Origin of the sequence: Marinobacter gelidimuriae, from assembly GCF_000372805.1 — a bacterium.
In the GTDB taxonomy this organism is placed as follows: domain Bacteria; phylum Pseudomonadota; class Gammaproteobacteria; order Pseudomonadales; family Oleiphilaceae; genus Marinobacter; species Marinobacter gelidimuriae.
In genome coordinates this window covers 56,593-113,667 of sequence record NZ_KB889827.1, presented here as the reverse complement: position 1 = coordinate 113,667, position 57,075 = coordinate 56,593, and the positions used below count along the sequence as shown (strand labels likewise).

Below are 57,075 nucleotides of genomic sequence, written 5' to 3'. Positions count from 1 at the left end.
CACGGCGGATGCCAACGCTGCTGATAACGAGAATTACACTTATTTCACCGGTTGGCAGGCAGACGCAGGCTCTAGCCTTCCGTATACTGTGGTCCAACTGGTTGTTGCGCCGCAGCAGCGACAGATACTGCATGATCGTATTTACCAGCGTTTTCTGGCTATGCTGGATGCAGGTCTCCTGAGTGAAGTCGAAGGCTTGATGGCTCGCGGTGATCTTGATCCCTCTATGCCATCCATGCGCTGTGTCGGATACCGCCAGGCGTGGGAGCATTTGTCAGGCCAGTGCGATCATGCGGCCTTTGTCGATAAAGGAGTTGCTGCCACCCGTCAATTGGCCAAGCGACAGCTAACCTGGCTGCGAAAATGGCCAGATGCGCTTTGGCTGGGCAGTGATAACAAAGATATCGTTGCGGACGCCTTGAAAAAAGCCGGTCTTAACACCACATTAAAACCTTAAATTGACGATCTGACTTACTCAAACAGGAGAATACACATGTCAAAAGGGCATTCTTTACAAGACCCTTACCTGAATGCGCTGCGAAAAGAGCGCATTCCCGTTTCTATTTTTTTGGTCAATGGCATCAAATTGCAGGGCCAGATCGAATCTTTCGACCAATTCGTTATTTTGCTGAAAAACACCGTCAGTCAGATGGTCTATAAGCACGCTATATCTACCGTTGTGCCGGCAAGAAATGTTCGCATTCCGCCGCAGAATCCCGCAGGCGAGGAGGATGAGGACGAGTCTGAAGACTGATTCTTCTGTCTCGCTGTGCTGGTGCCAGTGGTACACCCGCGCTCCTGACGAACCCCAGGGTTCCGCGGAGACGTGGGTGTTTGTTTATATGAATCTGACTTTTTGATTGAGTAACCCGGAGAAACTGCCCATTGTTTGAGCGTCCTGACGTTGGTGAGCGCGCGGTTCTGGTCAATATTGATTTTACCGCGCACGATGGTAATGAAGACCCTGGCGAATTTCGCGAGCTGGTCATTTCTGCTGGTGTAGAGCCGGTGGATACAGTCACCGGGTCGCGCAAGCAGCCGAGCCCGCGCTTTTTTGTGGGTGATGGCAAGCTTGAGGAAATTCGCGCTGCAGTAGCCGCCGCAGAGGCCGACGTGGTGCTGTTCAATCATTCCCTAAGTCCCAGCCAGGAAAGGAACATTGAGCGTGAACTGCAGTGCCGGGTGTTGGATCGCACTGGCGTTATTCTGGATATTTTTGCACAGCGTGCCCGCACCCATGAAGGCAAGCTGCAGGTAGAGCTTGCACAGCTTCAGCACATGTCAACGCGTCTGGTGCGGGGCTGGACTCACCTGGAGCGTCAAAAAGGCGGTATTGGCCTGCGTGGCCCCGGCGAGACCCAGCTTGAAACAGATCGCCGGTTGCTGCGCGAGCGCATCAAGTCGATCAACAAGCGCCTTGAAAAAGTGCGCAGACAGCGTGACCAGGGGCGCCGGGCCCGGGTGCGGGCTGATGTGCCCACGGTGTCGCTGGTTGGCTATACCAACGCTGGAAAGTCTACACTATTCAACCGAATCACCAGTTCCGACGTATACACTGCTGACCAGTTGTTCGCGACGCTCGACCCAACTATGCGGCGTCTGGAACTTCCGGATATCGGTGCGGTCATTCTGGCGGATACTGTGGGCTTCATCCGCCACTTGCCACACAAACTGGTAGAATCGTTTCGCGCCACACTGGAAGAAACGAACGAAGCCGCGCTGCTGTTGCATGTGATTGATTGTCACGACGAACGTCGCGATGACAATGTAGCTCAGGTAGAAAATGTGCTGGCGGAAATCGGAGCTGACGAAGTGCCGGTCCTGCAAGTGTTTAACAAAACGGATCTGCTAGACGATTTTGTTCCGCGAGTGGATCGCAATCAAGAAGGCGTGCCGGTGAGGGCCTGGGTATCGGCCGTTACCGGGGACGGTTTACAGGGGCTTTTTGATGCCGTTGTAGAGCGCCTGGCGCAAGACGTTGTGCATCATTTTGTTGTGCTGGGACCGGCCGATGGCAAGTTCCGTGCGCTGCTTCATGAAGCGGATTCGGTATTGAGCGAGTCCAGCCGGGAAACCGGTGAAATCATACTGGAAGTGCGATTGCAAAACCGCGACTGGCATCAGCTACTGAGCCGGGCGGGAGTGCGGGAGGATGAATTGGTGTTCCGGGCAGGCAGCGAGTGAAAGCCATCGCCTATTGCCCGTAAGCCAAGAATTTCGTAGTATTTGCAGCCATTCGACATGTTGAGAACGGAGAGCACTATGGCCTGGAATGAACCGGGTGGAAACCGCAACGACAACGACCCTTGGGGTAGCGGTGGTCGTAACGGCAAAGATCAAGGACCACCAGATCTCGACGAAGCGCTGAAAAGGGGCCTCGACAAGCTCAACAGTTTGCTGGGCGGTAAAGGCAAGGGCAGCAAATCCGGCGGCGGTGGCAACATGGGCATCGGCGGCAGATCCGGTGGCTTTGGTGCCGTTCTGGCACTGGCGGGCATACTTGTGGTCGGCTACGTTGTTTTTCAGTCGTTCTACACGGTTGACGAGCAGGAACGTGCAGTGGTGTTGCGTTTTGGTGAGTACAACCGCACCGAAAGCCCGGGCTTGCGTTTTAAAGTGCCGCTGATTGACGATGTCACAAAAGTGGGCGTAACCAACGTGCGCACCGCGCAGTCGAGCGGTCAGATGTTGACCCAAGACGAAAACCTGGTAACCGTTGACCTTCAGGTTCAGTACCGGGTAGGCGAGGCCAAATCCTACGTTCTGAACGTGCGTGACTCCAACCAGGCTTTAGCGTTTGCCACCGACAGTGCGCTGCGCCACGAAGTGGGCAGTGCCACGCTGGATGACGTTCTGACCGAAGGCCGTGCCCAGCTCGGCGTGATGGTTGAGCAGCGCCTGCAGAAATTTTTGGCCGATTACGGCACAGGCCTGCAAATTGTACGAGTCAACGTGGAAAGCACTCAGCCGCCACCCGCGGTGCAGGATGCTTTTCGCGAAGTTCAGCGAGCCCGTGAAGACGAGCAGCGTGTAAAAGAAGAAGCGGAAACCTACCGTAACAAGGTGGTCCCAGAAGCCCGCGGTGAAGCCCAGCGCATGCTTGAAGAAGCCAACGCTTACAAAGCGCAGGTAACTGAGCGCGCCAATGGTGAAACGGCTCGCTTCCTCGAGGTGCTTGCGGTATATCAGCAAGCACCGGTCGTTACCCGCGAGCGGATGTATCTGCAGGCCATGGAGACCGTGTTGTCAAACAGCAGCAAAGTGTTGGTTGATACCGAAAGCAGCGGCAATATGATGCTGCTGCCTCTGGATCGGTTGACCCAGGGCGCATCGGCAGCGCTCAGAGACGGCAGTGGTAGCAGTAGCGCTTCTCGGGCAGATATTCAGGATGTCACCAATCAGGTGATCCAGGAAATGAACACCCGTCAAGACACCAACGCCCGAAGGAGCAGATAATCATGGGACCTAAAAGTATTGTTGGTCTTGCAGGCGCCCTGATTGTCGTCCTGCTGGTAATGTCGAGTGTGTTTATTATTCCGGAGACTCACCGCGGCGTAAAACTGCGCTTTGGTGAACTGGTGCAGACCGATATTCAGGCGGGCATTCACTTTAAAGTGCCGGTGATTGACCAGGTGCGTGAGTTCGACATCCGTATTTTGACCATGGATCTGCCAACGCGGCAGTACCTGACGGTCGAGAAGAAACCGCTGGATGTAGATTCCTACGTTGCCTGGAAAATTCGCGATGTGGACCAGTTTTACCGCGCCACCGGTGGCGACGAACTCCGTGCTCAGTCGCTTCTGTTATCACGGGTCGACAACGGTCTGCGCAACCAGTTCGGTGTTCGCACCATGGTGGAGGTGGTTTCCGGTGAGCGCGACCAGCTGATGATGCGCCTGATCGAGCTGGTCAACCAAACCTCCGTTAGTGAGTTTGGCATCGAAGTACGGGATATACGGGTAAAGGGTATAGAATTTCCCGGTCAGGTTAGTGAAAACGTTTTTCGCCGTATGGCGACAGAGCGGATGAAACTGGCACAGGAATTCCGTTCCCGCGGTCGCGAGCTGGCAGAAGGCATTCGTGCTGACGCCGACCGCCAGCGCACCATTGTTCTGGCAGAAGCGTTCTCGCGTTCAGAAACCACTCGTGGTGAGGGCGACGGCCAGGCGGCAAGAACTTATGCCGACGCCTATGGCTTGAACCCAGACTTCTACAGCTTCTACCGAAGCCTGGAAGCTTACCGTAATACTTTTGCGAACAAGGACGACCTGATGGTGATCGACGCCAACAGCGCTTTTCTTAAGTTCTTGAAGGACCCCCAGGGCGCTAATTAAACCCGGGTAGAAAACGAAAAAACCGGAATACTCAGGTACTCCGGTTTTTTTGTGTCTGCCGAGAGTGTAAACTCTGACCGGTTTGGGCTCCGGGATGCTCCCGGCGTGGCTAAAACAGATAACGGAATCTCATGACAGTATCTGATCGCTGGCTTTTGCCAGACGGTGTTGAGGATATTCTGCCGCCCCTGGCGGGTCAGATTGAATCCTTGCGCCGCAACATTATGGACGTATGTCAGCATTGGGGTTACCAACTGGTGATCCCTCCGCTGATAGAGTACTTGGAGTCACTGTTTACCGGCACAGGGCATGATCTGGAGTTACAAACGTTCAAGTTGACGGACCAGCTGACGGGCCGAATGATGGGTGTGCGCGCCGACATGACGCCTCAGGCTGCGCGCATTGACGCCCATACTCTGGCGGAAGAGGGTATTACCCGGCTGTGTTACGTCGGGCACGTGTTACACACCCGTCCCAGGCACATGCTGACAGGCCGTACGCCTATTCAGGCCGGCTGCGAACTGTTTGGCAGCAGCTCTGAAAGCGCCGATATGGAAATCATCAGTCTGGCGCTGGAAGCGTTGAGTGTTGCCGGTCTGCCGGCTATCCACATGGACCTGGCCCACGTGGCCATCTATCAGAACCTGATCGCCGATGCCGGTTTTGACCGCGATACCGAAGCCGCAGTGTTTGACGCCATGGGCCGTAAGTCCCTGCCCGAACTGAACGTTTTGTTGGGTGACGAAGCAGCGGACAGCGCCGGTGGGCGCCTGCGCCGGCTGGCCGCCGTCAGCGGCGGTCGTGAGGCGCTGGATCAGGCGCGCGATATTGTTCAGGGCGCTTCGGCCGAGCTGGACGCGGCGCTGGATCAACTGGGCCGGGTGGCTGATACTCTTAGCCAACAGTTTCCGGGCATTCGCCTGGGCTTCGACTTCTGTGAATTACGTGGTTACAACTACCACACCGGCCTGGTGTTTGCCGCTTATGTGCCCGGCCATGGCGACGCAGTTGCCAAAGGCGGCCGTTACGATGCCATTGGCAGTGATTTTGGCCGTTCACGGCCGGCAACCGGTTTCAGTCTGGACATTCGCGCGCTGGTGGCTTTGGGCAGCAGCACGATACCTGCGCAAGGCGCAATCTGGGCTCCGGTGAACCCTGATCCCACACTGGCCGTGGCCATTGCGGAATTACGACACAGCGATACGGTTATCCGTGCACTGCCGGAAGACCACAACTGCGATCCTGGCGCTCGCGGCTGCGACCGCCAGCTGGTGAAGTACCAAGGCCAGTGGATTGTTGAAAAATTCGGCTGACGCGGCACCGCGTCGGTATTTATTGCACTTTTAGTCAAACTTGCGGGCCGTTCATTATTGGCCGGCCGCACAGAGAGAGAATCATGGGCAAAAACGTTGTTGTGCTGGGTACCCAATGGGGTGACGAGGGTAAAGGCAAGATTGTAGACCTGCTAACCGAAAAGGTGGCCGCAGTCGTGCGCTTCCAGGGTGGCCACAACGCTGGTCATACGCTGGTGATTGAGGGCAAGAAAACCGCCTTGCACCTGATCCCGTCCGGTATTTTGCGTCGGGACGTTCAGTGCCTGATTGGTAACGGCGTGGTGCTCTCGCCGGAAGCGCTGTTGAAAGAAGTGCGGGAGCTGGAAAGCAACGGCGTTGCGGTCCGTGACCGTCTCAAAATCAGTCTGGCCTGCCCATTGATCCTGCGTACCCACGTGCGCATCGATGTGGCCCGTGAACACGCCCGTGGTAACGATAAAATCGGCACCACCGGCCGTGGCATCGGCCCCGCTTACGAAGACAAAGTGTCACGCCGAGGCCTGCGGGTGGGCGATTTGTGCAATATGGCTAATTTTGAAGTCAAGCTGCGCGAAATCATGAGCTACCACAACTTTGTGCTGACCGAGTACTTCAAAGAAGAAGCCGAAGACGTAGATGCGGCTCTGGCCGAGTTGCGCCAGATGGGTGAAGAGATTCTGCCGATGGCGGCTGATGTCACCGATTTGCTGCACGATTACCGCAAACGCGGCGAACATATTATGTTCGAAGGCGCCCAGGGGTCTTTGCTGGACATCGATTTGGGCACCTATCCGTACGTGACTTCTTCCAATACTACGGCTGGCGGCACCGCTACCGGGTCTGGTTTTGGCCCGTTGTTTCTTGATTATGTGCTGGGTATCACTAAGGCCTACACCACTCGTGTTGGCGCTGGTCCGTTCCCCACCGAGCTGTTTGATGAAATGGGTAAGTACCTGTCGGTGAAAGGTAATGAAGTAGGCACCACCACCGGCCGTGCACGTCGCTGTGGCTGGTTTGACGCGGTTGCTTTGCGCCACGCCATTCAGGTTAACAGCGTATCGGGTATTTGCCTGACCAAGCTCGATGTTCTGGACGGCATGGACGTGGTTAAGGTATGCATCGGCTATAAAACGCCGAAGGGTGAAATTACCCGCCCGCCCATTGGCTGCGATACTTACAAAGACATCGAGCCGATTTATCTGGATCTGCCGGGCTGGCATGAAAGCACTGTAGGGCTGACCCGTCTCGACCAGCTGCCCGAAAATGCTCGAGCCTATATCCGCTTCCTGGAAGAACAGATTGAAGCGCCGATTGACATCATTTCTACCGGCCCTGACCGGGTTGAAACGATTGTTCTGCGCCATCCGTTTGGTGAGTAATAGCGGTTTTAGCGTACAGCAGGGACAGATTTGAAATCTGTCCCTAGTCTTTAAGTAGGGGACAGATTTCAAATCTGTCCCCTCATTCTCTCTGTCCCCGGACTTTAGTTGGGTTTGTTCGCAATCAGGGTCGCCCGCAGTGGGCCGGGATAACCTTCGATGGTGCGAGAGGGGTCATCGGGATCAAGGAAATCCTGTAACGAATTGAACCGCATCCAGTCGGTACTGCGTTGTTCTTCGGTGCTGGTGGCAGTCACATCTACCACCCGTGCATTTACAAAGCCACAACGGTCGAGCCAGCGCAGCAGAGTCGCGCAACTGGGCAGAAACCAGACGTTGCGCATTTGGCCGTAGCGATCTTCCGGCATCAGGCTGGCGCCTTCCGGGCCTTCTATTACCAGAGTTTCCAGCACCAACTCGCCACCATTGCGCAGGGTGTCTTTTAGTTCCAGCAGGTGGTCCAGTGGCGAGCGTCGGTGATACAAAACGCCCATGGAAAAAGTGGTGTCAAAGGCCTGAAGTTTTGGCGGCAGGTCCTCAATGCGCAGTGGCAACAGGTCCACTGGCACCTCGTTGAGGTATTTTTTTACCGCCAGAAACTGGAATAGAAAAAGCAGACCCGGGTCAATACCAATCACCCGCGCTGCGCCTGCGCCGTGCATGCGCCAGCAGTGGTAGCCAGAGCCGCAGCCAACGTCCAACACCTGGCGCCCGTGCAGGTCAGCCAGAAACGGCGCCACCCGGTCCCATTTCCAGTCTGAGCGCCACTCGGTATCTATCGCGGTGCCAAAAAAATTAAACGGGCCTTTGCGCCAGGGCATCAAACTCCGCAATCCCGTTTCCAGATCTGCAGATTGTTCCCGGGCCAGGGCTTGGCCGGCGCGCAGGGTCACGGCGGGTGCATCCAGTCTGGGCTGCACGTTCGGCAGCGGCGGCAGTAAATTCAACGCACTCTGCCAGCGCGTAACGTCGCCGTGAGGCGTCTCATCAAAGCGTTGGGTCAGCTGTTGACGAATCTGCGTGGCCCAGGCGCCGTGACTCTTCTGCTCAAGGTGTTCGAACAGGTCGCTATAACAGGTCTTCCAGTTGAAATAGCTCATTTAATGGCCAGAATCGAGACGAAATTGAAGCACTGATACCACACCAGGGCCCGTTCAAAACCGGCGTTTAAAAGGCGTTGGCGATGGGCTTCCAGGGTTTCCGGAATCATTACGTGCTCTATGGCGCTGCGTTTCTGGCTGATTTCCAGATCCGAATAGCCGTTGGCACGTTTGAATTCGTGATGTAAGCGAGTTTGTATTTCCTGATCGGTGTCGTCGTCAAAGCGCAGTTTTTCCGACAGAATCAGGGCGCCACCCGGGCGCGTGGCCTGGGCAATGCGCGTCAGCAGATCTGCGCGATCAGAGAGCGGCACAAACTGCAGGGTGAAATTTAGGGTGGTCACCGAGGCATTGCGCATGTCGGTGTCCAGTATGTCTTCACAACGCAGAGTGACCGGCAGCGGATGATCATCCAGAGCTACATAATGCTGGCAGCGTTCGATCATCGCCATCGAGTTGTCGACACCGATGAGTTCGCAGTCGCGGTATTGGATGCCATGGCGCATGGCCAGGGTAGACGCACCCAGCGAACAACCCAGATCATAGGCGTTGGTGCTGGGCTGAATGTACTGCTCGGTGATTACCTGAATCATCGGGATGATAGTGGTATAGCCCGGCACAGAACGCCGGATCATGTCCGGAAACACTCGCGCGACTGCGGCGTCAAAGCGGAAATCTTCCGGGTTTCGCTCGGTGGCAAACAGCCGGTCAGTGAGTTGCTGCGACGCCACCGGTTTAGGGCGTTCAGTCATCGCTCTGGTCCCGTTGCCCCGGGTTTTCTGGCTCCGGCAGGGCCGACGGTCCGGTCGGTGAGGGGCGTGAACAGCGCACGCCACGATTCTTGTAATCCACCAGAACGCCGAGATAGGAAGGGTCGATATCCGCGGCAATGGCCAGATAGCCGTTTTCACATCGCGCGTGCAGTTCAGAGGCTTTTGATGACATGTTGAAGGATTCCCCGGGGATGACCTGAATGGCCGTAAATTCACCGATGGGGAGATTTTCTTTATTGTCAGAATGATCAATTTTTCCGGTGATCTCCAGCACCAATACCGAGCCAACAATGGCGATGACGGCGGTGAGAATTAAACTGCGGGTGGTATAGAGTTTCGAATCCTGACTCATAGTGGCCTCTGTAAAATGTCTGAAAGAATTTGATCGCCAATAAGAAAAAGGTTCAGTATTGGCCGGGTAGTGAAATCGCCGGTGCCTGAAGGGCCGAAAGTTGCTCGCGCAGCGACAGTATCTGATCTGACCAGAAGCGCGGCTGGCCGAACCAGGGGAAAAACCGGGGAAAGGCCGGGTCGTCCCAGCGTTTCGCCAACCAGGCGCAGTGGCTGACCTGGCGATAGCAACGCAGTGGCTCAATCAGGTGACGTTCGCGGCGCTCAAAAGGCCGGAACATCTCATAGCCTTCCAATATTTCGCCCAGTTGCGCTCCGCGCTCGCTATCTTCACCGTTCAACAACAGCCACATATCCTGAATAGCGGGTCCGCTGCGGCAATCGTCCAAATCGACAAACAACATTCTGTCCTCACGGCACAAAATGTTGCCGGCGTGACAGTCACCGTGCAGGCGCAGGGTATTGATTTTGCCTGCGTCGTCAATCCGGGTACGGCATAAACGCAGCAGATCTACCATCAGGCTGTCCCAAGCCGGGCGCAGGTCCCGCGGCACCCAGTTGCCTTCAAGCAACAGTTCATTATTTTGCTCGATGCCGGTTGGTATTGACGCCACCGACAGGTCGGGGCGATGGCTGAATTTTCGGGCAGCGCCCACATTGTGAATCTGGCCCAGCCATTGGCCCAGCCGGTACAGGGTGTCTTCTACGCTGACATCCGGCGCTTGACCACCGCGCTGGGGAAATACGGCGAACCAGAAGGGCCCACTCTGGCCCAGGGTATCGCCATCGGGCAGTGTAAGTGGTGCAACCACAGGAATATCCGCGGCCTCCAGTTCTTTGGTAAAACTGTGCTCTTCGCGAATCGAGGCTTCGGTCCAGCGTCCCGGGCGATAAAATTTTGCAATCACTGGCGGGCCTTCGTCCAGCCCGATCTGATACACCCGGTTTTCATAGCTGTTAAGCGCAAACAGGCGGCCGCTGACCGCAAAGCCTGCGTCTTCCATCGCATCTAAAAGCGCGTCTGGCTTTAGGGCATCGTATGGGTGCCCGGAAATCACATTGTCAGAATGTTCAGTCATGAATTCGCTGCCGCCATGAATTTGCCGGCCAGTATAACCGGTATCGTTGCTGGCGTAATCTTGACAGCGCACCTATGCCTCGCGGTTTTGGCTGATACAATCCCACAGTCCACAACAACGCCATTCAGCCCAGGGGGAATCATGGCCTTACCGTTGTTAATCGCAAAAACCGCCGTGATCGGGGCCGGTGTTGTTGGCTTGGCGGTGGCGCGCCGGCTGGCGCAACTGGGCCACGAAGTGATTGTGGTGGAGGCTGCCGGGCACATTGGTGAGGGCATATCATCACGCAACAGCGAGGTGATACACGCCGGCATTTATTACCCTCAGGATTCCTTGAAGGTGCGGCTGTGCGTGGCAGGTCGTGAACAACTTTACCAATACTGTCGCCAGCACAAGGTGAATGTCAGTAATTGCGGTAAGTGGCTGGTGGCCACCAGCGAAACCCAGGCCGATCGCTTGGCGGGTATTCAGGCCCAGGCTGCTGGCAACGGGGTGGAGCTGGCTTTGCACGGCCGGGCTGAGATAGAAAAGGCACTGCCGGAGCTGACTGCTGTGGCCGGGCTGTGGTCGCCGCGTACCGGAATTGTAGACAGCCACGGGCTGATGTTGTCGTTGCGCGGAGATCTGGAAAGCGCTGGTGGCCAACTGGCTTTGCATACGCCGGTCAACGCTATTAACAGTGGCGACGCCGCAGCCGGTGGAAAGCATCGGCTGACGCTGGGTGGCGCTATGCCCTGCGTGTTGGAAGTAGACAACCTGATCAACGCGGCAGGGTTGGGTGCGGTCGCGCTAACCCGCAACTGGCAGGGGTTGCCCGCTAGCCAGAAGCCGCAGCAGTGGTACGCCCGCGGCGTGTATTTTAGCTACAGCGGCCAGCATTCGTTTCGTAAGTTGGTGTATCCGCTGCCGGAACCCGGCGGCCTGGGCGTTCACTTGACTCTGGATCTGGCAGGCCAGATTCGTTTTGGCCCGGATGTGGAGTGGATTGAACGTGAAGATTACAGTGTGCATCCGGAGCGCAAGGCCGCCTTTGCCGACGCCATTCGCCAGTGGTGGCCTGGGCTGAATCCAGAAAAGTTACAACCTGCCTACGCCGGCATTCGGCCAAAACTGGCCGGGCCAGACGGCGGGTTTTGTGATTTTCGCATTGATGGCCCGTCCCAGCATGGCGTCGCGGGGCTGGTGAATCTGTTCGGCATAGAATCGCCGGGGTTAACCGCTTGCCTGGCCATTGCCGATGAGGTCGCCGAGCGCCTCGCTTGATTCGGGTTATCCCGGTGTTCGCGCCAGTGCCCAGATCTGGATGTGTTCAGCCCCGGCCTGCCGCAGTGCATGGGCCAGCAAGCGCGCTGTGGCGCCGGTGGTCACAACGTCATCGATAATTGCAATTCGTGGCGGAGGCGTACCGGTGGTTTGGAACACGCCCTGCAGGTTGGCTAACCGTTGTGCACGGTTCAACGTGCGTTGCGCTTGAACGGTGCGTCGACGCTGCACCAGATTGCCTGCCAGCGGAATATCCAGCCGCGTGCTCAGCTGTTCCGCGATATCCCTGGCCTGATTAAAACCGCGCCGGCGCCTGCGCTGGGGATGCATGGGAGCGGGTATCAATACATCCGGTCTCAGTTGCGGCTGGCGCAGCAGACTTTCGTTGGCCAATTCCGCCAGTGCGGCGGTCAGCGGGCGGCCATAGGCTCGTTGGCCCTGGTATTTGTAACGGCCGATCATTGCCGCCACCGGAAACTGATAGCGCAGGGGCGCCAACGTTAAGTCAAACGCCGGTGGTCGCTGAAGACACTCGCCGCACAGATGATCGGCTGCCGGAAACGGCAAAGGCAGGGCGCAACACCGGCAATACCAGCGATTCCACGGCAGGTCGGTGTAACAGCCCTGACACAGACCGTTGCGGGCAACCGGGTTTAAACAGCCGACACAGCGCCCGGCTCGGCATTCTTTGTTAACCAAAAAACCGCTTCTGCTGTTAACCAAAAGTTTGTTTAGGGTTGACAGCCACTCCGATAGCTTTATCATTTGGCTTCTCCGTAAACCAAGAATCCTTTAAAGGTTAACAGGAACTCCAATGAGCGCCAATGAACTCCGTCACGACTGGACACTGCCACAGGCCCGGGCATTATTCGAGCTGCCATTCAGCGACCTGCTGTTTCGTGCCCAGACTTTACACCGTCAGTACTTTGATCCTAATGAGGTGCAAGTTAGCACCCTGCTGTCGATAAAAACCGGCGCTTGCCCGGAAGACTGCAAATATTGCCCCCAGAGCGGCCATTACAACACCGGGCTGAAAAAAGAAAAGCTGCTGGACGTTGAAAAAGTCGTCGCCGAGGCACGTGCGGCCAAGGCCAAGGGCGCTTCGCGCTTTTGCATGGGCGCTGCCTGGCGTAGTCCGTCCAAAAAAGACATGCCCTACGTGTTGGATATGGTTAAACAGGTAAAATCAGTGGGCATGGAAACCTGCATGACTCTGGGCATGCTCAAATCCGAACAGGCCGACGAGCTGGCGGCGGCTGGGCTGGACTATTACAACCACAACCTGGATACCTCGGAAAGATTCTACAGCCATATCATTACCACGCGCACCTATCAGGATCGCCTGGATACCCTGAGCAACGTGCGTAACTCTGGCATGAAAGTCTGCTGCGGCGGTATTCTGGGCATGGGTGAAGACGATGACGACCGCATTGGCCTGCTGATGCAACTGGCCAACCTGCCCCAGCATCCGGAAAGTGTTCCGGTGAATATGCTGGTGAAGGTGAAGGGTACGCCATTGGAAAACGTGGCCGATCTGGACCCGTTTGATTTTGTGCGCATGATTGCCGTTGCGCGGATTATGATGCCGGCGTCCCACGTGCGCCTTTCCGCTGGCCGGGAGAATATGAACGAGCAAATGCAGGCCCTGTGCTTTATGGCCGGCGCCAATTCCATATTTTATGGTGAAAAACTGCTCACCACCGCCAACCCGGAAGCCGATGCCGACATGGCCCTGTTCCGCCGCTTGGGGATTCGCCCGGAGCAGCGTGAGCAGTGCGGCACAGAGCAACAGCACGAAGAGGTGCTGGCAGAGGCCGTCAACCAGGAAGCAACGCGCCATCTGTTTTACGATGCGACCCGCGAATCCGCGTCGGTCTGACCCCGCGAGTGACCGAGTATGCGTGACTTTCAGCTTGAGTTGCAGCAACGCCGCGAGGCCGGTCTGCATCGCCAGCGCCGGGAAATCTCGGGGCCCCAGCGGCCGGCGTTAACCGTGAGTGGCCAGCCCTTGTTGTCGTTCTGCAGCAACGATTACCTGGGGCTGGCCAATCATCCGGATAACCGCAGAGTGCTGTCTGAGGCGCTTAACGAGAACGGCCTGGGCGGTGCATCTTCCCACCTGATTTGCGGCCATCACCGGGCCCATCAGCAGCTGGAAAACCAACTGGCGGCTTTTACCGGGCGCAGCTCGGCGCTGCTGTTCTCAACCGGATACATGGCCAATCTGGGTGTCATCTCGGCGCTTGCAGGTCGCGGCGATACGATTTTTTCGGATCGCCTTAATCATGCCTCTATTGTAGATGGCTGCAGACTCAGTGGGGCAAGGGTCAGGCGTTATCACCACGGCGATCTGGATGCGTTGGCGCGAATGCTGGAAGAAACCGCGGGCCACAAACTGGTGGTAAGCGACGGCGTGTTCAGCATGGACGGAGATGTGGCCGCGTTGGTGCCATTAGCGCAGTTGTGCACAAAGCACGATGCGCTGCTGATGATCGACGACGCCCACGGCTTTGGCGTGCTGGGTCCCCAAGGGCGTGGCAGCGTCGCGGCTGCTGGGTTAAATGAAGAACAGGTGCCGGTGCTGATGGGCACTCTGGGCAAAGCCGCAGGCACCAGCGGCGCCTTTGTAGCAGGCCCTGCGTGGTTAACCGAATATCTGGTGCAAAAAGCGCGTACCTACATTCACACCACGGCCATGCCTCCGGCTCTGGCGCAGGCCAGCTGCAATAGCTTGAGCCTGATTGAAAGCTTTGATCCACAACGGGCGCACCTGGCGGCGCTGATTGATCGTTTCCGCGATCAGGTTACACGTATGGGCTATCAACTGATGCCCTCGGCCACGCCCATTCAGCCGATTGTAGTGGGCTCTAACGAAGCGGCGCTGGCGCTCAGCGGTGAGTTACAGAGCCGCGGCCTGTTGGTGACGGCCATTCGCCCGCCCACTGTGCCCGCAGGTCAGGCCCGTTTACGCATCACCCTCAGCGCTGCCCATAGCTTTGACGATCTGGACCGCCTGCTGCAGGCGCTGGTGCAATGTCGCCCCGATGGTGCTGTAAGCCCCGTGCTTAGTGAATCCTGTGTAGAGAATGTTTGATGGCACGCACCAGTTCACTTGTGGTGATAGGCGGTTGGGGTGTGCAGGCGGCCATGCTGGAACCGGTGTATCGGCACTGGCAAGGCGCGGTGCAAGTCGTTTCATTAACCGACGACGGATTAAGTTCCTGCGACAGCCCCGCACACGTGGCCGCGATTCTCCTCCAGCGTTACCCCCAGCCGTCGGTGTGGCTTGGATGGTCGTTGGGCGCACAAGTTGCCATGGCTGCGGCTCAGGCGAATCCGCACTCGGTTAATAAGGTTGTGACCCTTGGTGGTTTTCCGCAATTTGTGGCGTCGCAAAACTGGCCTTGGGGCGTTTCGACCGCTATTTTTCGGCGTTTTGAACGATATTTTGAGCGTCAGCCACGGGCCTGCCGGGCGTCTTTTTTCGCTCAGATGATTGATGGCAGCGAACACCAGGCAGAACTGGTGCTCGCTATAAAACCTTGGCTGAAGCAGGGCTTGCCCGAGCCGATCGAGCTATTGGCAAAAGGCGTGCGCTGGCTGCGGCACTGCTGCCAGTTGCACGCCTGGCAGCAGTGCCCGGTGCCAACATTACATTTGCGGGGCAGCTGCGATGCAGTGGTTCCGCCTTGGGCCCAGCATCTGGCTATGCCCGCTCACAGCCGGGCGCTTACCATCGACGGCATGGGCCATTGGCCCGGGGAGTACTATGGCCCCGAATGCTGGCAAGCCATTCACGATTTTCTAACGAGTTCACACGATGTTTGCCACTAAACAGGCGGTCGCCTCCGATTTTGGCTGCGCCAGCGCCAGCTATGAAGGTGCGGCGCGGCTGCAACGGCAAATGGGTGATGCCATGTTGGCAACGATTGCCCAGCCGGTACCGCAGGGTGCCACTGTTGTTGATTTGGGCTGCGGTACTGGCTGGTATACGCGCCAGTTGGCGCAGCGCTTTGGTGCGCATACCGTCGGTGTAGACCTGGCGCCCGGTATGCTGGCATACGCAAAAGCACTAGGCCCTGAAACTATCCAATGGTTAGAGGCAGATGCGGAGCGGTTGCCATTGGCCGACCAGAGTGTGGATCTGATTTACAGCAACCTGATGATCCAGTGGTGCCATAATCCACAAGGCGTATTGCGGGAATGCCTGCGGGTGTTGCGCCCGGGTGGTCAATTGCGGGTGTCAACGCTTTTGCTGGGTACACTGCAGGAGCTGCAACAGGCGTGGACTCTGGCCGACCCACATCAGAAGCATGTAAACGGGTTTATTTCTGCCGTGGATTTCGCGGCCACCACCGTTGAGATTTTGCCAGCGGCACATTGGCGCTCGCAGATGATCACTCTGGATTATCCAACGTCCATGGCGTTGATGAACGAGCTCAGGCAACTGGGGGCGGGTTATAAAGACATTCAGCGACGCAAGACCGCCACTGCACCCGGGCGATTAAAACAGATGTGCCAGAACTATCCGCAGCAGCCCGGTGGAGGCATAGTTGCCAGCTATCATGCGGGCTGGTTGGAATGGCGAAAACCGCTGTTAACACCATTAACCTGCGATTAAACACTCACCCTGTCAGGGCATTTTCAATGGCCAAAAAAACCTATTTTGTGACCGGCACCAATACCGACGTGGGCAAGACCGTGGTTACCGCGGCGTTGCTGGAGGCCGTGAAGCTGTTGGGTAAACGTACCCTGGCGATGAAACCGGTTGCCTCTGGCTGCGTGCAAACGCCAGATGGCTTGCGTAACAGTGACGCGCTTATTCTGCAGAACGCGATGACTGAACAGCTGCCTTATGACGTGGTCAATCCAGTCGCTCTGGAGCCAGCGATTGCGCCCCACGTGGCGGCTTCGCAGGCCGGGCGTAACCTGAGCGCCGATCGGTTGGCCGGTTTTTGTCGCGGCATACGGCTGCGCCCGGCAGACCTGTTACTGATCGAGGGGGCAGGTGGCTGGCGGGTGCCTTTAAACGATCGCGAAACCTACAGTGCCCTGGCGCAGCGATTGAATATCCCGGTGATTCTGGTGGTCAGTTTGGAGCTTGGGTGCATCAACCACGCGTTGCTGAGCGCTGAAGCCATTCGCCGCGATGGGTTGGTATTGGCCGGTTGGGTGGCTAACCGGCCGCGGGAAGCCGTGATGAGCTGTGAAACCGATACCCTGGCGTATCTGCAACAGCACCTGGGCTGCCCGTGCCTGGGTGTTATGCCCTGGTTGAGCGAGCCCCGGCCACAGGCTTTGGCCAAATTCCTGAATGTGACACCGTTGATTGAAAATTGAGCAGCATTGTGGCTTACTAGTGTCGTAGTTCCATTATCTGGCAGGTGACCATGATCAACACTACTCTTCCCAGTGCTTTGAGTACCGGTATGCAGGGCATACAGAGCGGTGTCGCGGGCATGGACGATGCTGCCCGCCGTATCGCCCGCGGTGGTGTGGACGGCCCTCAAGGCACTGGTGGTCCAGCTGGAGGTGGGATGATCAAGCCCATGGTGGATTTACAGTTGTACAAGCGCAGCGTTGAAGCGTCGGCGCAGGTGGTAAAAACCGCGGACGAAACCCTGGGTTCGCTCCTCGACATCATGGCTTAAGGCCCTCGCCCTGATTAGGTAGGGTTATATTCTGACACCATGAATATTTCGTTCGCTGCTCCTCAAACCTCAGCTATAATTTTGCGCCCGTCGCCTGCCAGCGAGCAGTCGGCACGCCTGAACGAATCCGATTTAAAACTGCTGACACAGCTGAAAGCCCGTGACCGAGAGGTGCGTGCCCATGAGGCTGCCCACCAGGCCGCGGGTGGGCAGCACGCTGGTGCAATGGCGTTGACAACAGTGCTCGCGCAACAGGTTTTCTGAACGTCTCTGTCTGAAAATTTCTTTATTTTCCGCCTTCGTATGACACCCGTTAAACCCTTTTGTGCGACTCGCCGTACCTTAATCTTAGCAAACTAATGGTAAGCGCTAATTTCACGTTTTCGATGGCTGCGGATGCCGGATTCACGTGGGAGGGAGTTGACGCAGAGCAATTTATTTTTGGCACGACTCTTGACAATTCTGCACCTCGAAACGTATGTTTCAAACAAGCGTTTAAATAAGCTCGAAGCACATTACCGGAATCCGTTCGGTTGCATCGAGTTACCAGCTGCCACGATTTAAGGCGGCCATCACTGAAAACCGAGGTCGATTACATGCCTGACTACAAAGCACCCCTGCGCGACATCAAATTTGTAATGAGTGAGCTGCTGAACAGCGACAGCCACTACGCCAATCTGGAAGGCGCTGAGGACGCAACGCCGGATATGATCGATGCGATCATTCAGGAAGGTGCAAAATTTGCAGAACAGGTACTGTCGCCATTGAACCAGAGCGGCGACCGTGAAGGTTGTACCTGGAGTGAAAGCGGCGTTAAAACACCGGCCGGTTTCAAAGAAGCCTACAGCAAGTTTGTTGAGGGCGGCTGGCCGTCATTGGCGGCTGACCCTAATCACGGTGGGCAGGGCTTGCCTAGCTCCCTGGGTATCGTGATGAGCGAAATGAACGGCACCGCCAACTGGTCTTGGGGCATGTACCCGGGTTTGAGCCACGGCGCTATCAACACTCTGGAAGAACACGGTACGGAAGAGCAGAAGCAGACGTACCTGACCAAGATGGTCAGCGGCGAGTGGACTGGGACCATGTGCCTGACCGAAGCACACTGTGGGTCGGACCTGGGAACCCTGCGCACCAAAGCCGAACCCAATATGGACGGCTCGTACAGCATCACCGGCACCAAGATCTTTATTTCGGCAGGCGAGCATGACCTGACCGACAACATCGTTCACATTGTGCTGGCCCGTTTGCCTGGCGCACCGGAAGGCACCAAGGGTATTTCCCTGTTTGTGGTGCCCAAGTGCCTGCCCGCGCAGGACGGTTCAGCTGGCGAGCGCAATGCGCTGTCTTGCGGTTCTATTGAACACAAAATGGGCATCCACGCGAACGCCACCTGCGTGATGAACTTTGACGGCGCTAAAGGTTGGTTGATTGGTCCGGAAAACAAAGGTTTGAACGCCATGTTCACCTTTATGAATGTGGCACGCATCGGCACCGCTATTCAGGGCCTGGGTGCGGCAGAGCTGGGTCTTCAGGGTTCAGTGGCCTACGCCAAAGACCGCCTGGCCATGCGTGCGTTAAGTGGTGTAAAAAATCCGGACAGTTATGCCGACCCGATCATTGTGCATCCGGATGTTCGCCGCATGCTGCTGACCCAGAAAGCCATCGCCGAAGGCGCCCGTGCGCTGATTTACCTGACTGCGCAGAAAGCCGACATTGTTCAGCGTGGTAAAACCGAAGAAGAGCGCAAGGCCGCTGACGAACTGCTGGGCTTTTTGACGCCCATTGCCAAAGCGTTCCTGACCGAAATCGGATACGAATCAGCCAGCCTGGGAATGCAGGTATTCGGTGGCCACGGCTATGTTTCCGAGTGGGGCATGGAGCAGAACGTGCGTGACGCCCGTATCGGCATGATCTATGAAGGCACCACCGGCATTCAGGCGCTGGACCTGTTGGGTCGTAAGGTACTGATGACCCAAGGCGAATCGTTGAAAGGCTTTACTAAGCTGGTGCACACTTTCTGCAAGGAAAATACCGACAACGAACAAATGAAGCCGTTTGTTGAACCGTTAGCCGCGATCAACAAAGAATGGGGCGAGCTGACCATGAAGCTGGGCATGAGCGCCATGAAAAACCGCGAAGAGATTGGCGCCGCGTCTGTGGACTACCTGATGTACTCCGGTTACGCGGTATTTGCGTATCTATGGGCGCAGATGGCAAAAGTTGCTCAGGACAAGTTGGCAGAAGGCAGCACTGAAGAGTTGTTTTACAACGCCAAGTTGCAGACTGCACGCTTCTACTTCACCCGCATGCTGCCGCGCACCAGGGCCCATGCAGTAACCATGCTGGCGGGGGCTGACACCCTGCTGGATATGCCGGAAGAGGCGTTTATCATCTAACGCTGAGGCGTTTGATTCATCGCTAACGCCGTAAAAGGCCCGTCTCGATCTGGGACCGGCCTTTTTTCATGAGTTAGTGACGGGATTGCGGTAAACTCTGCGCAGTAAAAAAATAATAATCGCGGACACACGTACAGACAGGGGCACCGGCTTTTTTCTACCGGATCGCGTCCTGACCAGACAGACTGTTACTGAATGTTGGAGAGTGTTAATGGCCGATTATCAGGCACCCTTACGTGAAATGCGTTTTGTTTTGAATGAAGTGTTCGATGTCCCCGCACTGTGGGCGTCGCTGCCAAAAGTGGCAGAAAACGTAGACCCGGACACCGCCGATGCCATTTTGGAAGAAGCCGGTAAAATCACCAGTGGCGTGCTGGCGCCGTTGAACCTCGAAGGCGATGAGCAGGGCTGCAAATGGACGGCCGAGGGTGTCACTAGCCCGGAAGGTTTCAAAGAAGCCTACCAGACCATCGTGGACGGCGGCTGGAATGCTCTGGGTGGCAACCCGGAACAGGGTGGCATGGGCATGCCAAAAACTCTGGTGTCCCAGTTTGACGAAATGCTGCAGGGCGCCAACATGGCGTTCGGTCTGGCGCCTATGCTCACCGCCGGTGCCTGCCTGGCGCTCGATGCTCACGGCAGCGATGAACTGAAAGAAACGTATTTGCCGAAACTGTACTCCGGTGTTTGGAGTGGCGCGATGGATTTGACCGAGCCCCACGCCGGCACCGATCTGGGCATTATCCGCACCAAAGCCGAGCCCAACGATGACGGCTCCTTCGCCGTCACCGGCACCAAGATATTCATTACTTGGGGCGAGCACGACATGGCGGAGAACATTGTTCACCTGGTGCTGGCCAAGCTTCCGGGTGCACCTAAAGGCCCCAAGGGCATTTCCATGTTCCTGGTGCCAAAGTTTCTTGTGAAAGACGACGGCTCCCTGGGCGATCGCAACCCGGTAACCTGTGGCTCCATCGAAAAGAAAATGGGTATCAAAGGTTCAGCTACGTGCGTGATGAACTACGATGCCGCCAAAGGCTGGCTGGTAGGGGAAGAAAATAAAGGCCTGAACGCCATGTTCACCATGATGAACTATGAGCGCCTGGGCGTTGGAGTGCAGGGTTTGGGCGCGGCTGAAGCGTCACTGCAGAGTGCCCGTGAATACGCCAAAGACCGTATTCAAAGCCGCGCGTCCACTGGAACACAGCAGCCAGAAAAAGCCGCTGACCCGATTCTGGTGCACCCGGACGTTCGCCGCATGCTGCTGACCATGAAAGGCTATGTGGAAGGCGGTCGTGCTTTCTCTACCTACGTCGCGCAGTGGCTGGATATCGCCAAATACGCCGACGACAGCGAGCAGGAGCGTCGTACCCACGCTGATGGCATGGTGTCGTTGCTGACTCCGGTGGCCAAGGCTTTTCTGACCGACCGTGGCCTGGACGTCTGCATTATTGGCCAACAGGTATTGGGTGGCCATGGCTTTATCCGCGAATGGGGCCAGGAGCAGTTAGTACGCGATTGTCGCATTACCCAGATTTACGAAGGCACCAACGGTATACAGGCGCTGGACCTGATGGGCCGAAAGGTTGTGGGCAGCCAGGGCAAGCTTTACGAACTGTTCGCCCAGGACGTAGCGGCGTTCATTGAGGAAAACAGCGATGAACAAAGCCTGCGTCCGTATCTGGAGCCATTGGCAGCAGCTCTTGAACGCCTGTCAGACGTAACCGAGCACGTGATCAATCAGGCATCAGAAACCCCTGATGCTGTAGGCGCGGCCTCGGTGGATTATCTGGACTTGTTTGGCCTGACTGCGCTGGCTTATATGTGGGCCCGCATGATGAAGGCGGCCGCCGCGAAAGCCGAGGGTGACACCTCTGGTTTTTATACCGGCAAGCTGAAAACGGCGCGCTTCTACTATGATCGCCTGTTGCCAAAGACCGTGTCGCTGGCGGAAGGCATTCGCAGTGGCAGTGATTCGATGATGGCGTTAACGGCTGAAGAGTTCTGATCAGTTTTTATCGACGTTGAACGAAAAAAGCAGGCTCTCGAGCCTGCTTTTTTTGGATTATCCGACGGTTAGACTCTGTTAAGTGTCACTTGATCTTGTCGCGAATGTTCTGATATCCCTTCTTCAGATCTTCACCCATAATCTGCACCGTTAACAGCGCTTCGGTGGAAACCCCGGTGGCGTCATCCAGTGCGTGATCAAACTTGCCTTTGAATCGGTCCCACTCCTGTTCCAGATTATCAAACTCGTCTTTGACATCTTGACGTGCCAGATGGAGCTGTACGCGTGCTTCGTCGCGGTATTGTCTGATTTTTTCCGGCAGCGTTTTTAGTTCTTCCTGAAGTCCCATATTTCACTCCTCCTTGCATTGATGATGACTAAACAATGCGCCGGATGGTGGGAAGTTTCAAGCGTCTGATGCACTGCCGCGAGCCTGTATAGAGCCGATTTGATCTACGTCAGGATCTGCTGGCAAGCAACGCGGACATGTCTCTTAAATAGTGCCAGGGGCCTAGTGGATCGAAGCCTTTGGCGGCGCGGTCCACTTCGCTGCACAGGTGAATGGCGTTATTCAGTTGTGAACGGTTGAGGCGCTTTGCCGCCTGCTCCAGGGCCTTTGCCCGCTGTGGCTGGAAGACTCCGCGTTTTTTGAAAAAAACAGCAGGCGCGGTGTTTTGTCCGGGGGCTCTCAGTTCCAGCAGCAGATGAATGTCCCGCGCCAGCACGGTGAGCAAGCCAAGCGGGTTTTCGCCTTCCTGCTGTAATATGCCGATCATTTTGCAGGCGTGCGACGCATTTCCCGTCAGCAGTTCGCTGACCAGTTCAAAGCCGCTAAAACGCGAGCTGTCCTGCACAGCTTGTTCCACCAGGCCTTCGTCAATGGTGGCGCCCTTGCTGAATAGCGCCAGGCGCTCCAGTTCCTGGCTGGCGGCCAGCAGATTGCCTTCCAGCCGCTCCGCCAGTGTTGCCAGAGCGTCGCGGGTTAGAGTCAGACCGCGACTGGCGGCGCGCTGTTGTAACCAGCCGGGAAACTTGTCAGCGTCTACCGGCCAGACCGGCACGTGCAGGCCTTTGCCTTGAAGGTCTTTGTACCATTTACGGCGGGTTTCAGCCGCATCCAGGCGAGCGCTGATCAGTAGCAACACAATGTCGTCGGCAGGTTGCGCCAGTATCCGTTCCATCACGGCGCGGCCGTCACCTAGCTTACCTGTTGGTAAGTGCACTTCGATGCGGCGTTTTTCGGCGAACAGCGACATGGTGCTGAATTCATCGGCCACGATGTTCCAGTCAAAATGGTTGTCGGCGTGAAAGGTTAACCGGTCGGCAAAGCCCTGATCGCGGGCGACTTTACGGATCTGGTCGCAGCATTCCTGCACCAGAAGGGGCTCGTCACCGGATACCAGGTACACCGGCGCCAGGCCTTTCTTGAGGCTTTGGGGCAGTTGCGCCGGTGTGGTTTTCATGGGGCTGGAATAGGCGCCTTGGCCGCCGGTTCTGTTCCCGCTTCGGGGCTTTCCACAGAGTTGCCGGTAGCATCCTGATATTGTTCGCGAAGGGCATCAATACGCGCTTGGGTCAGGGGTGCCAGACGGAAAATAATTTGCTGGGCCAGTCTCTCTTGCAGCTGTTTTTGCAAAGTCTGTTCTTCCCGCTGCTTGGCCAGCACGTTGGTTTCATCATAACGATAGCTTTCGCTGGCATTCAGGCGGGTGTCTGCAATCAAGGGCACCTTATCGCGACTGATCAGGTTGATGCTGACCGACTGGCGCAGGGTGTATTCGGCCGCACCTGCGTTAATCGTAATGGCACTGGCGCGGCGGTCTTCGGTGTACTGGCCGATCGCAAGTACATAATCGGCGGCGTCGGCTTCACGAACATCCACGTCGCCCAGAGTCAGCTGTTGACGAACCGACTGACACAGGTCTATGGGCACATCACTGGCGCACTGCAAAGCCAGTGGTTGTAGTGCAGCAGAAACCGGCGCCGCACCGCGAAGCTGAAAACCGCAACCGCTGGCCGTTGCCAGCAGGCCAAGGGTTAGAAGAGCGCTGCGCGCCAAGGCGGGTGTTCGTTGTGATGCAGGCTGCCGTTGGGTCATATCAGTTTGCCACCACGTTAACCAGTTTGCCGGGCACAACAATCACCTTGCGCACGGTATTGCCTTCGGTGAAGCGCACCACGTTGTCGTTTTGCAGGGCCAGCTTTTCCAGGTCGGCTTTGCTGATGTCTGCCGGCACATCTACCTTGGAACGCACTTTACCATTCACCTGCAGCACAATCTGGATTTCACTGCGCACCATGGCGCTTTCGTCTGCCACCGGCCAGCGTGCATCGACCACCGGCTCGTTGTGGCCCAGCGATTGCCACAGGCTGTGGCAGACGTGGGGCACAATCGGCGACAGCATCATCACTGCGGTTTCCAGGGCTTCCTGGCGTACGGCGCGGGTCTGGGGTTCGCTGTCGTTGAGCTTGCTGACTTCGTTCAGCAGCTCCATCACCGCGGCAATGGCGGTATTGAAAGTCAGCCGGCGGCTGATGTCGTCACTGACCTTGGCAATGGTTTCGTGAGTTTTGCGGCGCAGGTTCTTCTGGCCATCATTCAGCGCCGGAACGTCTATAGCAGGCACTGTGTCGGCGCTGGTAACTTGCTCATTCACCAGGCGCCACAGGCGCTTAAGAAAACGGTGGGCGCCTTCAACACCGCTGTCTGACCACTCCAGAGACTGCTCGGGGGGCGCCGCAAACATCATAAACAGGCGCACGGTATCGGCGCCTTGGGCGTCGATGATCGATTGCGGGTCAATGCCGTTGTTTTTTGACTTTGACATCTTGGTAACGCCACCAGCCTGCACCGGCTGGTCGTCGTCTTTATGTACGTAGCCGGTCACCTGGCCTTTGTCATCGCGTTCGGCGATCACGTCGGTGGGTGGAATCCAGACGGTGCCGCCTTTGGCGTTTTCGCGGGAATAGGTTTCTGCCAGCACCATGCCCTGGGTCAGCAGTTGCTTGAACGGCTCGGAGCTGGTGACCAGGCCCACGTCGCGCAGCAGCTTGTGGAAGAAACGGGCGTACAGCAGGTGCAGTATGGCGTGTTCAATGCCGCCAATGTACTGGTCTACCGGCAGCCAGTAGTTGGCGGCGGCCGGGTCTAGCATGCCTTTGTCGTAGTTGGGGCTGCAGAAGCGGGCGTAGTACCAGGACGACTCCATGAACGTGTCAAAGGTGTCGGTTTCGCGGGTGGCAGGTTGGCCCTCAAAAGTGGTTTTGGCCCACTCTGGGTCCGCTTTAATCGGGGACTGTACGCCGGTCATTTCGACGTCTTCGGGCAACAATACCGGAAGCTGGTCGTCTGGAACCGGGCGTTGGGTACCGTCTTCCAGGGTCATCATCGGAATCGGCGCGCCCCAGTAGCGCTGGCGCGATACGCCCCAGTCGCGCAGGCGATAGTTTATGGTGCGTTTGCCAATACCCGTGTGTTCCAGATGGTCGGCGATGGCCTCGAAGGCTTCATCGCTGGTCATGCCACTGTATTTGCCAGACGACACCAGAACGCCTTTTTCAGTGAAGGCTTTTTCTTGCACGTCCATATCAGGTTTGTCGTTGGCGGAGATTACCTGTTTGATCGGCAGGCGGTACTTCAAGGCAAATTCGTGGTCGCGCTCATCGTGGCCGGGAACGGCCATCAGGGCGCCGGTGCCGTAGTCGGTCAGTACAAAGTTGGCGATCCATACCGGAATGTCTTCCTGGGTCAGCGGGTGCACGACCTTGAAACCGGTATCAATGCCTTTTTTCTCCATGGTCGCCATGTCGGCTTCCGCGGTTTTGCTGTTGCGGCACTCATCTACAAAGCGGGCAACGTCTGGATGGCGCTCGGCAGAAGCTTTGGCTAATGGGTGTTCGGCGGCGATCGCCATGTAGGTGACGCCCATCAGGGTGTCCGGGCGGGTGGTATAAACCGTCAGACCGTCTTCGCTGTTTTTCAGCGGGAAGGTGAGTTCGGTACCCACGGATTTGCCAATCCAGTTACGCTGCATGGTCTTGACCTGTTCCGGCCAGCCATCCATATCGTCCATGTCGTTCAACAGTTGTTCGGCATAATCGGTAATGCGGATAAACCACTGGGGTATGGCTTTCTTTTCCACCAGCGCGCCGGAGCGCCAGCCGCGACCATCAACAACTTGCTCGTTAGCCAGAACGGTCTGGTCGACCGGGTCCCAGTTCACGGTGGACATCTTTTTGTACACCAAACCTTTTTCATACAGGCGGGCAAAGAACCACTGTTCCCAGCGGTAGTAATCCGGCTTGCAGGTGGCCAGCTCGCGGCTCCAGTCGTAGCCGAACCCCAGCTGTTTGAGCTGGTTTTTCATGTATTCAATATTGGAATAAGTCCACTTGGCGGGCGCAGTTTTATTGGCAATGGCGGCGTTTTCCGCAGGCAGGCCAAACGCGTCCCAGCCCATAGGCTGCATTACGTTTTTTCCCAGCATGCGCTGGTAGCGGGAGATTACGTCGCCGATGGTGTAGTTGCGAACGTGGCCCATGTGCAGCTTGCCGCTGGGGTAGGGGAACATGGACAGGCAGTAGTACTTTGGCTTGCCCGGTTCTTCCTTCACCGTAAACGTGTTGTTATCGGCCCAGAAATCGCGGGCGGTCTGTTCTACGTCACGGGGATTGTATTGCTCGTCCATACCTGCCATTACCAAAGTTACCCTGTATCAATATGATGTTCGCAGCGGGCGGTTATTCTAACGCACACAGGCGTTAACAGGTAGTCTGCCTGAGTTTTGCGTCCTCCGTAGTTACGATGGTGTCGCGTTTGGGCGTATCGCCTCCTGGGACACGCCACAAGTACGTCCCTGTAGGCTCTGCTTCGCCATCCATGGCTACGCAAGGTCCCAGAAGGCGATACGCCCAAACGCTTGCCGTCACTGTGGGAGGCGCGCCAACTTTAACAATGTGTGCCATGATGAGATTAACCAGTGATCAGCCACCCAAAGCTGGCAAAACCACAAGGAAACACCCATGACCGAACCCGAACGTAATCAGCTATCTGGAAAAGCCCTTGAGGCCTACGACCGTATGCTTGAGCAGGTGCAGAGCCGCTTGCGTACGGTGCAGGAAACCTCGATTGAAACCCTGGAAGAGGAGATCGACAAAGCGATCGAAGCCGAACAGGAACTGCAGGAGATGACCCGTGATGAGCTCAGCTTGTTGGGTGCTTACCTGCAGCGGGACCTGGAGCATCTGCTGAATTTTGTGGGAGAGACCGGAGAAGGCCTGGCGGAATGGCTGCAGCTGGATTTATCGCTGCTGGAGCAGCGGCTGACCGAGCGCCTGTTGTCGGTTGCTGACCAGACGATGGTGGATACACTGGCACTGCGCCAGAAGCTGGAAAGCCACGAGGCCGGGCAGTATATCTCCGGTGAAGTAGCTACCGCCGGCATGTTCCGCTGTCTGAACTGCGAGCACATGCTGTGCCTGACTTCCACCAGCCATCTGCAACCCTGCGAGGCCTGCGGGTCGCACTATTACGAGCGGGTGACCAGTCGCTGGCCAATTAAGGAAAGTTGATTTGTTGCCCTAGAGCTTTGGTATAACCCGCTCACGGACAAACACGATCAGGATGAGCGCAAATGTCAGTACCGGCCAGGATGACGTGATCATATAGGGCGTGCTGCCGCTGGCGCGGTAGACCTCGCCGGTCATAACCGCGCGTTCGAACTGCGGAATGCGTTCGGTTATCTGGCCTTTGTTGTCGATAATCGCGGTTACGCCGTTGTTGGTGCCGCGCAGCATGTAACGGCCGGTTTCCAAGGCTCGCATTCGGGCCAGTTGCAGGTGCTGCAACGGCCCGATGGAATCACCAAACCAGCCGTCGTTGCTGATGGTCAGCAGCAGTTCGGTGTTCACCGCGTTACGCGCCAGAAAATCCGGATAGGCCACTTCGTAGCAGATAAACGGCATTATCCGCAGCCCGTTTGCAGTCAGAGCGGATTGGTTTTTCGGGCCTGGCGTGAAGCTGGACATGGGCAAATCAAAAAAACCGATCAGCCCGCGCAAATATTTCTCCAGTGGCACGTACTCACCAAATGGCACCAGTTTCTGTTTGTGATAAATGCCTTCGCCAGCGCCCAGTGCGGTAATGCTGTTGTGGTAGGTAAAGCCTTCCGAGCGCTCACTGAAGCCGTACCAGGGTATGCCGGTAATCAGTGTGCTGTTCTCGCCCAGACGTTCGTTGATATGGTCAATGATCTTGCCGGCTTTATCCTGGGGGATAGGAATGGCGGTTTCCGGCCATAAAATGATGTCGGTGTTCCAGTGGTCTTCGGTCATGCCCAGATACGCCACAATCTGGTCTTTCAGAAACTCCGGATCCCACTTGATCTGCTGGGGGATATTGCCCTGCATGGCAGCCACCGATGTGGGCTCTTGTGCCAGGGTCGTCCAGTCGGTGCGATTCAGGGCTGGCGCGATTAACCAGGGCAATAGCCCCGCGACCACCACGGTGGCAGCAAAAGTGTGCCGCGCTTGTAGTATCAGCCAGAGCGCGCCATAGGCGGCAACGGCGGTGGTTATTATGGCGAGAGTTACCAGATGCACTCCACCCAAGGGTGCCAATCCAGCCAGCGGCCCGTCGGTGTGTGCAGTGCCCAGATACAGCCAGGGAAAGCCTGTGAGCACCCAGCCTCGCAGCCAGTCGCCCAAAAGCCATATAGCCGGGAATAGCAACAGCCGGCGCACCGCGCTGGAACGCGCGAGCTTGCCCCAGAACCAGAACGCCAGGCCATGAAACAGAGCCAGGCCAGCCACAAACAGCGCAGTCAGCACAATGGCGATCCACTGACTGGTATTGCCGTACTGGCTGATGCTGACGTATACCCAGCTGGCGCCGCTGGCGAATAGCCCAAAGCCGGTAAGCCAACCGGCGCGGAACAGCTGGCTGGACGCCAGGGGCACGCACACCAACAGAATCAGCACTATGGAAACAGGACCCAGCCACCATAAATAGTAGGGCGCAAAGGTCAGGGTTTGCAGCCCGCCGGCAATCAACAGCAGCACGGCTCCTAGCCAGCGGTTGGCTGACAGGGAGCGGGTGACGGCAGAGGGAATGCTGGCGGGGTGTTGGTTGCTAATGTTATTCACTTACAACTCACTGCGGGTAACCTGTAATAAGCGAATAACACGGTTGTCGGCGTTGGCAATGGTAAAACGCAAGCCACCGAATTCAACCGTTTCACCGCGCCTTGGCAGGTGTCCGAATTCCTTGAGAACCAGGCCGCCAATCGTGTCGAATTCTTCTTCGTCAAAACTGGCACTGAAAGCTTCGTTAAAGTCATCAATAGGGGTCACTGCTTTCACCGCCCAGCTACCATCGCCGTGGGCTTTGATATGGGTTTCTTCGTCGAAGTCGTGCTCGTCTTCGATCTCGCCCACAATTTGCTCCAGCACGTCCTCGATGGTGACCAGTCCGGCGGTGCCACCGTACTCGTCGACCACAATGGCCATGTGGTTACGGTTTTCCTTGAACTCCTTAAGCAGCTGGTTCAAACGCTTGCTCTCGGGCACAAAATTGGGCGGGCGCAGAATTTCGCGGAGATGAGTCCAGTCCAGCTCGCCATCCATCGCCAAGGGCAGCAGATCTTTGGCCAGCAGCACGCCAATCACATCATCGGGGTTGTCGCCAATCACCGGGAAACGGCTGTGGGCGGAGGAGATGATTTCGCCGAGGAACTCGCGGGGATCCTGATTGGCTTTCACCGTGATCATTTGCGAGCGGGGGATCATGATTTCTTCCACACGCATCTCCAGAACCTGCATCGCACCTTCGATGATGCTCATGGCATCTGTGTCGATTATTTCCTGGGCTTCGGCATCGCGCAGAATTTCCAGCACGTCTTCAACAGATTCCGGCCCGCTGGAAAAGGCCTGTGATATACGCTCCAGCCAGGACTTGTTATTGCTTCCCTGGCTGCGACTCGAGTGATCATCGCTCATGAGTCTTTTTCGGTTACCTCTGCGTGGTGGTAAGGATTGGCAATGCCGATCTGCGCCAGCAGACGTATTTCGAGGCCTTCCATTTCCTCTGCCTCGTTATCGTCGATGTGGTCGTAGCTCTGCAGATGCAGCATGCCATGAATAACCATGTGCGCCCAATGGGCGTGAGTGTCTTTGTACTGTTCCCGGGCTTCTTGTGCAACTACTGGAGCACAAATAACCAGATCACCCGCTAATGGGATGTTTATACCGGCGGGCGCTTCAAATGGAAAGGACAAGACGTTCGTCGGTTTGTCTTTTCCGCGGTACTGTAAATTCAAGGCCTGCATTTCAGATTCATTAACGATACGAATGGTCACTTCGGTTGGCTCATCGCCCTGCCAGGCCAGCTGCGACCATTGCCGGAGTTGGTCTTCCGACGGGATGTTCGCCGCGTCGCTGGCTAACTGTAAGTCTAGTGTGACGATGTTCACCGCTCGTTGCCGTCGTTGCGATCGTTAATAGCACCGTAAGCTTCAACGATACGCTGAACCAGCGGGTGGCGAACCACGTCTTTGGATTCAAAACGAATAAAACTTATCCCGGCGACGTTATTCAGCACCGTGGCGGCGTGAATTAACCCTGAATTCTGGCCGCGGGGCAGGTCAATCTGAGTCGTGTCCCCGGTAATTACCGCGGTAGAGCCAAAGCCGATGCGGGTCAGGAACATCTTCATCTGCTCGCGGGTGGTGTTTTGGCTTTCGTCCAGAATGATGAACGAGTTGTTCAGTGTGCGCCCGCGCATAAACGCCAGCGGTGCAATCTCGATCACGCTTTTTTCAATCAGACGCGTTACGTGTTCAAACCCCAGCATCTCGTAGAGAGCGTCGTACAGCGGGCGCAGATATGGGTCGACCTTCTGCGCCAGGTCGCCGGGCAGGAAACCCAGTTTTTCACCGGCTTCCACCGCCGGGCGCACCAGCAGAATGCGTTTAACTTGCTCGTCTTTTAATGCTTCCACCGCACAGGCCACTGCTAGCCAGGTTTTACCCGTACCCGCTGGCCCAATGCCAAAGTTTATGTCGTGGGTGCGAATATTGTGCACATATCGCTGCTGGTTGGCACCACGAGGTTTGGCGGTTAGCTTCGGGGTTTTGATAATGGTTACGGCACCGTCAAACGGTACCTCTTCCGGCAACCGTTCAAACCCGGTTTCGCGAATATACAGATGCACGGTGTCTGGCGTCAGATCCTCGGTGGCTTCTGTTTCTCGATACATGTGCCGCACAACCTCAGTGGCGGCTGCCACATTTTCGGTCGCACCCTGAACGCGAAAGTGATGCCCGCGGCGGCTGATCGAAACCTGCAGGCGACGCTCAACCTGTTTCAGATTTTCATCAAACTGGCCACAAAGGGTTGTTAAACGGCGCTGATCAATCGGGTACAAATCAAATTGTCTGGAATCGTTGGTGTCCAAGTTTTCTCCGTTTTACTCCCTTAGTTCTTTTAGGGAGTATGTATTTCTGCTTTTGGTGTTTTAGGTGAGTGTCGGGAATAAAAAGAAACTCAATACAGCTCAGAATCCACCGGCAAACCACGCAAGGAATTCGAATAAGCCTCTACAATCTCGACATCTATAAAATGCCCGATAACCGCTGAATTCTCATGGCGGAAATTGACGATGCGGTTGTTCTCCGTGCGCCCCGAAAACTCGCCCGGATCCTTTTTGGAAAGACCGGTCACCAAAATGCGCTGTGTGGTGCCCACCATCTTGCGGCTGATGTCCATAACCGTCTGGTTGATACGATCCTGCAGAATCTTCAGACGCTGCTTCTTCACCGCCATCTCCGTATCATCCGGCAAATCTGACGCCGGAGTGCCGGGACGTGCGCTGTAAATGAAGCTGAACGACATATCGAAACCAATGTCGTTGATCAGCTTCATAGTGTCTTCAAAATCTTTCTCGGTTTCACCGGGGAAACCAATGATGAAGTCCGAAGAAAAACTGATGTCCGGTCGGATTTTGCGCAGGCGGCGAAGTTTGGATTTGTACTCGAGCGCCGTATGGCCGCGCTTCATGGCTGAGAGTATGCGATCAGAGCCACTTTGCACCGGCAGGTGCAGGTGGCTAACCAGTTCTGGTACCTGCTCGTACACATCAATCAACGCATCGGTGAATTCCACCGGGTGTGAGGTGGTGTAGCGAATGCGGTCGATGCCATCAATGGTAGCAATCAGCGTGATCAGCTCCGCCAAGTCCATCACATCGCCATCGTGAGTGTCGCCACGGTAGGCGTTCACGTTCTGGCCCAGAAGGTTAATTTCGCGCACGTTCTGTGAGGCCAGATGAGCCACTTCCGCAATCACATCGTCCGCCGGTCGGCTGACTTCTTCGCCGCGGGTGTAGGGCACCACACAGAATGTGCAGTACTTGCTGCAGCCTTCCATAATCGACACAAATGCAGACGGGCCATCGGCGCCGGGTTCTGGCAGGTTGTCGAATTTTTCAATTTCCGGGAAGCTGACATCGACCACGCCAACGCCGTTACCCTTCGCCCGTACCTCGGTAATCATGTCTGGCAAACGGTGCAGGGTTTGCGGGCCGAAGACCATATCCACAAAGGGCGCACGGTCAATAATCGCCTGGCCTTCCTGACTGGCCACACAACCGCCAACGCCGATGATCAGCCCCGGTTTGTTCTTTTTCAGATTTTTCCAGCGACCCAATTGGTGAAACACCTTTTCCTGGGCTTTTTCACGAATGGAGCAGGTATTCAGCAATAGAATATCGGCGTCTTCCGGGCTGTCGGTCATTTCAACCGCTCCACCGACTTTTAACAGATCAGCCATGCGAGATGAATCGTATTCGTTCATCTGGCAGCCGTGGGTTTTGATGAATAACTTTTTGGCCATGGGTCTCAACGCAACTGGATGTATTGGGTGCCCGCAGTCAGGATTTTCGGGCAAGAAGCTTTCGGAAACATTTTGAAAAGAGCAACTGTACATTATAACGGGGCGATCATTCCGCAACCAGCGTTGTCTCGGTAATCTGCCAGATTTGCAATGGTGTGGCTCCGGCGTTTTTATGCGGACTTCTCATGCCTTCTGTTGATACTGAGCGCCATAGCTTCGGCGACTTTAATGCCGTCTATGGCCGCCGACAGAATGCCACCGGCATAGCCCGCGCCTTCACCGGCGGGGTACAAGCCTTGGGTGTTGATGCTCTGAAAATCTTTACCGCGCTTTATACAGATAGGTGCAGACGTTCGGGTTTCCACACCGGTCAATAGCGCATCTTCCAAAGCAAAGCCTTTAATTTTTCTGTTGAAAACCGGAATGGCTTCGCGGATAGCCTCGATGCAAAAATCAGGTAGAGCTTTCGACAAGTCGGTCAGTTTGATACCGGGTTGGAAAGAGGGCTCTACGCTGCCAACCGTCTCGGAGGAGGTTCCTTTTAAAAAGTTACCCACTTTCTGCGCCGGCGCATCGTAGTTGGAGCCACCTAACACGTAGGCATTACGTTCGAGTGCTCGCTGGAAATCGATTCCTGCCAATGGATTGCCAGGGTAATCTGACGGGTCAATACCCACTACAATCGCACTGTTGGCATTACGCTCGGCACGGGAATACTGGCTCATACCATTGGTCACCACGCCATGCTCCTCCGAGGCGGCAGCCACCACAGTGCCACCCGGGCACATACAAAAGCTATACACAGAGCGCCCACTTTTACAGTGATGAACCAGCTTATAGTCGGCGGCACCCAGAATCGGGTTGCCCACATTTTTGCCAAAACGCGCTTTATCAATGACGGATTGTGGGTGCTCGATGCGGAAACCAACAGAAAACGGCTTGGCCTCGATATACACCTTGTTATCGTAGAGCATCTGGAAAGTATCGCGGGCACTGTGACCAATCGCGAGCGCGATGTGTCTGGAATTGATCACTTCGCCATCGGCTAATACCACACCGGTAATTTGGCCGTTGTCGATCTGCACATCGTCAACGCGGGCGCTAAAACGTATCTCGCCGCCCAGCTCAATGATTTTTGCACGCATCTGCTCAACCATGGTGACCAGCCGAAAAGTGCCTATGTGCGGCTTGCTGACAAACATGATCTCGTCCGGCGCTCCGGACGCCACAAATTCGGTCAATACCTTACGACCGTAGTGATTCGGGTCTTTCACCTGGCTGTAAAGCTTACCGTCAGAGAAGGTTCCGGCACCGCCTTCCCCAAACTGCACATTGGATTCGGTATTAAGGATTTTCTTGCGCCAAAAACCAAAGGTGTCTTTCGTACGCTCACGCACCTCTTTGCCGCGATCCAGAATAATGGGCTTATAACCCATCTGCGCCAGCACCAATCCGGCCAACAGACCACAGGGCCCAAAACCGATGACAACCGGGCGTTCCTGTAAATCTGCCGGGGCGTTCGCTACGAACTGGTAGCTCATATCCGGAGTTGCCTTAATCAACTGATGTTCAGCAAATTTTTCGATCAGAGATTCGTTATGGGTGGTCTCAACATCGAGGGTGTAAATAAGCACGATATTGGTTTTTTTTCGGGCATCGTATCCGCGCTTATGCACGTGAATGCTGACCAGATCTTCGGCCGTGATTGATAAACGATCCAATACAGCACTGGTCATTGCCTGATCATCGTGATCAAGCGCCAGTTGAATATTCGTCAGCCGTATCATCATGTTGCGCGGGAAACCCCGTCCTTTCAGGTCGGGGAGGGATAGCGCGTCGTGCGTCAGCGCGACCTGCTTTCCCTGTCTCCCTCCTCCTTTCGTTGGTTGGGTTGAATGTGATAGCCGTAGCCATCGGATCGCTGGGTTAAGGTGCAATGTTTGTATGAAATACCCTGAACAGGGCCGTTTACTGTCTGAATATTGAAGCTGCCGGTTTTTCGAACCGCGACTCGGCCATTCCAAACACCCATTTTTGTGCCTTTCGGCACAATGGCTCTCACCATGTCGCCGGTCTGGAATCCCTGGACTTGCTTCTGGCGCATCAGGTAGCCGCGAGGGAATCCGTGTTTCGTTAAGCGCGTGCGTTTGTAGCTGCCGCGTCCGGTGGTTTTGATACTCAACGTTGGGATATCCCAGTCGGCGATCGCCTCAACTTGGCCCACGCAAGCGTCAAATTGCTGATGCGATTCGAGCCACCGTTGGCTTTTGGGTCGACATGCTCAATTTGCAGCGGTGTATCTTTTTCGGTGCAATAGGCACATTCGCGGCCCCACTTCTCCAGCAGGTACTCACGAATTTCGTAGCCCAGCAACGTGCCTTGCTGGTATTCGATGCCACTGATTTCCGGGTTTTCCATTTTCTGCGCGTCGAACCGAACCAGCTCTTGACTAATGCCGGCAACCGGAACCAAAGCCCGGAGCCGATTCACCAGGCTTTTCGTGGTATCGACCCGGTGTTGCAGGCTCGGGGCCAGCCAGCCTTTCGGCTTGGTTCGATTGTTGAATCGGGGTTCCCGATAGCGAATTTGATTGCGACGCCGGCGGCGGAACGCCCGACGTTGCTCCAAAGACTTGCTGATCTGGCGGCCGCGATGGGCCAGCTCCATCAACGCCAGAACGTGTTGCTTCTGGCCGTTTTCTCGTACAACGGCAATCCCGGTGGTCTTGCTGCCCGGGTCAATCTTTACTCGCACCGGCTGTGTGGTCCCGCCGACACGGTCTTTCAGCCGGATCGTAAACGGATACGCGCACCACACCGCTCGCCCACGGGCGAGCAGAAGCCGTGCGCGCTTTTCGGTGCACGGCATCAGNGGGTGTTTGCGTTTATCCAGTACGAAGACCGACATTACTTTCCTTTTAATGAATTCCCTTACGGGACTTGTGACGCGAATCTTGCGATTCGTCTCCCCTCGGGAATGTCCGTGACCGGCTCCTGCGGTTTCGCAGCGACTCAAACCTTCGGCGTTTTACCTTTCGCCAGCATGANCTGAGTCTTCCAGAGCGCCGAACTGAGGAAGCATTCGGCGGTGGGTCTTAACGACCTGTCACGAACGTAGCGGGTTGGTTACCGCTTTCCCTGGTCAACCTGGCTTGCAGGGTGCTCTCTACAAGCCCCGTCCTTCAGGGCGGGATAGTTGACAATAAAAGCCTGCTGATAAACAGCTCAAAAATAAGTATAAGTGAAACAGGCCAGTTCCCTAAAAAAGATAAAAGTCAAACTAACCAGTTTTAAAATTTATGGAGCCGTAATCAAAAGGTTAAGTCGGCCACGGGGTGGGGGGAGTCACCCAAGCTCAGTCTCAAGAATCAGCCACCCAAGCTCAGTATCGAGAATCAGCTACCCAACCCAAACCTAGCCAATTTACTCCGCGCGAGTATCAAGATAACGCTGCAACTGCTCCCGCAAAACCTTAGGCAAACGAGTAATCGTCAAAGAATCCTTGTCGCGATCATAATAAACCACCTGATTCATCAAATCCGAAGAAAAAGACACGCTCATACCACCACCCGATCCCCCAATCCGCACCAGCTTCTTCACCTTACGATGATCCGGATGCAGCACGCCGCTTTCGGGCAACTCAGTCGTTTTACTGGCGAACTCGCGAAAACGCTCAGGTTGGTCTTCATCCAGATAACCCGATAACGCCTCGATGGCCACTGGCTCCCCTAGAGCGTGCTGCTCCTTACAGAACTCATAGGCGCGGCTGCGCACTTCGCCGGCTTTATCCGGCTGCTCGTTTTTTGCGAAAGCTTCCACCGCGTCCAGAAACGTCAGGGTCTCTTTTTCTACATCTACCTGATTGGTAAAACCGCACAGACGAATAAACAGCTCACCCGGTTCAGCGGTGCCGCGGGCGTGTACCAGCGTCAGATAGTTGCTGTCGCTGCTGGCACCGCCACCGCCATCACGCTGCCAGTCGGTAAGCTCGATCCGCAGCGCCAGGTTCAACCGTGAAAGGCTGAGAATGTCGGTGGCGTCTAACGCCTGGTTGCCATCAAATCGCATGGCGCTGTCTGCTTCTACAACCAGCAAGTACGCAACCTCTGTATCCGCCAGGGCCTCGTGCACCAGCATCAAATGGCCGTGATGTTCTTCCTGACAGCCGCTGAGCAGTTCCTGCCATTGATCGAATAGCCGGCTGCTCATGGCCGCAAAGCCCTGCTTGCCTTCCAGATAATCTTTCAGCCAGCTGCTGAAAGGGCTTTCGCCGATATCGTTAGAGAAACGGCCGAATTTCTTTCCGGGTTTTGCATTGAACAAGCGCTTCATCTGTTTGTGCAGGGCTTCGTAATCGCCACCGGGCTCTTCCAGAGCTTCGCCGCTGCGCAAGCGTGCAGGTTGCCCCGGTTGATATTGGCTGGCGAAAGCGGTGCGAAGATATTTGATTGCCATGGAATAGCGGGTCCCTGATGGGTGAACGAATAATGCCGGGTCTGATTGCAGCTCAGGCGACAGGATATTGTAATGGTTTTGGCGGGGAGTTCGGGGCTTTCAGGCAGATTTGCCGCGTTCATTGAGAAGACTGCGTACATACTGGTCAACACAAGCGCACCCACCGCCTTCAAATTCTTCAAATTGAATGCCAACCTGAAACCGGTCTTGGGCAATTCGTCGAAAATGCACAATATTACCTGCGGCGATAATGACCGGCTGTGCCGGTTGCATGGGCACGGAAAAACGGGTTTTTACCGGCATGGGGTTTCCTGGCGCCAGCGCCCGGTTGCCCTGGGCCAGCAGATTCGCCGTCGATTGATCGCACGATACCATTACACCTGAACGCGACAGGTTTGCCGTTGTGCAACTGCACTGGCAACCATCTGGCCTTTCAAGAACGATATCGGCCATAACGTCAACCCGTTGTTGATCGCGTAGATTCGGTTGTGCAGATGTGGATTTCATAGGCAGTGGTCGGGTTCAATCAGTCTGATGATTATGTGGTTCGAATTCGTTTGTTTTACAGTGTGGCAGATTATTCGATTTTTTCCGGATGGATGTTCACAAATTTTCACTTGGAATGATCCATTGTAGATGGAACAGGTTTCGGCTTTTGCTGTAGCGGCGTGCTCGACTGGTGTAAAAACTTTTTCCCATTTATTTGTGTTGATACGCCCGGCACCAGGAATTACGAACCGCTCTATGATAGAAAAGACCGAAAACACAAAGGCCAGTAACGGCAAAGTGGGTTTTATTAGTCTGGGTTGCCCCAAGGCCCTGGTAGACTCCGAGCGTATTCTGACCTAGCTGAGGTTGGACGGATATGACGTAGTACCAACCTATAAAGACGCCGATATTGTGGTGGTGAACACTTGCGGTTTTATTGATGCGGCGAAACAGGAATCTCTGGACGCCATTGGTGAAGCTATCAGTGGAAATGGCAAAGTCATTGTCACCGGTTGTATGGGCGTTGAAGCAGACAAAATTCGCGAAACCCATCCCGGCGTGCTGGCGGTATCTGGCCCCCATGCGTATGAAGAAGTGGTCGGTGCGGTACACCAGTTCGTGCCGCCCACCCGCAAGCACGACCCGTTCACTGATCTGGTGCCGCCCCAGGGTATCAAACTGACGCCGCGGCACTATGCCTACCTGAAAATCTCCGAAGGCTGCAATCATCGCTGCACTTTCTGCATTATCCCGTCGATGCGCGGCGATCTGGTCAGCCGTCCCATTGGCGATGTGATGGATGAAGCTCAACGTTTGGTCGACGCTGGCGTTAAAGAGCTGCTAGTTATTTCCCAGGACACCTCGGCCTACGGCGTAGACACCAAGTACCGCACCGGTTTGTGGCAGGGGCGTCCGATTAAAACCAAAATGCAGTCGCTGTGCGAAGCGTTGGGCGAAATGGGCGTTTGGGTCCGCTTGCATTACGTGTATCCGTATCCCCATGTGGACGACATTATTCCGTTAATGGCCAAAGGGAAAATTCTGCCGTATCTGGACATTCCGTTCCAGCACGCCAGCCCGAAAGTGCTGAAAGCCATGAAGCGCCCGGCCCACGACAGCAAAACCCTGGACCGCATTCGTAAATGGCGGGAAATCTGCCCGGAGCTCACCATTCGTTCCACCTTTATTGTGGGCTTCCCCGGTGAAACCGAAGAAAATTTCCAATACCTGCTGGACTGGCTGGATCAGGCGCAGCTGGATCGCGTTGGCGCATTCACCTACAGCGCGGTTGAAGGAGCCAAGGCTAACGAGATCGAAGGCGCCGTACCGGAAGACATCAAAGAAGAACGTCTGGCTCGGTTTATGACCAAGCAGGCCGAGATTTCAGCCGCCCGTTTGCAGGCGAAAATTGGCACCACCATTGACGTGTTAATTGACGAAGTAGACGAAGAAGGCGCCATCGGGCGATCAAAAGCCGATGCGCCAGAGATTGATGGCATGGTGTATCTGAACGACGCCACGGATTTGGTGCCCGGGCAGATTGTTCGGGCGATGGTGGACCACGCGGACGAGCATGACCTTTGGGCGACTCTGGTCTGATGGGTTATTGAACTAAAAAGCCGCCTCTGATCCCAGGGGCCGTAGTTTTGATATTTTTTTTTGAGTATAAGTAATCCCTTATGAGTCGATTCAGAAAGGTCCAATGCCATGCCGTTAAGCATTCAAAACCTCGCCAGTCGCCTGACCTTTCGCCAGCTTCAGGTGTTTAAAGCGGTTTACGATTTAAAAAGCTACAGCAAGGCAGGGGAGTTGCTGGGGTTGACGCAGCCGGCTATCAGCAGCCAGGTTCGGCATCTGGAACAGGCACTGGGGTTGCCGATGTTTGAGTACGTTGGGCGCAAGCTGTATTGCACCGCCGCCGGTGAAGAAATGGCGAAATGTGTGCGTTCGGTGTTTGCCGCCCTGGAGCAGGTGCAGAACAATTTGGCGGCGCTGGAAGGGCAGGTGGCCGGGGAGTTACGCCTGGTGGCCGTGAATACGGCGCAATATGTGGTGCCTTATATGTTGCGGGCGTTTATTGATTATGTGCAGCAGAATATCCGTCGGTTTGAGCAGTTGTTCCTCAGGCGCTCCGAGCAATAGCAGCGCCTGAGGCGTCACTTTAGGCGTTGAGTTTTCTTTGCAGAATTTCGGTGAACAGGCGCGGGTTACCCTGGCCTTTTGAGGCTTTCATTAGCGGCCCCATAAAACCGCCCATCAGCTTCTTCCGCTTTTTCTCGTCGGCTTCCTGGTACTGGGCAATCTGCTCGGGCATGCCTGCCAGTACTTCATCCACAATGGCTTCCAGAGCGCCGGTGTCTGAAACCTGTTTCAGGCCTTGAGCTTCTATGATCGCGTCAGCCGCATTACCTTCAGAGCCGCCATCGCCATTCCACAGTGCTTCAAACACCTTTTTTGCGCCTGAGGACGACACCGTGTTGTCTGCGATGCGCGCGACAAGCTGGCCCAGTTGGATGCCGCTGATGGGCGCCTGCGCTACGGTTTCGTTATCTGCGTTCAGGCGCGCCGAGAACTCGCCTAGCACCCAGTTTGCTGCCAGCTTGGCGTCTTTGCAGTGAGCGGCGGTGTCTTCAAAAAATGCTGACAGGCGAGCGTCGTCGCTCAACAGGCTGGCGTCGTAGTCGTTCAGGCTATATTGCTCTTTGAAGCGTGCTTTGCGGGCATCCGGCAGTTCTGGCAACAGAACGCGCGCACTTTCGATAAAGGCATCATCGATCACCACCGGCAGCAGATCAGGGCAGGGGAAGTAGCGGTAATCGTTGGCTTCTTCTTTGCTGCGCATAGAGCGCGATTCGTCGCGATCGCCGTTGTACAGGCGGGTTTCCTGAATGATGCGGCCACCGTCTTCCAGAATGTCCATCTGCCGTTCCACTTCGTGGGCAATCGCTTGCTCCATAAAGCGGAAAGAGTTCAGGTTTTTGGTTTCGGTGCGGGTGCCCAGGGTGTCAGAGCCTTTGGGTTTGAGTGAAATATTCACGTCAAAGCGCAGCGAGCCTTGGCTCATATCGCCATCGCAGATGCCCAGGGACGACACCAGGCTGTGCAGCTTTTTGGCGAAAGCGACGGCTTCTTCGGCGCTGTTTATATCCGGCTCGGTAACAATTTCGATTAGCGGTGTGCCGGCGCGGTTTAAGTCGATACCGGTCATGCCCTGGCCACGTTCATCAAAAAGAGATTCGTGCAGGGATTTGCCGGCATCTTCTTCCAGGTGTGCGTGGTGGATGCGAACGCGTTTGCTGCGGCCGCCGGCTAAATCAACGTCTACGAAGCCCGGGCCCACAATAGGGTGGTCCAGTTGCGTGGTCTGATAGCCCTTTGGCAAATCCGGGTAAAAGTAGTTTTTGCGGTCGAACACCGAGCGCCGGCCAATTTCGGCGTTTACCGCCAAGCCAAACATCACTGCGTAGCGGAAGGCCTGTTCGTTGGGTACCGGTAAGGTGCCGGGCATGGCCAGGTCGACCGCGCTGGCCTGGGTGTTGGGCTCGGCGCCGAAGGCGGTGCTGGAGCCGGAAAAAATCTTGGTTTTGGTGGCAAGCTGAGCGTGTATTTCCAGCCCGATCACAATATCCCACTGCATAACGGTTCTCCTGATTCAGGCTTACTGGGGAAATTTCTGGTGCCAGCCGGTAACCTGCTGGAACTGATGGGCTGCGTTCAGCAGACGGGCTTCTTCAAAATAATTGCCGATTATCTGCAGGCCCACCGGCAAACCGTCGACAAAACCGGCCGGTACCGACATCGCCGGAACGCCCGCGAGATTTACTGCGATGGTGAATATGTCTTCCAGGTACATGGTCACCGGGTCGCTGGTTTTCTCGCCTTGCACAAAGGCTGGCGACGGTGACACCGGGCTCATCAGTACGTCCACTTCTTTGAACGCGTTGATGAAATCCTGCTGAATCAGACGACGTACTTTCTGTGCTTTTAAATAGTAGGCGTCAAAATAGCCGGCGGACAGGGCGTAGGTGCCTACCAGGATGCGGCGCTTAACTTCGTTGCCAAAGCCTTCGGCACGGGTGCGGGTGTACAGGTCGTTCAGATCCTGCGGGTTGTCGCAGCGATAGCCGTAACGCACGCCGTCAAAGCGCGACAGGTTGGCGGAAGCCTCGGCCGGAGCGATGACGTAATAGGCGGCAATGGCCAGTTCGGCGTGGGGCAGGGACACTTCTTTCACCGTGGCTCCCAGCTTTTCGTATTCCTTCACCGCGTTGCGCACCTGCTGTTCCATGGCGGGATTGAGCTGGTCGGAGAAATACTCTTTCGGCAGGCCCACGCGCAGGCCTTTTAAAGGCTGGTTCAGAGTTGCGGTGTAATCCGGCACGGCGCGATCAGCAGAGGTGGAGTCTTTCGGATCGAATCCGGCCATTACATTTAGCATCAGCGCGTTGTCTTCGGCGGTGCGCGCCATGGTGCCGCCCTGATCCAGGCTAGAGGCGAAAGCGATCATGCCGTAGCGTGACACCCTGCCATAGGTGGATTTCAAGCCGGTTACGCCACACAGCGCTGCCGGTTGGCGAATGGAGCCGCCGGTGTCGGTGGCGGTGGCGGCCGGCACCAGGCGCGCGGCGATGGCTGCTGCAGAGCCACCTGAGGATCCACCGGGTACGCGCTTCTCGTCCTTATTCAAGCCCCAGGGGTTGGTCACCGGGCCAAAAAAGCTGGATTCGGTAGACGAGCCCATGGCGAACTCGTCCATATTGGTTTTGCCCAGGCACACGGCGCCGGCAGCGCGAAAATTGGCCACGACCGTAGCGTCATAGGGCGGCACAAAATTAGCCAGCATTTTCGACCCGGCGGTGGTCGCCACGCCGTTGGTGCAGAAAATGTCTTTATGGGCAAAGGGTACGCCGGTCCAGGCGTTGGCGTTGCCGGCCGCGCGCTGTTCGTCAGCGGCTTTGGCATCGGCCATGGCAAGGTCTTCGGTGACGGTTATAAAGCTGTTGTACTGGCCGTCTTCTGCTTTGATGCGATCAAGTAACTCGCGGGTCAGTTCCACGCTTGAAATCTTGCCGCTTTCCAGTTCGCGGGAAAGCTCTGCTACGGATTTGTTATGCATGTTCAATCCTGATGGTGTGGTTCGTCAGATCACTCGATTCCCTTTACTCACTCAATCACTCGGGGTACAAGGTAGAGGCCGCTCTCGGTGGCGGGCGCTATGGCCTGGAAGGCTTCGCGCTGGTTGCTTTCGGTGACTTCGTCGGCGCGCAGGCGCTGTACCGCATCCAGTGGGTGGGCCAGAGGCTCTACGTTGTCAGTGTTGGCGGCGCTGAGTTGGTCAACCAGGCTGAGGATGTTGCTCAGGTCGTTTTCCAGTGCGGGTATCTGTTCGTCATCAAGACGGATACGGGCCAGCACGGCGACTTTTTCAAGGTCTGCGCGGGAAATGGTCACGTTGACTCCAGGATAAAAAATAGCGTGGTTATAAAAATGCTTTTTAAAGGCGGCAGAAGCCATTTTCGACCGCACGATGAGAGCGAGTGGGGATAGAGCTTTTCAAAACTGTGCGGAGCCATGGATGGCGGAGCCCAAGCGTCACAGGGATGTGCTTGAGCGTGTTTTGAAAAGCTCTATTCCCACTTGCGCTTTCCCGGTCAAATAGTTAAGCCATATATAGTAACAGATTCGTGGCTTTGCGGGAGAGGCGCGGTCGTCTTCGAAAACCTGCGCTGAAACCTATTCAACTGGCCTGGCATCGTCCAGCATGTCTTCGGAGGTGGCGTCGCTGCTCTCCTTGCGCACCTGCTTGGATATGTGAGTGTCCGGGGTCATATTGAGCGCTTCATCGGCTGGCGCCAGGGGATTGCAGCCGGTCAAACCGCCGGCGAGCGCCAGAACCATCAATAAAATTGAGACATTGAGAATTTTCATAGTAAACATCCACTATTGCAGGTTGATCCGCCCAATCAAGGCATTGGTATTAGCTATTATCAACCTAATCAAAGTCTAATTGCTGACTCTCGTCAAACCGCAAGGCATTCAAAGCGGCATTTTGCCACGTAAGTGCATGACAGTTTGTTCATGCTGGGGTAGGTCATTTGCTTTTGCGAAGGCTGCGCCTTGCCTGTGCGTGGGGGCACTGCTAAAGTTGCCGCATCTTTTCGCAGCCGCCACTCTCAGGTTGAAACTACACGAATGTTGATTAAAAGACTCCGAGGATTATTCTCCAGCGATCTGTCCATTGATTTGGGCACCGCAAACACTCTTATTTATGTGCGCGGTCGCGGCATTGTATTAAACGAGCCTTCCGTTGTAGCTATTCGTACCACTAACTCGCAGAAAATGGTTGCCGCTGTTGGCGCTGAAGCCAAGCGAATGCTGGGCCGCACCCCGGGTAATATAAGTGCCATTCGCCCGATGAAAGATGGCGTAATCGCTGACTTTGTGGTGACGGAAAAAATGCTTCAGCACTTTATTCACAAAGTGCATGAAAACAGCTTTATTACCCCCAGCCCTCGGGTATTGGTGTGTGTGCCCAGCAAATCCACTCAGGTGGAACGCAAGGCCATTCGCGAGTCGGCCATGGGTGCGGGTGCGCGCGAAGTGTTCCTGATAGAAGAGCCTATGGCGGCAGCCATCGGTGCCGGCCTTCCAGTGGAAGAAGCCAGCGGCTCAATGATTGTGGATATCGGCGGCGGCACCTCTGAAATTGCCATTATTTCTTTGAACGGCATTGTTTATGCCGATTCTGTGCGGGTAGGCGGTGACAAGTTTGATGAAGCTATTGCCACTTATGTGCGTCGTAACTACGGCAGCCTGATTGGTGAATCCACCGCGGAGCGCATCAACCATGAAATCGGCTGCGCCTACGAAGGTTTGGAAGTTCGTGAAATTGACGTGCGTGGCCGCAATCTGGCTGAAGGTGTGCCGCGGGCGTTCACGCTAAACAGCGAAGAAATTCTAGATGCTCTGCAAGAGTCCCTGGCGCAAATTGTCCAGACCGTTAAAAGTGCTCTGGAACAGACGCCACCGGAACTGGCATCTGATATTGCCGAACGCGGCATTGTGCTGACCGGCGGCGGCGCCTTGTTGCGTGGGCTGGACAAATTGATTAGCGAAGAAACCGGCCTGCCGGTGATCGTCGCTGAAGATCCCCTGACCTGTGTCGCCCGTGGTGGTGGCAAAGCGCTGGAAGTGATTGATCGCGGCGGCATTGGAATGTTCTCCCAAGAGGGCTGATCCCGTGGGGAGAATAAGCTATTAAAACCATATTCGTGCAGGGGCCGGTTCCGGGATTCCGGTTGCTGCTGGTTGTGGTGTTGGCGCTGGGGTTGATTGTTGCGGATGCCCGCTTTGACAGGCTGACAGTGGTACGCAGTACGCTGGCCACGGGGCTGACACCGGTTTACTGGCTGGGCAACGCGCCCACTCAATTTTCTGATTGGGTTGGCAGCCTGTTCGTCAACAAAGATGACCTCAAGCGTGACAACGACGAATTGCAGGCGCGGCTGCTAATTCTGGAACGTCGTGCTCTGAAATATGCCGCTCTGGCCTTCGAAAATAATGAACTGCGCCGCCTGATGAACTCCTCCGAAGTGCTCGACGATCGCGTTATAGTCAGCGAAGTTGTGAGCGTGTCGCCCGACCCATTTGCCCATGAACTGGTCATCAATAAAGGCCGCAGCGACGGTGTTCACGAAGGTCAGGCCATACTGGACGCCGGCGGCCTGATGGGGCAGGTGATTCAGGTCAGCCAGATAACCGCTCGCGTTTTGTTGGTATCTGACAGCAGCCATGCGGTGCCGGTAGAAGTGGTGCGCAATGGCCTGCGGGCTATTCTGCTGGGCACCGGCAAAGCTAACAGCCTGGAACTGGTGCACGTTCCGGACACCGCCAACATTCGTGAAGGTGATTTACTGGTGAGTTCCGGCTTGGGCGGGCGTTTTCCCCGCGGCTATCCGGTCGCTGAAGTGAGCCGCATCAGCAAGGAACCTGGCGAACCGTTTATCACTATTGAAGCCACACCCACCGCCAAACTCAATCAGAGCCGTATGTTGCTGGTTGTGTTTCAAGCTCTAGTCCCCGATAACAAACGTTCAGAAAATCAGCTTGAGCCTGAGAAAGGCGGGACCAGTGCGGGCAATCGTTTGCAGGAGGAACGCTGATGCTGTCTGTGATCAGCTATCCGGTGTTTGCTCTGTCGGTGCTGCTGGCGCTGACGCTGAGCATTGCTCCAGTGCCTTCCGGGTGGCTGGAGTTTCGCCCGGAATGGCTGGCGTTAATGGTGTTTTACTGGACCGTGCGTGCGCCTGCGCAATTTGGCGTTTTCCTCGCTGCCGCTCTGGGTCTGTTGCTGGATGTGCTGGAGTCAACGCCGCTGGGTGTGAACGCCATGGCCATGGCGGTTGTGGCGTTTCTGGTTCTGACCGTACACCAGCGCCTGCGCATGTACCCATTGCCACAACAGTGCGCTATTGTGTTTCTGCTGCTGGGTATTAATCAGATGCTGGTGCACGTCATCAAACAGTCCCTGGGGGCAGACAATACCGGTTTCGGGTATTTGTGGCCGGCGCTGACCAGCGCGGTGGTTTGGCCCTTCCTGAGCCTGGTGCTGGACAATATAAATCGCCGACTGGGCTAGGCCCGCACAAGAGGCAGTCAATGCAGACACTGATACTGGCTTCGGCTTCTCCACGCCGCGCCGAATTATTGCAGCAGATTGGTGCACTCTTTGACGTGTGTCCTGCCGCTATTGATGAAACCCCTCGCCCCGCTGAGCCTGCCGCCGACTACGTTGAACGCATGGCGCGAGAAAAAGCGCTATTAGTGGCTGCTGCCGCGCAACCCGGTGCACTGGTATTGGGCTCGGACACCTCGGTGATAGTGGACGGCGTCATTCTGGGGAAACCCGTTGACGCTGCGGATGCCAGGGCCACACTGGCGGCGTTGTCTGGGCACACACACCAGGTGCTCACCGCCGTAGCGCTGGCAAGCGCGGAAGGTTGCCGTTCTTGCCTGGTAACCACCAACGTAAGTTTTTGCACTCTGACGGAGGCACAAATTGACGCCTACGTAGCCACCGGCGAGCCCATGGACAAAGCCGGCAGCTACGGCATTCAGGGCCTTGGCGGCATGTTTGTTGAACAATTGCAGGGAAGTTACAGCGCGGTGGTGGGTTTGCCGCTTCAGGAAACCGCGGCATTGCTGAGCGCAGCAGGCTATCCTGTGTGGAACCAGTGGCTATGCAGTAAGGAGCGCCAATCATGAGTGAAGAAATTCTGATCAACGTAACACCGGTAGAAACCCGTGTTGCGCTGGTTGAAAACGGGATGTTGCAGGAAGCCTACATCGAACGCGCCAGCCGCAAAGGTATTGTCGGTAACATTTACAAAGGCAAAGTGGTGCGGGTGCTTCCGGGTATGGAAGCCGCGTTTGTTGATATCGGCCTTGCGCGTGCGGCCTTCATTCACGCGTCCGATGTGGTTACCAGTCAGCCCGGTAGTGATGACATCAGCGACGGCCCCCGTGTGGTGCCAGATATCCGCACCTTGCTGCGCGAAGGTCAGTCGCTGGTGGTGCAGGTCACTAAAGATCCCATTGGCACCAAAGGCGCACGGCTGACCACCCAGCTTTCGATTCCTTCCCGCTATCTTGTCTTTATGCCGGGTGTTAATCACATTGGCATCTCCCAGCGCATCGAAGACGACGCCGAGCGTGCCCGGCTCAAGGCGATTGTAGATGGAGCCGCCTCAGAGCAGGCGTCCTCCGTGGCTATTCAGGGCGGCTACATCATCCGTACCGCCGCAGAAGCCGCCAGCGCAGATGATCTGACCGCCGACATGAAATATTTGCACCGGCTTGGCCAGTCTATCAACGAGCGCATGGGCAAGGTTCAGGCGCCAGCGGTGATTTATCAGGATCTGCCGCTGTTTATTCGCACCATTCGCGATCTGATTCGTCCTCAGACTGAAAAAGTGCGCATCGACAGCCGTGAAAGCCATCAGCGGGTGATGGAATTTGTGCACGAGTTCGTTAGCGAGTTTGCCGATAAAGTGGAGTATTACCCGGGTGAGCGCCCGATTTTCGATCTGTATTCGGTAGAAGATGAAATCCAGAAGGCCCTTAGCCGCAAAGTGCAGCTAAAATCCGGCGGCTATGTGATTATCGACCAAACCGAAGCGATGACCACGATCGACATCAATACCGGGGCATTTGTTGGCCACCGCAATCTTGAAGAAACCATTTTTAAAACCAACCTGGAAGCGGCTCGTGCCATCAGCCGCCAGCTGCGCCTGCGTAATCTGGGCGGCATTATTATTATCGACTTTATCGATATGGACGACGCCGAACACAAACGCCAGGTGCACCGCATGCTGGAGAAAATGCTGGAACGGGACCACGCCAAAACCAAAATTACCGGGGTATCCGAACTGGGCCTGGTGGAAATGACCCGCAAGCGCACCACCGAATCCCTGGGCCAGGTGCTGTGTGAGCCCTGCCCGATCTGCGACGGTCGTGGCTTTCTGAAAACGGGTGAAACGGTGTGTTATGAAATTTTTCGCGAAATATTGCGGGTGAATCGCGCTTATGACACCGAAAGCTATCTGGTAATGGCGTCGCAAAGCGTTGTCGATCTGTTGGTTGATGAAGAGTCGGATAATGTGGCCGATCTGGAAACCTTCATCTGCAAAACCATTCGCTTTCAAGTCGAACCTTTCTACAGCCAGGAGCAGTACGATGTTGTGCTGTTGTAAGCTTGCTGCTGGCAACCGGCGTTTGGAGTAAGGCTCGGTGTCAAAGCAGGAATCTCCGCCCCCGGCCCCGAATTCCCTGCCGCTGCGCTGGTTAGCGCGTTTGTCTGCGCTGGTATGGTGGCTGGCGCTGGCTTTGTTGCTGCTGTTAGCTCTTTATGCCGGTTTGGGGCGCCAGTTGACCGCGGACATGAACCAGTACCGCGATACCTTGCAGACCCAGCTGTCGGAACAGCTGGGCTACACCGTTAGCATTGGCGAACTGTCGGCGCGTTGGTATTGGCTAAACCCGGAATTCAGCGCAAAAGATGTGATGGTCACAGAGACCGGCCTGGACGAGCCTTTGGCCTACTTGAGACATCTGCGAATGCGCGTGGATTTTCTGGCCTCGGTGTTGCGTTTGCGCCTGGTGCTGGAAAAGTTCGAGGCTGACGGTCTGGATCTGGCCCTGCGCCAGAAAGCGGCTGGGCAGGTGGTCCTTGCCGGCAGCGGTCTTGAGGTCAGCGACAATTCGTTGCAGCGCTTGGTCGCCTTGGCCGAACGCTGGCTTTCAAAACCTTTTGTCCGCATCACACGCATTCAGCTGGCCGTTTCCGACAGCAGTGGCAACCTGCGTCAACTGGACATTCCGCAACTTGATCTGCTTTATCAGCGCGGTCTTTTCCGCGCCTCCGGCCGCGCTATGCAAGCCGGCACCAATCAGCAGTTGGCCAGTTTTCGCCTGGTAGGCCGGCGCTTTCTGTTGGGTCAGTTCACCGGTCAACTTTACGTAGACGTTGCTTCCGGGCGCCTGTTTGATAGTCTGATCGACGACTATCGCTGGCGTGATATGCGGGTGGAAGGCTTTGATGTGGGCGGCCAGGCCTGGCTCAGCTTTCGTGACGGCCAGTTGGAGCAGGTCAACGGGACCTTGCGCACCCCCTACTTGCAATTAGGGGTCGGTGCCATGTCGCTGGCTCCGCTGGAAGACATTCGCGCCCGTTTTGGATGGCGCCGCGACGAGCAAACGCCTGGCGGCATCGGTGAATGGCACCTGCGGCAGCTGCAATGGCGTTGGAACGGCGATCAGGTGTCGCCATTCAGCGCACGACTGACAGCGCTGCCCAACAGCTCTGCCGAGGCCGGTACTGATTCCGCTGGCGTAAGATTTGTGGCTGATGCGCTCCCGCTGCGGCCATTGCGCCGGCTTGTGGCGGCATTGCCGCAGTTTGCCCAGGCGGCGTTGGACGACTACAAACCCGCAGGCTTTCTGGACGCTATGAGGTTGGACATACCCCACGCGGACCCGGCCGATTTTCAGCTCAGCGCCCGGCTGCGCGATGTCAAAGTTAACGCACACAACGGCGCGCCGGCTGCCAGCTATGTGCAAGGGCATATCTACGTTGACCGCCGTGGCGGCTATGTGGATATCTATGCCGCAGAGCAGCCGGTAGAAATAGAATTTCCTGAACTGTTTTCGGCACGCTGGCAGTTTCCCCGCTTCAAAGCCCTGGTAGCCTGGCAGATTGACGGTGCTCTTATACGGGTGTTTTCTGAAGGCATGCGCCTGGGCTTGGGTGAGCAGACCGAGTTGATTGGTGGTTTTGATCTGCGCCTGGATCAGCACGGCGATGATAATCTGGGTTTGCAGGTACAGATTGAGAACGGTGACGCTGCAATGATTGCGGACCTGGTGCCAGAGTACGCCGTGGCACCGGAGCTTTATAAATGGTTGACTACCACCATTGAGGCCGGCCGGATTTCCTCTGGCGCTTATTACGGCCACGGCCAGATTGGCGCTGGGGCGCCACCGGAGTCGTTTATGTCGGCTATGTGGTACCAGTTTGAAGAAGCCATTCTGCGCTATGACCCACAGTGGCCGGCGGTGACCGGCGCCCGCGGCCGGGTGGAAGTTCATAACGGCTCGGCGGTGGTCAGCGTAGAACAGGCAAATAGTGGTGGCTTGCAACTGCGGCCGAGCACGGTGCGGCTGGTCACTGATAACGACAGCCCCGTGGTGAGCGTTAACATAGCGGCTCAAGTGCCCGCGCAAGCCATTGACCTGTGGATGAAGAACAGCCCACTGGGAGAGGTTGCCGGCGACGGTTTAAGCCAGATTTCTCTTACCGGCAGTGCGGATTTACAGCTGGCTTTGCGCTTACCCTTAAATCAGCCCCGACAATTTTCAGTGGATGCCCTCGTGGCGGCCAACGATGTTGGTTTGCAACATCTGCCTTCAGGCCTGAAATGGACGCAGATTCGCGGGCAGGCCCGGTATCGCAGTAAACAGGGCTTCAGTGGCGCTCCGGTGCAGGGGGTGTTTGAGGGCCAGCCTGTCACCATAGGTTTGGCTAGTAACGAACCGGACGGGTTAACCGTCACCCAGAGTGGCCAGTTGGATGCTGAAGCCCTCAGGCAATTAGCGGGTGTAGGCGCTGATGCCAGTTACGGCATCAGTGGAGCGTTAACCTACAGCGCCGACCTGGTTCTTATGGCGGCCAGCCCGCCAGAGCTGGAGTTGTATTCAGACTTACGCGGGCTGGCCATAGACTGGCCAGGGTCTCTCGAAAAAGCGACGACTGAGACCGCGCCTTTACGCCTGACTCTGGATTCGTCGGTAAAAGACGGTGTGGCATTTGGGGTGAATTGGGAAAATCGTGGTCATGGCTATGTGCGTTCACTGGACACCGGGTTTGATGCCCGCGTGGATTACCTTCAGCTTGGTAGCAGTCGATTAAGTGATATAAACATCAGTGCTCTGGATCTGGATAAGCAATGGACAGTGCGATTGGACTCAGACCTGGTCAGCGGACGCATAGAGGTTCCTAACGACGGTTCTGAGCTGACGGTGGATTTACAACACCTGAACTTGCCCCGTAACGATTCGCAGGACCCAGCACCCACTGCAGCGGCGAACCTGCGCGATAGCGTTGACTCAGGCGCCGCGGCCGAACTGCGGCCCCAAGGCTGGCCTTCCGCAGATGTTCGCATAGCTCAGCTCGCCCTGGCCGGCGAGCCGCTGGGGCAATGGTCATTTTTGCTGCGCCCCCAGGCTGGTGGTGTAAACATCGGGTCCATTGAGGGCAAACTGGATTCCCTGGTGCTGGCGGGTGAATTCAATTGGCTGTTGCAAGGGCAAAATCAGGTTAGCCGTTTTAAAGGTAGCGTCACGGGGGGCCAACTGGCTGAACTTGGAGGGTTGTTTGGTGCGGATATACCTCTTGAGAACCTTGCGACCAATATTGAACTGGCGCTGGAATGGCCAGGTCGCCCGGACCAGTTCGGGCTCAAGCAGCTGAGCGGCGATATCAGCATGACCCTGGAAGACGGTGTGATTCTGCAACAAAACAACAGTGCCCAGCTGTTTCGCGTGTTCAACCTGCTGAACACCGACACCCTGTGGCGCAGGCTGCAGTTGGATTTCTCCGACTTGTATGAACGCGGCGTGGCGTTTGATGCGCTTTCTGGCAAAGCGCAGATTGCTAATGGGCTGTTAACCCTGAACCCCGAACTGCAAATTGTGGGTCCCTCTGGCGCCTTCAAACTCAGCGGCACCACCGATATGGCCGCTGAGAACCTGGACATGCGTCTGGTAGTGGTGGTGCCGTTAACTCAGAATTTGCCCTTGGCGGCTTTGCTAATGGGGGCCGGAGCGCCGATTGGCGGCGCTCTGTTTGTGCTGGACAAAATATTGGGTGATCCGTTAAGCAAGCTGACCAGCGCCAGTTATAAGGTGTCTGGAACCTGGAGCGAGCCCAAAACCAGCTTACAGGGCGTGTTCGGCACAGGTGACTAAACCCCGCTGCTGTTCGGGTTGATAATCGCGTTGGTCATGGGCACAGGAGTAAGGTGCCTGTCAGTAACAATTACGTTATTTGGCGGTAACAATTAAGGAGTGTGGTGATGACACAGCAATTCCCGGCGCTTGTGGCGGCCCTGCAAATGGTCAGTGGGCACCAGCTTCAGGATAACCTGAATGCTGCTGCGGCGCTGTTGCAGCAGGCCGCGGAGGCGGGCGTAAAGGTGGCGGTACTGCCGGAGAATTTCGCGGTACTGGCCAGCGACCAGATGCTTCCCTGCGGGAAGCAGGAGGCCGGTAACCAGAGTGTTATTCGGGCTTTTTTGGCTCAACAGGCGAAAACCCTGAAGCTTTGGATTGTAGGCGGTTCACTGCCGCTGGCACTGCGCCCAGACGGTTCGGTCATGGCTGACCGGGTGCGAGCCAGTTGCCTGGTGTTCAATGATCTGGGCGACGAAGTGGCGCGTTATGACAAAATCCACCTGTTTGATGCCCAGGTGGACGATGCTCACGGCCAATACCGCGAGTCGGATACCTTCGAAGCGGGGGACCAGGTGGTCACCGTGGACACGCCAGCCGGGCGCCTGGGACTGGCGGTTTGCTACGACCTGCGCTTTCCGGAGCTGTTCCGCGCGCTGCGTGACAAAGGCGCTGACTGGGCATGCCTGCCCAGCGCCTTTACCTGGAAAACCGGAAATGCCCACTGGCACGCGCTGATTCGGGCACGTGCCATTGAAAATCAGCTATACGTAGTGGCAGCCGGGCAGGGCGGGCACAACAGCAGCCAGCGCCGCACCTACGGCCATAGTTTGATTTGCGACCCCTGGGGCAGTGTGCTGGCCGAGGTCAACGAGGACGGCCCAGGGGTGGCGACCGCCGCGTTGGACAAACACTGGCTGGATCAGCTGCGCCAGCAAATGCCGGTATGGAGTCATCGCCGCCTGTAACGGTCGTTACGCAAGCAGTCAGAACCGCTTACCACTGGTTTACATTTGCTCGTTGGCGTCAATGCACTCGCGCAGGTAGCGGAACAGTTTTCGGCCGTGGCCGGCGCTTTGCGGCTTCTGCACTTCATTGCGGGCATTGCGTGCCAAATTGCGCAAATGCTGGATATCCGCACCCGGGCAGTGGCTTAAAAACTCGCCAATAATGCTGTCGCCCTCGGTGATGATACGGTCGCGCCAGCGCTCAGCCAGGTGATGGCGGCGGGTGTGCTCTACACTGCCCGCGGAGAACGCGGTGATAGCGGCCTGCAGTGCTTCGGGGTCGGGCTCCTGACGGATGATCTTGCCAATGTATTGCAGGTGCCGGCGCTTGGCTTCGTTTTGGCGAATGCGGACCGATTCGTCGATGGCGCGGCGCAGCGTGTCGCTGATTTGCAGGCTATCGAGCTGTTCATGGTTTAGCTCCAGCATTTGCTTGCCAATGCCTTGCAACGCGTGCATCTCGCGCTTGAGCTGGGACTTGCTGGGGCCGTCGTATTCAAACTCTTCTTCGTTATGATCAATCATTAGATTACCGGTTACTTAGGTGTAAAAAGCTATTCAGATGTAGAAAATTATCAAGATGTAAAAAGCTCAGGCATAAAAAAGAGTCGCCAGGCCAAGAAAGGCCACAAATCCGACAACGTCGGTGACGGTGGTTAGGATCACACCGCCGGCCAGTGCTGGGTCAATATTACGCGACTTCAGAAACAACGGTAACACGGTGCCCACCAGGGCTGCAGCGACAAGATTGATCATCAGCGCCGCGGCAATAATAGCGCCCAGCATAATATCCTTGAACCACAGGGTAGCCGCGCCGGCCACTACCAAAGCCCACAACACGCCATTCATTGCACTCACCAGAAACTCGCGGTTTAACAACCAGCCTACATTGGCGCTGCTAATCTGACCAACGGCCATACCGCGGATGACCAGTGTCAGGGTCTGGCTGCCGGCAATGCCGCCCATACTGGCCACAATGGGCATCAGCACCGCCAGTGCCACCACCTTGGTGATGGCCTCTTCAAACAGACCGATCACTCCAGAGGCGATAAACGCGGTCATTAGATTAATGCCCAGCCAAACCGCGCGCCTGCGCGAGGTTTTCCACACCGGCGCAAAGGTATCTTCATCGTCATCCAAACCCGCCATCCGCATCAGCGAGTGATCGGCATCCTCGCGGATAACATCGACCACGTCATCGATGGTGATGCGGCCCAGCAGTTTGCCATTTTCGGCTACCACCGGCGCCGAGATCAGGTCATAGCGCTCAAACAGGATGGCAACCTTGGTATCTGACAAAGTGACAGGGATGGGCTCAATATCGGTGTCCATCACTTCACGCACGGTGGCGGCAGGATTCGATACCAGCAAGGAAGTAACCGGCAGCATGCCGATAAATTCATCGCGACGGTTGACCACAATCAGGCTGTCGGTCATAGAGGGCAGGGTGCGGTGGCGGCGCAGATAGCGCAGCACCACGTCAATGCTGATGTCCGGGCGCACCGTAATGGTGTCGGTGTTCATCAAACCGCCGGCGGTGTCTTCGGGGTACGACAGCACCTCTTCCACCCGCTGGCGGTCTTGTTCGTCCATGGTGTTCAGAACTTCCTGAATCACCGTGTCGGGGAGCTGCTGAAGCAAGTCGGCCAGATCGTCCGACTCAAAGTCTTCAATCAGATCGGCCAGCTCCTGAGCGTTGAATTTGCTTAGAAAATCGCCCCGAATGTCTTCATTTAGATACTGAAGGACTTCGCCTTCAAGCTGTTTGTCGACCAGATTCCACAGCAGCGACCGTTGCCGCGGAGGCGATGATTCCAGCAAGTGAGCGATATCACTGGGGCTGAGGCCGCCATTGAGGATGCGTGCCACTTGTTTCAGGGCACCACTGTCCAGCGCTTCTCCTAACGAGCGAAGACGCTGGCGTGCCTGGCTTTTTTCCAGAATATCGGTCATGGCTCATCCGCGGTCAGAAAACGGCTGTATTATAGCGGACTTGCGGGCACTGCGTGAGCGACTATTCGCCCTCGCCAAAGTAATCGTTGATCAGTTCTGTCAACGCGATGATGGCCTGTTGCTCGTCGTCACCGTCGGCAATCAGTTCAACTTCCGTGCCCTGGCTGGCGGCCAGCATCATCACCTGCATGATGTTTTTGGCATCCACTTCACGGCCTTTTCCGGCGATTCTGACTTTGCTTTGGTGAGCAGACGCTGTGGCCACCAGTTTGGCCGTTGCGCGGGCGTGCAGACCCAGTTTGTTGATGATAAAAAGCTGGCGTCGGATCATGGTTGAATCAGGCGTCCTGTGCGGTTTTCAGGTGCAGTAGTTCGGAGTGACGTACTTGCACGTTGTTGCTGTGCTGGCGGAAGTGGGCGCCCATTTGCTCGCAGACATAAACCGAGCGATGCTGGCCGCCGGTACAGCCAATGGAAATGGTCATGTAGCTGCGGTTGCTGTCGGCAAATGCCGGTAGCCACGAGGTCAGAAAAGCGATGATTTCCTGCACCATTTTTGCGCTCATGGGTTCGTTCTCCAAAAACTCGATCACCGGCTGGTCCATGCCGGTAAACTTGCGCAGAGAGGTGTCCCAGTGGGGATTAGGCAGGCAACGCACGTCAAATACGTAGTCTGAATCAACCGGTACGCCGTGCTTGAAACCGAATGACTGGAACAGCAGCGCCAGTTCCTGGTCTTTGCGGCCGACCACCCGCTGTTTGACCATGTCCCGCAAATCGTACATGCCCATGCCAGTGGTGTTGATGTACAGGTCAGCAAGATTCGACAAGGGTTCCAGCAGTTTTTTTTCTGAGCTGATGGCTTCGCGCAATGACGTGTGATCGTCGCTCAGTGGGTGCTTGCGTCGGGTAGCATGAAAGCGTTGCAGCAGAGATTGCTCGTCGGCGTCTAAAAATATGATTTCAGCGCTGACGCCGGTATCCTTCAGGCGTCCGTGAATATCTTCGAAATTGGCCAGCTCACCGGACAGGTTGCGCGCGTCTATACTCACCGCCATTTTGTGCAGGCGGCCGGCAGGCTCTTGTGCGGCAGCTTCTTTGGTCAGCGGGAACAGCAGGCCAATGGGTAAGTTGTCGATGCAGTAAAAACCCAGATCTTCAAGAACGTGCAACGCGGTACTTTTACCCGATCCGGAGCGGCCGCTAACAATAATCAGTTTCATCGTTAATAACCCTTTGAGTGCGAACGGTCGAAGTGGATCAGGTCAAGACAGATTAGCGTCCCGAGGTCATACGCTGAAATAGGGTAATGGCATCTTCCGACTGGCGCAGGCGGTCACAAAAAGCCCGGTCGTTGAATTTTTCTGCAAGCTGGCTAAGCAGCTCAAGATGCTCGCTGGTGGCTTCTTTTGGTACAACCAGAGCAAACACCAAATCTACCGGCTGGTTGTCAATGGCATCGAAGTCCACGCTCTCGCTGAGGGTGATCAACAGGCCAATAACGTGCTCCAGGCCTTCCAGGCGGCAGTGGGGGATGGCGATGCCCTGCCCGATTCCGGTGGACCCCAGGCGCTCGCGGGCAATCAGATTGCTGAATATCTGAGTGTCGCCCAAGGTGGCGTTATGCAGGTGAATCTGCTCTGCAATAAACTCAAGAACCCTTTTCTTGCTGGACGCTGGCACGTTGCAAAGTGTCAGTTCCGGGGCAAGGATGGTTTCTATAGTCAGGGATGTCTCGCTCATGGGTCGACGGTACTTCCATTAAAAAAAGGCTGCGGCATGGTGCCATGCCGCAGCGCGTGAAGCGTTTACGCGTTGTATCCGGTGTTAGTTACCATGCATCCGGGATACTTGCTTTTCTTTGTACTTGAGGATCTGGCGGTCCAGTTTGTCCACCAGAGCGTCAATAGCTGCGTACATGTCTTCATTTTCGGCCTTGGCGTGCAATTCGCCACCACTTATATTTACGGTAGCTTCGGCTATCTGGCGCAATTTTTCCACCTGCAGAGTCACATTGGTGTTACTTATCTGGTTGAAGTGGCGCTCCAGGCGCTGGAACTTTTCGTTCACGTACTCTTTGAGTGCTTCGGTCAGTTCGACATGATGGCCAGAAATATTGAGTTGCATAGGCTT

Annotated in this window: 54 protein-coding genes and 2 pseudogenes (1 of these 56 only partly in view); 27 read left to right on the top strand and 29 right to left on the bottom strand. The window is 56.1% G+C overall.

Going from position 1 to position 57,075, the window contains the following annotated elements; translation table 11 throughout:
• The 7 genes from miaA to A3OI_RS0100540 all read left to right on the top strand — a co-directional run.
• Positions 1–457, top strand: partial view of a tRNA (adenosine(37)-N6)-dimethylallyltransferase MiaA gene (gene miaA, locus A3OI_RS0100570; protein WP_018402419.1) — the final stretch only. It extends 602 nt beyond the left edge of the window; only the last 457 of its 1,059 coding nucleotides appear in the window; the start codon falls outside the window, past its left edge; its stop codon occupies positions 455–457.
• Between the two features lie 36 nt (positions 458–493).
• Complete coding sequence (gene hfq / locus A3OI_RS0100565) at positions 494–754, top strand: RNA chaperone Hfq (protein ID WP_018402418.1); 261 nt, start codon at positions 494–496, stop codon at positions 752–754.
• A gap of 131 nt (positions 755–885) precedes the next feature.
• Positions 886–2,184, top strand: a complete 1,299-nt coding sequence (gene hflX / locus A3OI_RS0100560; protein WP_018402417.1) for a ribosome rescue GTPase HflX — start codon at positions 886–888, stop codon at positions 2,182–2,184.
• A gap of 78 nt (positions 2,185–2,262) precedes the next feature.
• Entirely contained in the window at positions 2,263–3,456 is a 1,194-nt protein-coding gene (gene hflK, locus A3OI_RS0100555) for an FtsH protease activity modulator HflK (protein WP_018402416.1), read from the top strand.
• Positions 3,457–3,458: 2 nt separating this feature from the next.
• Entirely contained in the window at positions 3,459–4,334 is an 876-nt protein-coding gene (gene hflC / locus A3OI_RS0100550) for a protease modulator HflC (RefSeq protein WP_018402415.1), read from the top strand.
• A gap of 131 nt (positions 4,335–4,465) precedes the next feature.
• Positions 4,466–5,647 carry an ATP phosphoribosyltransferase regulatory subunit gene (locus A3OI_RS0100545; RefSeq protein WP_018402414.1) on the top strand — a complete coding sequence of 394 codons (1,182 nt, stop codon included), beginning with the start codon at positions 4,466–4,468 and terminating at the stop codon, positions 5,645–5,647.
• A gap of 83 nt (positions 5,648–5,730) precedes the next feature.
• Positions 5,731–7,026, top strand: a complete 1,296-nt coding sequence (locus A3OI_RS0100540; protein ID WP_018402413.1) for an adenylosuccinate synthase — start codon at positions 5,731–5,733, stop codon at positions 7,024–7,026.
• A 104-nt stretch (positions 7,027–7,130) separates the two neighbouring features.
• Here A3OI_RS0100540 and cmoB read toward each other — a convergent pair whose 3' ends face one another.
• The 4 genes from cmoB to A3OI_RS0100520 are packed head-to-tail and all read right to left on the bottom strand — an operon-like array spanning position 7,131 to position 10,401.
• A complete protein-coding gene (cmoB, locus tag A3OI_RS0100535) occupies positions 7,131–8,126 on the bottom strand; it encodes a tRNA 5-methoxyuridine(34)/uridine 5-oxyacetic acid(34) synthase CmoB (protein WP_018402412.1) in 996 nt (331 codons plus the stop codon).
• Complete coding sequence (cmoA, locus tag A3OI_RS0100530; protein ID WP_018402411.1) at positions 8,123–8,878, bottom strand: carboxy-S-adenosyl-L-methionine synthase CmoA; 756 nt, start codon at positions 8,876–8,878, stop codon at positions 8,123–8,125. The genes cmoB and cmoA overlap by 4 nt, the downstream gene beginning before the upstream one ends.
• Positions 8,871–9,251, bottom strand: a complete 381-nt coding sequence (locus tag A3OI_RS0100525) for a hypothetical protein (protein WP_018402410.1) — start codon at positions 9,249–9,251, stop codon at positions 8,871–8,873. The genes cmoA and A3OI_RS0100525 overlap by 8 nt, the downstream gene beginning before the upstream one ends.
• Before the next feature lie 52 nt (positions 9,252–9,303).
• Positions 9,304–10,401, bottom strand: coding sequence for a serine/threonine protein kinase (locus A3OI_RS0100520; protein ID WP_018402409.1), 1,098 nt, complete (start codon positions 10,399–10,401; stop codon positions 9,304–9,306).
• Positions 10,402–10,470: 69 nt separating this feature from the next.
• Between A3OI_RS0100520 and A3OI_RS0100515 the strand changes: the two genes are divergently transcribed.
• Entirely contained in the window at positions 10,471–11,592 is a 1,122-nt protein-coding gene (locus tag A3OI_RS0100515; protein ID WP_018402408.1) for an NAD(P)/FAD-dependent oxidoreductase, read from the top strand.
• 6 nt (positions 11,593–11,598) lie between these two features.
• Here A3OI_RS0100515 and A3OI_RS0100510 read toward each other — a convergent pair whose 3' ends face one another.
• Entirely contained in the window at positions 11,599–12,357 is a 759-nt protein-coding gene (locus A3OI_RS0100510; RefSeq protein ID WP_018402407.1) for a ComF family protein, read from the bottom strand.
• Between the two features lie 49 nt (positions 12,358–12,406).
• Between A3OI_RS0100510 and bioB the strand changes: the two genes are divergently transcribed.
• The 9 genes and pseudogenes from bioB to A3OI_RS0100465 all read left to right on the top strand — a co-directional run bounded on the left by bioB (position 12,407) and on the right by A3OI_RS0100465 (position 21,647).
• Positions 12,407–13,471, top strand: coding sequence for a biotin synthase BioB (gene bioB / locus A3OI_RS0100505; protein WP_018402406.1), 1,065 nt, complete (start codon positions 12,407–12,409; stop codon positions 13,469–13,471).
• A gap of 18 nt (positions 13,472–13,489) precedes the next feature.
• The gene (gene bioF / locus A3OI_RS0100500; protein ID WP_018402405.1) at positions 13,490–14,686 is read left to right on the top strand and encodes an 8-amino-7-oxononanoate synthase; all 1,197 of its coding nucleotides are present in this window, start codon (positions 13,490–13,492) and stop codon (positions 14,684–14,686) included.
• Positions 14,686–15,426, top strand: a complete 741-nt coding sequence (locus tag A3OI_RS0100495) for an alpha/beta fold hydrolase (protein WP_018402404.1) — start codon at positions 14,686–14,688, stop codon at positions 15,424–15,426. The genes bioF and A3OI_RS0100495 overlap by 1 nt, the downstream gene beginning before the upstream one ends.
• Positions 15,413–16,213 (top strand): malonyl-ACP O-methyltransferase BioC, encoded by an 801-nt coding sequence (bioC, locus tag A3OI_RS0100490; protein WP_018402403.1) that lies wholly within the window; start codon positions 15,413–15,415, stop codon positions 16,211–16,213. Before A3OI_RS0100495 ends, bioC begins: the two co-directional genes overlap by 14 nt.
• A 26-nt stretch (positions 16,214–16,239) precedes the next feature.
• Positions 16,240–16,932, top strand: coding sequence for a dethiobiotin synthase (gene bioD, locus A3OI_RS0100485; RefSeq protein WP_018402402.1), 693 nt, complete (start codon positions 16,240–16,242; stop codon positions 16,930–16,932).
• Between the two features lie 50 nt (positions 16,933–16,982).
• Entirely contained in the window at positions 16,983–17,243 is a 261-nt protein-coding gene (locus A3OI_RS0100480) for a flagellar hook protein FlgE (protein WP_018402401.1), read from the top strand.
• A gap of 39 nt (positions 17,244–17,282) precedes the next feature.
• Positions 17,283–17,480, top strand: a pseudogene (locus tag A3OI_RS0100475) (putative metalloprotease CJM1_0395 family protein); the annotation flags it as partial.
• 359 nt (positions 17,481–17,839) lie between these two features.
• A complete protein-coding gene (locus A3OI_RS0100470) occupies positions 17,840–19,639 on the top strand; it encodes an acyl-CoA dehydrogenase C-terminal domain-containing protein (protein ID WP_018402399.1) in 1,800 nt (599 codons plus the stop codon).
• A 211-nt stretch (positions 19,640–19,850) separates the two neighbouring features.
• Complete coding sequence (locus A3OI_RS0100465; RefSeq protein WP_018402398.1) at positions 19,851–21,647, top strand: acyl-CoA dehydrogenase C-terminal domain-containing protein; 1,797 nt, start codon at positions 19,851–19,853, stop codon at positions 21,645–21,647.
• A gap of 85 nt (positions 21,648–21,732) precedes the next feature.
• Here A3OI_RS0100465 and A3OI_RS0100460 read toward each other — a convergent pair whose 3' ends face one another.
• The 4 genes from A3OI_RS0100460 to leuS all read right to left on the bottom strand — a co-directional run bounded on the left by A3OI_RS0100460 (position 21,733) and on the right by leuS (position 26,335).
• Positions 21,733–21,996 (bottom strand): hypothetical protein, encoded by a 264-nt coding sequence (locus tag A3OI_RS0100460; RefSeq protein ID WP_018402397.1) that lies wholly within the window; start codon positions 21,994–21,996, stop codon positions 21,733–21,735.
• Between the two features lie 109 nt (positions 21,997–22,105).
• Positions 22,106–23,110, bottom strand: coding sequence for a DNA polymerase III subunit delta (holA, locus tag A3OI_RS0100455; RefSeq protein WP_018402396.1), 1,005 nt, complete (start codon positions 23,108–23,110; stop codon positions 22,106–22,108).
• On the bottom strand, positions 23,107–23,745 hold the full coding sequence (locus A3OI_RS0100450) for an LPS-assembly lipoprotein LptE (RefSeq protein ID WP_018402395.1): 639 nt from the start codon (positions 23,743–23,745) through the stop codon (positions 23,107–23,109). Before A3OI_RS0100450 ends, holA begins: the two co-directional genes overlap by 4 nt.
• A gap of 1 nt (position 23,746) precedes the next feature.
• Positions 23,747–26,335 carry a leucine--tRNA ligase gene (gene leuS / locus A3OI_RS0100445; protein ID WP_026223916.1) on the bottom strand — a complete coding sequence of 863 codons (2,589 nt, stop codon included), beginning with the start codon at positions 26,333–26,335 and terminating at the stop codon, positions 23,747–23,749.
• Positions 26,336–26,669: 334 nt separating this feature from the next.
• Here leuS and A3OI_RS0100440 point away from each other — a divergent pair, with 334 nt between their 5' ends.
• Complete coding sequence (locus tag A3OI_RS0100440; protein ID WP_018402393.1) at positions 26,670–27,218, top strand: zinc ribbon-containing protein; 549 nt, start codon at positions 26,670–26,672, stop codon at positions 27,216–27,218.
• Between the two features lie 9 nt (positions 27,219–27,227).
• Here the strand turns inward: A3OI_RS0100440 and lnt are convergent, their stop codons facing one another.
• From lnt to A3OI_RS18970, 10 genes are all read right to left on the bottom strand, one after another.
• Positions 27,228–28,790, bottom strand: coding sequence for an apolipoprotein N-acyltransferase (gene lnt / locus A3OI_RS0100435; RefSeq protein WP_018402392.1), 1,563 nt, complete (start codon positions 28,788–28,790; stop codon positions 27,228–27,230).
• A complete protein-coding gene (locus A3OI_RS0100430) occupies positions 28,791–29,642 on the bottom strand; it encodes an HlyC/CorC family transporter (RefSeq protein ID WP_018402391.1) in 852 nt (283 codons plus the stop codon). It lies immediately after the preceding gene.
• A complete protein-coding gene (gene ybeY / locus A3OI_RS0100425) occupies positions 29,639–30,115 on the bottom strand; it encodes an rRNA maturation RNase YbeY (protein WP_018402390.1) in 477 nt (158 codons plus the stop codon). The genes A3OI_RS0100430 and ybeY overlap by 4 nt, the downstream gene beginning before the upstream one ends.
• Positions 30,112–31,098 (bottom strand): PhoH family protein, encoded by a 987-nt coding sequence (locus A3OI_RS0100420; RefSeq protein ID WP_018402389.1) that lies wholly within the window; start codon positions 31,096–31,098, stop codon positions 30,112–30,114. Before A3OI_RS0100420 ends, ybeY begins: the two co-directional genes overlap by 4 nt.
• Before the next feature lie 89 nt (positions 31,099–31,187).
• On the bottom strand, positions 31,188–32,534 hold the full coding sequence (gene miaB / locus A3OI_RS0100415) for a tRNA (N6-isopentenyl adenosine(37)-C2)-methylthiotransferase MiaB (RefSeq protein WP_018402388.1): 1,347 nt from the start codon (positions 32,532–32,534) through the stop codon (positions 31,188–31,190).
• A 170-nt stretch (positions 32,535–32,704) separates the two neighbouring features.
• The gene (locus A3OI_RS0100410; RefSeq protein ID WP_026223914.1) at positions 32,705–34,321 is read right to left on the bottom strand and encodes an NAD(P)/FAD-dependent oxidoreductase; all 1,617 of its coding nucleotides are present in this window, start codon (positions 34,319–34,321) and stop codon (positions 32,705–32,707) included.
• Between the two features lie 56 nt (positions 34,322–34,377).
• Positions 34,378–34,716: a hypothetical protein gene (locus A3OI_RS23530; RefSeq protein WP_228702848.1), complete on the bottom strand. Its 339-nt coding sequence runs from the start codon at positions 34,714–34,716 to the stop codon at positions 34,378–34,380.
• Positions 34,713–35,402: an RNA-guided endonuclease IscB gene (iscB, locus tag A3OI_RS18975; protein ID WP_456085374.1), complete on the bottom strand. Its 690-nt coding sequence runs from the start codon at positions 35,400–35,402 to the stop codon at positions 34,713–34,715. Before iscB ends, A3OI_RS23530 begins: the two co-directional genes overlap by 4 nt.
• 554 nt (positions 35,403–35,956) lie before the next feature.
• A complete protein-coding gene (locus A3OI_RS0100400) occupies positions 35,957–36,988 on the bottom strand; it encodes a nucleoid-associated protein (protein WP_018402386.1) in 1,032 nt (343 codons plus the stop codon).
• Between the two features lie 99 nt (positions 36,989–37,087).
• Positions 37,088–37,495, bottom strand: a complete 408-nt coding sequence (locus tag A3OI_RS18970; RefSeq protein WP_026223913.1) for a PilZ domain-containing protein — start codon at positions 37,493–37,495, stop codon at positions 37,088–37,090.
• Positions 37,496–37,732: 237 nt separating this feature from the next.
• Between A3OI_RS18970 and rimO the strand changes: the two are divergent.
• Positions 37,733–39,076 (top strand): annotated as a pseudogene (gene rimO, locus A3OI_RS18965) (30S ribosomal protein S12 methylthiotransferase RimO).
• A gap of 108 nt (positions 39,077–39,184) precedes the next feature.
• Positions 39,185–39,619 (top strand): LysR family transcriptional regulator, encoded by a 435-nt coding sequence (locus A3OI_RS18960; protein WP_018402382.1) that lies wholly within the window; start codon positions 39,185–39,187, stop codon positions 39,617–39,619.
• A gap of 19 nt (positions 39,620–39,638) precedes the next feature.
• Here the strand turns inward: A3OI_RS18960 and gatB are convergent, their stop codons facing one another.
• The 4 genes from gatB to A3OI_RS0100365 form a co-directional block, all read right to left on the bottom strand.
• A complete protein-coding gene (gene gatB, locus A3OI_RS0100380) occupies positions 39,639–41,114 on the bottom strand; it encodes an Asp-tRNA(Asn)/Glu-tRNA(Gln) amidotransferase subunit GatB (protein WP_018402381.1) in 1,476 nt (491 codons plus the stop codon).
• Positions 41,115–41,135: 21 nt separating this feature from the next.
• Positions 41,136–42,593 carry an Asp-tRNA(Asn)/Glu-tRNA(Gln) amidotransferase subunit GatA gene (gene gatA / locus A3OI_RS0100375; protein WP_018402380.1) on the bottom strand — a complete coding sequence of 486 codons (1,458 nt, stop codon included), beginning with the start codon at positions 42,591–42,593 and terminating at the stop codon, positions 41,136–41,138.
• Positions 42,594–42,640: 47 nt separating this feature from the next.
• Positions 42,641–42,928 (bottom strand): Asp-tRNA(Asn)/Glu-tRNA(Gln) amidotransferase subunit GatC, encoded by a 288-nt coding sequence (gene gatC, locus A3OI_RS0100370; RefSeq protein WP_026223912.1) that lies wholly within the window; start codon positions 42,926–42,928, stop codon positions 42,641–42,643.
• 282 nt (positions 42,929–43,210) lie between these two features.
• Complete coding sequence (locus A3OI_RS0100365; protein ID WP_018402378.1) at positions 43,211–43,405, bottom strand: hypothetical protein; 195 nt, start codon at positions 43,403–43,405, stop codon at positions 43,211–43,213.
• Positions 43,406–43,672: 267 nt separating this feature from the next.
• Between A3OI_RS0100365 and A3OI_RS0100360 the strand changes: the two genes are divergently transcribed.
• The 7 genes from A3OI_RS0100360 to A3OI_RS0100330 all read left to right on the top strand — a co-directional run bounded on the left by A3OI_RS0100360 (position 43,673) and on the right by A3OI_RS0100330 (position 52,950).
• Positions 43,673–44,713, top strand: a complete 1,041-nt coding sequence (locus A3OI_RS0100360) for a rod shape-determining protein (RefSeq protein ID WP_026223911.1) — start codon at positions 43,673–43,675, stop codon at positions 44,711–44,713.
• Between the two features lie 35 nt (positions 44,714–44,748).
• Positions 44,749–45,639 carry a rod shape-determining protein MreC gene (mreC, locus tag A3OI_RS0100355; protein ID WP_081622854.1) on the top strand — a complete coding sequence of 297 codons (891 nt, stop codon included), beginning with the start codon at positions 44,749–44,751 and terminating at the stop codon, positions 45,637–45,639.
• Positions 45,639–46,115 (top strand): rod shape-determining protein MreD, encoded by a 477-nt coding sequence (gene mreD, locus A3OI_RS0100350; RefSeq protein WP_018402375.1) that lies wholly within the window; start codon positions 45,639–45,641, stop codon positions 46,113–46,115. Before mreC ends, mreD begins: the two co-directional genes overlap by 1 nt.
• 20 nt (positions 46,116–46,135) lie before the next feature.
• Complete coding sequence (locus tag A3OI_RS0100345) at positions 46,136–46,741, top strand: Maf family protein (protein ID WP_018402374.1); 606 nt, start codon at positions 46,136–46,138, stop codon at positions 46,739–46,741.
• The gene (gene rng / locus A3OI_RS0100340) at positions 46,738–48,228 is read left to right on the top strand and encodes a ribonuclease G (protein ID WP_018402373.1); all 1,491 of its coding nucleotides are present in this window, start codon (positions 46,738–46,740) and stop codon (positions 48,226–48,228) included. Before A3OI_RS0100345 ends, rng begins: the two co-directional genes overlap by 4 nt.
• Before the next feature lie 37 nt (positions 48,229–48,265).
• Complete coding sequence (locus tag A3OI_RS0100335) at positions 48,266–52,000, top strand: YhdP family phospholipid transporter (RefSeq protein WP_018402372.1); 3,735 nt, start codon at positions 48,266–48,268, stop codon at positions 51,998–52,000.
• Positions 52,001–52,107: 107 nt separating this feature from the next.
• On the top strand, positions 52,108–52,950 hold the full coding sequence (locus A3OI_RS0100330; protein ID WP_018402371.1) for a carbon-nitrogen hydrolase family protein: 843 nt from the start codon (positions 52,108–52,110) through the stop codon (positions 52,948–52,950).
• A gap of 39 nt (positions 52,951–52,989) precedes the next feature.
• Here the strand turns inward: A3OI_RS0100330 and yjgA are convergent, their stop codons facing one another.
• From yjgA to hpf, 6 genes are all read right to left on the bottom strand, one after another.
• A complete protein-coding gene (yjgA, locus tag A3OI_RS0100325) occupies positions 52,990–53,514 on the bottom strand; it encodes a ribosome biogenesis factor YjgA (protein ID WP_018402370.1) in 525 nt (174 codons plus the stop codon).
• A 66-nt stretch (positions 53,515–53,580) separates the two neighbouring features.
• Positions 53,581–54,942: a magnesium transporter gene (gene mgtE, locus A3OI_RS0100320; protein WP_018402369.1), complete on the bottom strand. Its 1,362-nt coding sequence runs from the start codon at positions 54,940–54,942 to the stop codon at positions 53,581–53,583.
• Between the two features lie 61 nt (positions 54,943–55,003).
• Positions 55,004–55,273, bottom strand: coding sequence for an HPr family phosphocarrier protein (locus tag A3OI_RS0100315; protein ID WP_018402368.1), 270 nt, complete (start codon positions 55,271–55,273; stop codon positions 55,004–55,006).
• A gap of 7 nt (positions 55,274–55,280) precedes the next feature.
• The gene (rapZ, locus tag A3OI_RS0100310) at positions 55,281–56,165 is read right to left on the bottom strand and encodes an RNase adapter RapZ (protein WP_018402367.1); all 885 of its coding nucleotides are present in this window, start codon (positions 56,163–56,165) and stop codon (positions 55,281–55,283) included.
• Between the two features lie 52 nt (positions 56,166–56,217).
• On the bottom strand, positions 56,218–56,685 hold the full coding sequence (ptsN, locus tag A3OI_RS0100305) for a PTS IIA-like nitrogen regulatory protein PtsN (RefSeq protein WP_018402366.1): 468 nt from the start codon (positions 56,683–56,685) through the stop codon (positions 56,218–56,220).
• 84 nt (positions 56,686–56,769) lie between these two features.
• Positions 56,770–57,069 (bottom strand): ribosome hibernation promoting factor, encoded by a 300-nt coding sequence (gene hpf, locus A3OI_RS0100300; RefSeq protein ID WP_018402365.1) that lies wholly within the window; start codon positions 57,067–57,069, stop codon positions 56,770–56,772.
• Between the last annotated feature and the right edge of the window lie 6 nt (positions 57,070–57,075).

Bases quoted from the DNA above. Each gene is read 5' to 3' on its own strand.
- A3OI_RS0100515 (WP_018402408.1), top strand. From the start codon at position 10,471: ATGGCCTTACCGTTGTTAATCGCAAAAACCGCCGTGATCGGGGCCGGT.
- holA (WP_018402396.1), bottom strand. From the start codon at position 23,110: ATGAAAACCACACCGGCGCAACTGCCCCAAAGCCTCAAGAAAGGCCTG.
- rng (WP_018402373.1), top strand. From the start codon at position 46,738: ATGAGTGAAGAAATTCTGATCAACGTAACACCGGTAGAAACCCGTGTT.
- A3OI_RS0100430 (WP_018402391.1), bottom strand. From the start codon at position 29,642: ATGAGCGATGATCACTCGAGTCGCAGCCAGGGAAGCAATAACAAGTCC.
- cmoB (WP_018402412.1), bottom strand. From the start codon at position 8,126: ATGAGCTATTTCAACTGGAAGACCTGTTATAGCGACCTGTTCGAACAC.
- A3OI_RS0100330 (WP_018402371.1), top strand. From the start codon at position 52,108: ATGACACAGCAATTCCCGGCGCTTGTGGCGGCCCTGCAAATGGTCAGT.
- cmoA (WP_018402411.1), bottom strand. From the start codon at position 8,878: ATGACTGAACGCCCTAAACCGGTGGCGTCGCAGCAACTCACTGACCGG.
- A3OI_RS0100495 (WP_018402404.1), top strand. From the start codon at position 14,686: ATGGCACGCACCAGTTCACTTGTGGTGATAGGCGGTTGGGGTGTGCAG.
- A3OI_RS0100410 (WP_026223914.1), bottom strand. From the start codon at position 34,321: ATGATACGGCTGACGAATATTCAACTGGCGCTTGATCACGATGATCAG.
- ptsN (WP_018402366.1), bottom strand. From the start codon at position 56,685: ATGAGCGAGACATCCCTGACTATAGAAACCATCCTTGCCCCGGAACTG.
- mreD (WP_018402375.1), top strand. From the start codon at position 45,639: ATGCTGTCTGTGATCAGCTATCCGGTGTTTGCTCTGTCGGTGCTGCTG.
- hflC (WP_018402415.1), top strand. From the start codon at position 3,459: ATGGGACCTAAAAGTATTGTTGGTCTTGCAGGCGCCCTGATTGTCGTC.
- leuS (WP_026223916.1), bottom strand. From the start codon at position 26,335: ATGGACGAGCAATACAATCCCCGTGACGTAGAACAGACCGCCCGCGAT.
- gatB (WP_018402381.1), bottom strand. From the start codon at position 41,114: ATGCAGTGGGATATTGTGATCGGGCTGGAAATACACGCTCAGCTTGCC.
- hfq (WP_018402418.1), top strand. From the start codon at position 494: ATGTCAAAAGGGCATTCTTTACAAGACCCTTACCTGAATGCGCTGCGA.
- A3OI_RS0100450 (WP_018402395.1), bottom strand. From the start codon at position 23,745: ATGACCCAACGGCAGCCTGCATCACAACGAACACCCGCCTTGGCGCGC.
- A3OI_RS18970 (WP_026223913.1), bottom strand. From the start codon at position 37,495: ATGAAATCCACATCTGCACAACCGAATCTACGCGATCAACAACGGGTT.
- A3OI_RS0100465 (WP_018402398.1), top strand. From the start codon at position 19,851: ATGGCCGATTATCAGGCACCCTTACGTGAAATGCGTTTTGTTTTGAAT.
- A3OI_RS0100440 (WP_018402393.1), top strand. From the start codon at position 26,670: ATGACCGAACCCGAACGTAATCAGCTATCTGGAAAAGCCCTTGAGGCC.
- A3OI_RS0100525 (WP_018402410.1), bottom strand. From the start codon at position 9,251: ATGAGTCAGGATTCGAAACTCTATACCACCCGCAGTTTAATTCTCACC.
- A3OI_RS0100400 (WP_018402386.1), bottom strand. From the start codon at position 36,988: ATGGCAATCAAATATCTTCGCACCGCTTTCGCCAGCCAATATCAACCG.
- A3OI_RS0100365 (WP_018402378.1), bottom strand. From the start codon at position 43,405: ATGAAAATTCTCAATGTCTCAATTTTATTGATGGTTCTGGCGCTCGCC.
- A3OI_RS18960 (WP_018402382.1), top strand. From the start codon at position 39,185: ATGCCGTTAAGCATTCAAAACCTCGCCAGTCGCCTGACCTTTCGCCAG.
- A3OI_RS0100315 (WP_018402368.1), bottom strand. From the start codon at position 55,273: ATGATCCGACGCCAGCTTTTTATCATCAACAAACTGGGTCTGCACGCC.
- bioF (WP_018402405.1), top strand. From the start codon at position 13,490: ATGCGTGACTTTCAGCTTGAGTTGCAGCAACGCCGCGAGGCCGGTCTG.
- hflK (WP_018402416.1), top strand. From the start codon at position 2,263: ATGGCCTGGAATGAACCGGGTGGAAACCGCAACGACAACGACCCTTGG.
- A3OI_RS0100460 (WP_018402397.1), bottom strand. From the start codon at position 21,996: ATGGGACTTCAGGAAGAACTAAAAACGCTGCCGGAAAAAATCAGACAA.
- A3OI_RS0100470 (WP_018402399.1), top strand. From the start codon at position 17,840: ATGCCTGACTACAAAGCACCCCTGCGCGACATCAAATTTGTAATGAGT.
- gatA (WP_018402380.1), bottom strand. From the start codon at position 42,593: ATGCATAACAAATCCGTAGCAGAGCTTTCCCGCGAACTGGAAAGCGGC.
- A3OI_RS0100545 (WP_018402414.1), top strand. From the start codon at position 4,466: ATGACAGTATCTGATCGCTGGCTTTTGCCAGACGGTGTTGAGGATATT.
- hpf (WP_018402365.1), bottom strand. From the start codon at position 57,069: ATGCAACTCAATATTTCTGGCCATCATGTCGAACTGACCGAAGCACTC.
- A3OI_RS0100510 (WP_018402407.1), bottom strand. From the start codon at position 12,357: ATGATAAAGCTATCGGAGTGGCTGTCAACCCTAAACAAACTTTTGGTT.
- yjgA (WP_018402370.1), bottom strand. From the start codon at position 53,514: ATGATTGATCATAACGAAGAAGAGTTTGAATACGACGGCCCCAGCAAG.
- miaB (WP_018402388.1), bottom strand. From the start codon at position 32,534: ATGGCCAAAAAGTTATTCATCAAAACCCACGGCTGCCAGATGAACGAA.
- A3OI_RS0100345 (WP_018402374.1), top strand. From the start codon at position 46,136: ATGCAGACACTGATACTGGCTTCGGCTTCTCCACGCCGCGCCGAATTA.
- bioD (WP_018402402.1), top strand. From the start codon at position 16,240: ATGGCCAAAAAAACCTATTTTGTGACCGGCACCAATACCGACGTGGGC.
- bioB (WP_018402406.1), top strand. From the start codon at position 12,407: ATGAGCGCCAATGAACTCCGTCACGACTGGACACTGCCACAGGCCCGG.
- bioC (WP_018402403.1), top strand. From the start codon at position 15,413: ATGTTTGCCACTAAACAGGCGGTCGCCTCCGATTTTGGCTGCGCCAGC.
- A3OI_RS0100480 (WP_018402401.1), top strand. From the start codon at position 16,983: ATGATCAACACTACTCTTCCCAGTGCTTTGAGTACCGGTATGCAGGGC.
- A3OI_RS0100540 (WP_018402413.1), top strand. From the start codon at position 5,731: ATGGGCAAAAACGTTGTTGTGCTGGGTACCCAATGGGGTGACGAGGGT.
- rapZ (WP_018402367.1), bottom strand. From the start codon at position 56,165: ATGAAACTGATTATTGTTAGCGGCCGCTCCGGATCGGGTAAAAGTACC.
- mgtE (WP_018402369.1), bottom strand. From the start codon at position 54,942: ATGACCGATATTCTGGAAAAAAGCCAGGCACGCCAGCGTCTTCGCTCG.
- iscB (WP_456085374.1), bottom strand. From the start codon at position 35,402: ATGCCGTGCACCGAAAAGCGCGCACGGCTTCTGCTCGCCCGTGGGCGA.